37 protein-coding genes (1 of these 37 running past the window's edge) are annotated in these 57671 nt (G+C 38.2%); 32 read left to right on the top strand and 5 right to left on the bottom strand.

Annotated elements, in window-relative coordinates; genetic code table 11:
- The 8 genes from AAOP42_RS13085 to AAOP42_RS13050 all read left to right on the top strand — a co-directional run.
- On the top strand, positions 1 to 118 hold the 3' portion of the coding sequence (locus tag AAOP42_RS13085) for an ABC transporter permease (RefSeq protein ID WP_349528976.1). The gene continues 2330 nt to the left of window position 1, outside the view; the window shows 118 of its 2448 coding nt (coding positions 2331-2448); its start codon lies beyond the left edge, outside the window; it ends in the stop codon at positions 116 to 118.
- Between the two features lie 166 nt (positions 119 to 284).
- Positions 285 to 980: a LiaF transmembrane domain-containing protein gene (locus AAOP42_RS13080; RefSeq protein WP_349528975.1), complete on the top strand. Its 696-nt coding sequence runs from the start codon at positions 285 to 287 to the stop codon at positions 978 to 980.
- Between the two features lie 11 nt (positions 981 to 991).
- Complete coding sequence (locus AAOP42_RS13075; RefSeq protein WP_349528974.1) at positions 992 to 2059, top strand: sensor histidine kinase; 1068 nt, start codon at positions 992 to 994, stop codon at positions 2057 to 2059.
- Positions 2046 to 2798, top strand: a complete 753-nt coding sequence (locus tag AAOP42_RS13070; protein WP_349528973.1) for a LytR/AlgR family response regulator transcription factor — start codon at positions 2046 to 2048, stop codon at positions 2796 to 2798. Before AAOP42_RS13075 ends, AAOP42_RS13070 begins: the two co-directional genes overlap by 14 nt.
- 200 nt (positions 2799 to 2998) lie before the next feature.
- Positions 2999 to 3631, top strand: a complete 633-nt coding sequence (locus tag AAOP42_RS13065) for a TetR/AcrR family transcriptional regulator (protein ID WP_349528972.1) — start codon at positions 2999 to 3001, stop codon at positions 3629 to 3631.
- Between the two features lie 25 nt (positions 3632 to 3656).
- Positions 3657 to 4994, top strand: coding sequence for a TolC family protein (locus AAOP42_RS13060; protein ID WP_349528971.1), 1338 nt, complete (start codon positions 3657 to 3659; stop codon positions 4992 to 4994).
- 28 nt (positions 4995 to 5022) lie between these two features.
- Positions 5023 to 6144 carry an efflux RND transporter periplasmic adaptor subunit gene (locus tag AAOP42_RS13055; RefSeq protein WP_349528970.1) on the top strand — a complete coding sequence of 374 codons (1122 nt, stop codon included), beginning with the start codon at positions 5023 to 5025 and terminating at the stop codon, positions 6142 to 6144.
- A 32-nt stretch (positions 6145 to 6176) separates the two neighbouring features.
- Positions 6177 to 9317: an efflux RND transporter permease subunit gene (locus tag AAOP42_RS13050; protein WP_349528969.1), complete on the top strand. Its 3141-nt coding sequence runs from the start codon at positions 6177 to 6179 to the stop codon at positions 9315 to 9317.
- A 59-nt stretch (positions 9318 to 9376) separates the two neighbouring features.
- Here AAOP42_RS13050 and ablB read toward each other — a convergent pair whose 3' ends face one another.
- The 4 genes from ablB to AAOP42_RS13030 form a co-directional block, all read right to left on the bottom strand.
- Positions 9377 to 10225, bottom strand: a complete 849-nt coding sequence (ablB, locus tag AAOP42_RS13045; RefSeq protein WP_349528968.1) for a putative beta-lysine N-acetyltransferase — start codon at positions 10223 to 10225, stop codon at positions 9377 to 9379.
- A complete protein-coding gene (locus AAOP42_RS13040; protein WP_349528967.1) occupies positions 10222 to 11583 on the bottom strand; it encodes a sodium:solute symporter family protein in 1362 nt (453 codons plus the stop codon). The genes ablB and AAOP42_RS13040 overlap by 4 nt, the downstream gene beginning before the upstream one ends.
- A gap of 39 nt (positions 11584 to 11622) precedes the next feature.
- Positions 11623 to 13098, bottom strand: coding sequence for a KamA family radical SAM protein (locus AAOP42_RS13035; RefSeq protein WP_349528966.1), 1476 nt, complete (start codon positions 13096 to 13098; stop codon positions 11623 to 11625).
- 186 nt (positions 13099 to 13284) lie between these two features.
- A complete protein-coding gene (locus AAOP42_RS13030) occupies positions 13285 to 13770 on the bottom strand; it encodes a MarR family winged helix-turn-helix transcriptional regulator (RefSeq protein ID WP_349528965.1) in 486 nt (161 codons plus the stop codon).
- 400 nt (positions 13771 to 14170) lie between these two features.
- Between AAOP42_RS13030 and AAOP42_RS13025 the strand changes: the two genes are divergently transcribed.
- Positions 14171 to 15307, top strand: a complete 1137-nt coding sequence (locus AAOP42_RS13025) for an amidohydrolase family protein (protein ID WP_349528964.1) — start codon at positions 14171 to 14173, stop codon at positions 15305 to 15307.
- A 97-nt stretch (positions 15308 to 15404) separates the two neighbouring features.
- Here AAOP42_RS13025 and AAOP42_RS13020 read toward each other — a convergent pair whose 3' ends face one another.
- The gene (locus tag AAOP42_RS13020; protein WP_349528963.1) at positions 15405 to 17576 is read right to left on the bottom strand and encodes an alpha/beta hydrolase family protein; all 2172 of its coding nucleotides are present in this window, start codon (positions 17574 to 17576) and stop codon (positions 15405 to 15407) included.
- A 563-nt stretch (positions 17577 to 18139) separates the two neighbouring features.
- On the opposite strand from AAOP42_RS13020, the gene AAOP42_RS13015 reads away from it, so the two are divergent.
- From AAOP42_RS13015 to AAOP42_RS12905, 23 genes are all read left to right on the top strand, one after another.
- Positions 18140 to 18736 (top strand): RNA polymerase sigma-70 factor, encoded by a 597-nt coding sequence (locus tag AAOP42_RS13015; RefSeq protein WP_349528962.1) that lies wholly within the window; start codon positions 18140 to 18142, stop codon positions 18734 to 18736.
- An 85-nt stretch (positions 18737 to 18821) separates the two neighbouring features.
- Positions 18822 to 19859: a FecR family protein gene (locus AAOP42_RS13010; protein WP_349528961.1), complete on the top strand. Its 1038-nt coding sequence runs from the start codon at positions 18822 to 18824 to the stop codon at positions 19857 to 19859.
- Between the two features lie 147 nt (positions 19860 to 20006).
- Positions 20007 to 23450 carry a TonB-dependent receptor gene (locus AAOP42_RS13005; RefSeq protein WP_349528960.1) on the top strand — a complete coding sequence of 1148 codons (3444 nt, stop codon included), beginning with the start codon at positions 20007 to 20009 and terminating at the stop codon, positions 23448 to 23450.
- Positions 23451 to 23475: 25 nt separating this feature from the next.
- Entirely contained in the window at positions 23476 to 24987 is a 1512-nt protein-coding gene (locus tag AAOP42_RS13000) for a RagB/SusD family nutrient uptake outer membrane protein (RefSeq protein ID WP_349528959.1), read from the top strand.
- Positions 24988 to 25106: 119 nt separating this feature from the next.
- The gene (locus AAOP42_RS12995; RefSeq protein ID WP_349528958.1) at positions 25107 to 28559 is read left to right on the top strand and encodes a VCBS repeat-containing protein; all 3453 of its coding nucleotides are present in this window, start codon (positions 25107 to 25109) and stop codon (positions 28557 to 28559) included.
- A 2-nt stretch (positions 28560 to 28561) separates the two neighbouring features.
- The gene (locus AAOP42_RS12990; RefSeq protein WP_349528957.1) at positions 28562 to 30079 is read left to right on the top strand and encodes a DUF4832 domain-containing protein; all 1518 of its coding nucleotides are present in this window, start codon (positions 28562 to 28564) and stop codon (positions 30077 to 30079) included.
- A 90-nt stretch (positions 30080 to 30169) separates the two neighbouring features.
- Positions 30170 to 31096, top strand: a complete 927-nt coding sequence (locus AAOP42_RS12985; RefSeq protein WP_349528956.1) for a dienelactone hydrolase family protein — start codon at positions 30170 to 30172, stop codon at positions 31094 to 31096.
- Between the two features lie 75 nt (positions 31097 to 31171).
- Entirely contained in the window at positions 31172 to 33598 is a 2427-nt protein-coding gene (locus tag AAOP42_RS12980; protein ID WP_349528955.1) for a hypothetical protein, read from the top strand.
- Between the two features lie 30 nt (positions 33599 to 33628).
- A complete protein-coding gene (locus AAOP42_RS12975) occupies positions 33629 to 36079 on the top strand; it encodes a WD40/YVTN/BNR-like repeat-containing protein (RefSeq protein ID WP_349528954.1) in 2451 nt (816 codons plus the stop codon).
- A 380-nt stretch (positions 36080 to 36459) separates the two neighbouring features.
- Complete coding sequence (locus AAOP42_RS12970; RefSeq protein ID WP_349528953.1) at positions 36460 to 38634, top strand: outer membrane protein assembly factor BamB family protein; 2175 nt, start codon at positions 36460 to 36462, stop codon at positions 38632 to 38634.
- A gap of 190 nt (positions 38635 to 38824) precedes the next feature.
- Complete coding sequence (locus tag AAOP42_RS12965) at positions 38825 to 39400, top strand: gluconate 2-dehydrogenase subunit 3 family protein (RefSeq protein ID WP_349528952.1); 576 nt, start codon at positions 38825 to 38827, stop codon at positions 39398 to 39400.
- Between the two features lie 7 nt (positions 39401 to 39407).
- Positions 39408 to 41099 carry a GMC oxidoreductase gene (locus AAOP42_RS12960; protein WP_349528951.1) on the top strand — a complete coding sequence of 564 codons (1692 nt, stop codon included), beginning with the start codon at positions 39408 to 39410 and terminating at the stop codon, positions 41097 to 41099.
- Positions 41100 to 41229: 130 nt separating this feature from the next.
- The gene (locus tag AAOP42_RS12955; protein WP_349528950.1) at positions 41230 to 42009 is read left to right on the top strand and encodes a carbohydrate-binding family 9-like protein; all 780 of its coding nucleotides are present in this window, start codon (positions 41230 to 41232) and stop codon (positions 42007 to 42009) included.
- Positions 42010 to 42071: 62 nt separating this feature from the next.
- Entirely contained in the window at positions 42072 to 43247 is a 1176-nt protein-coding gene (locus AAOP42_RS12950) for an alpha/beta hydrolase family protein (RefSeq protein WP_349528949.1), read from the top strand.
- Between the two features lie 129 nt (positions 43248 to 43376).
- Positions 43377 to 43946, top strand: a complete 570-nt coding sequence (locus AAOP42_RS12945) for an RNA polymerase sigma-70 factor (protein ID WP_349528948.1) — start codon at positions 43377 to 43379, stop codon at positions 43944 to 43946.
- A gap of 410 nt (positions 43947 to 44356) precedes the next feature.
- Entirely contained in the window at positions 44357 to 44941 is a 585-nt protein-coding gene (locus AAOP42_RS12940; protein WP_349528947.1) for an RNA polymerase sigma-70 factor, read from the top strand.
- Between the two features lie 214 nt (positions 44942 to 45155).
- Positions 45156 to 46142, top strand: coding sequence for a FecR family protein (locus tag AAOP42_RS12935; RefSeq protein WP_349528946.1), 987 nt, complete (start codon positions 45156 to 45158; stop codon positions 46140 to 46142).
- 151 nt (positions 46143 to 46293) lie between these two features.
- Complete coding sequence (locus AAOP42_RS12930; protein ID WP_349528945.1) at positions 46294 to 49782, top strand: SusC/RagA family TonB-linked outer membrane protein; 3489 nt, start codon at positions 46294 to 46296, stop codon at positions 49780 to 49782.
- 35 nt (positions 49783 to 49817) lie between these two features.
- Positions 49818 to 51347 carry a SusD/RagB family nutrient-binding outer membrane lipoprotein gene (locus AAOP42_RS12925; RefSeq protein ID WP_349528944.1) on the top strand — a complete coding sequence of 510 codons (1530 nt, stop codon included), beginning with the start codon at positions 49818 to 49820 and terminating at the stop codon, positions 51345 to 51347.
- A gap of 274 nt (positions 51348 to 51621) precedes the next feature.
- Complete coding sequence (locus tag AAOP42_RS12920; RefSeq protein ID WP_349528943.1) at positions 51622 to 53862, top strand: beta-N-acetylhexosaminidase; 2241 nt, start codon at positions 51622 to 51624, stop codon at positions 53860 to 53862.
- A 30-nt stretch (positions 53863 to 53892) separates the two neighbouring features.
- Positions 53893 to 56061 (top strand): acetylxylan esterase, encoded by a 2169-nt coding sequence (locus AAOP42_RS12915; protein WP_349528942.1) that lies wholly within the window; start codon positions 53893 to 53895, stop codon positions 56059 to 56061.
- Between the two features lie 69 nt (positions 56062 to 56130).
- Entirely contained in the window at positions 56131 to 57453 is a 1323-nt protein-coding gene (locus AAOP42_RS12910) for a TolB family protein (RefSeq protein ID WP_349528941.1), read from the top strand.
- 5 nt (positions 57454 to 57458) lie between these two features.
- A partial coding sequence (locus AAOP42_RS12905; RefSeq protein WP_349528940.1) for a hypothetical protein occupies positions 57459 to 57671 on the top strand: 213 nt, incomplete at its 3' end.

The raw sequence follows: 57671 nt of genomic DNA, 5'->3' as shown, positions 1-57671 counted from the left end.
TCCAATGAGTTTTGTAATCTCAGGATTGGTGACTTTAGCTCTTGTGTTGATTACCATAAGTTTTCAGTCGATTAAAACAGCTTTGGCAAATCCGGTAAAGGCATTGAGAACAGAGTGATTCTTTGAGTGGATATTGAGTAATGTAGGAGGGCAGTTGTTGTTTCCACTTATTGATTAACAACTTTTATTCTTTCGTTTACCGATATTCTGCAACAGCTTACCGATTTCGGTTATTTACAGGTTGGTTTACTGCGTACTTTTACCTGTAACAAAACTAATTTATCATGAGAGAACACAATAACTCAAGGAAAAACGTATGGATTGGAGTCCTGCTTGTAACTTTAGGGGCATATTTTTTATTTAGAAACTTTGACCTGATTCCAGATTTTATACCCCATTTCCTGTTTGGTTGGCAGTCGGTATTTATATTGATAGGAGCAACAATGTTAGTAACAGGTAAGAGGTCAGGAGTGGTCTTTCTATTGATTGGGGGCATTAGTCATTTATCACACATATTTTATTGGCCACACATAAGCTTGAGAGACTGGTGGCCTTTGATCCTTGTAGCTATCGGTATTTCTATATTGATGAAAAGAAGGCATCAGGGATTCAGTCGAGATACTGTAAGTATAGATGAAGATTACATAGATGAGGTTTCCATATTTGGAGGGTCAAAAAAAAAAGTAAGTGCTCAAAATTTCAAAGGCGGTAAAGTCACTTCGATATTTGGGGGTTCTGAAATCAACTTTTTAGATGCCAGGCTGTCAAATGAAGAAAATATAATAGATGTTTTTTGCATGTTTGGAGGAAGCTCATTTATAGTACCGGCAGATTGGACAATAGTTATGGAAAGCTTCATCATTTTTGGAGGGTATGCAGATAAAAGACCATTGGTGTCGAATGTGACTCAAGATCCTGGGAAAGTATTAAGAATCAAAGGGTTTGTTATGTTTGGAGGAGGGGAAGTCAAAAGTATTTAACCTATTAGAATTTGAAGCACCCAATATTAGAAGGTTCAGGTTATAAATTGTATGCATTGGTATGGGGGATAGTTGGTGCTGTCCATGCTTTTGTATTATATAGTTATTATGATTTTAGCCTGATTATATCCTTTTCAGACAGCCTTATTCATAATGCACTTTTTGGTTCAATGGCTTTAGGGTTTTGGTATGTAGTGAGGTTTTCTAATGTTGAAAAAGGCGATTATATTTCCCTGATCACAACCCATGCTGTTGCGTCTGTGTTAACAGTAGTTTGCTGGTTAGTTTTGTCCAAATTGCTCCTGTCACTTCTTTTTACTGGTAACGAAGATTATCTTGAATTTTTGAACCAAACCGGATTGTGGAGGGCAATTATCGGAGTGATGTATTATTCTCTTATTATCTTGACATTCTTCTTGGTCCATTATTATTTAGACTTACAGGAAAAAACGGGCAAAGAACTCCAGCTAAAGTCCCTTCTCAATGAATCTGAGTTGAAAATGCTGAAGGCTCAAATCAATCCGCATTTTATTTTCAATAGCCTCAATTCCATAAGTGCCTTGACCATGACTATGCCTGAAAAAGCCCGGGAAATGGTAATTAAACTGAGTGATTTTCTTAGGTATTCCATAGGCAAGGAAAGTACCGAGATGAATTCACTGAAGGAAGAATTGCAAAATGTGTCACTTTATTTGGACATTGAAAAAATCAGATTTGGTGAACGTCTTGAGTTCAATATAGAAGCGAATCAATCATTTCTGGTTGTTAAAGTACCTAATTTGATCTTACAGCCAATACTTGAAAATGCAGTAAAATATGGAGTGAATGAAAGTACTGACGTGGTTGTCATAAACTTGTCTTGTGAACTGTCTGGCGACCTGTTGCATATTGTTGTATCAAACAATATAGATCCAGAATCTATTGCCAGAAAAGGCGAGGGGATAGGCCTTGAGAATATAAGAAAACGGCTGTCTCTTATCTATGGCCGAACTGACCTTTTGCTTGTTGATAAAAAAGAAGATACTTTTAAAGTAGTGGTGAAAGTTCCTGTCAAACCTGATATTCATGAAAAGAATTAAAGTACTAATTATTGATGATGAACATTTGGCGAGAGAGATAATCAGATCCTTTCTGCAAGAAGATGATTCCATGGAAATTGTTGGTGAATGCTCCAATGGATTTGAAGGCTTAAAAGCTATCCAGAAATTGAATCCGGATTTGGTTTTTTTGGATGTGATGATGCCCAAACTCACAGGATTTGAAATGCTTGAGCTACTCGAAAATCCACCATTCATTATATTTAGTACTGCTTTTGATGAATATGCGATCAAAGCATTTGAAAAATGTGCAATAGATTATTTACTAAAACCGTATTCTAAAGAAAGGCTTAAAGAGTCTCTTCGAAAAACAAAGGTCGCAATTAGTCAAAATGAAAGTCAGGATCAAAAAATCCAATCTTTATCTCGTAATGTCGATCAAAAACAAGAATCCCTTACCAGAGTGGTGATCAAAAATGGTGCGAAAATCAATATTATTTCTATTGACAAAATTCGTTATATAGAAGCAATGGACGATTATGTGAGGCTATATACTAAAGAAGGTGATTTTCTCAAGCAGAACACAATGAAGTACTATGAGAAGTCATTACCTGTATCTGATTTTGTAAGAATTCACCGTTCTTTTATTGTGAGAATAAAAGAGATAGCTCGCTTGGAAGCATTTGAAAAAGATACCTATGTAGCATTGTTGCATGATAGTACCCAGCTTTCTGTTAGCCGTTCCGGCTACAGCCGTTTGAAGCAGGTGTTGGGTATTTGAATATGTCCTTTCCCTTATCTATTACAGGTACAGTACTTTATGAATCACATTTATAAAAGATAAATAAGTCATTCCTGAATCTTTTTTATTGTCAAAATAGACCGTAAATGAGTTTTTCAAAAGATTACAAAATATTTTGAAAAATCTTGTAACCCCTGACGGGCTTTGGCGTTTAACAAAATTGTTAAACAAAAATGTAAATGGGAATCGAAGAAGCAAATACTGAGAAGCTGATAAAGGAGAAAGCTAAAATTCTTTTTTTTAAAAAAGGTTTTTTGAATGCTACCACTCAGGAAATTGCAGATGAAGCTGGTGTAAACAGAGCACTCATTCATTACTATTTTCGGTCCCGTGAACAAATGCTTGAAATATTGCTGGATGAAGTGTTGCTTGAAAAAAAGGAAAGGGCAAGAAAAATTCTTGGGTCAGATTTACCATTTAAAGAAAAGATAGCAACTTATGTTGATATCACTGTTGACTATGGAATTGCCTATCCATATCTTGAGAATTTTATTATCAGTGAAATTGCCCGGCATCCTGAAAAGATAAAAGATTTCTGTTCGGTAAATCGTAAGAAACCCAATGACCTGATTAAGAAACAATTGGAAGAAGAAATAGCAAATGAAAAAATAGCACCTATTTCTTCAGAACAATTCATGGTCAACCTAATAGCACTATGTAACTACCCATTACTAGCAAAACCAGTACTTCAAACTATTCATGGCATGACAGATGCCGCCTACCGCAAATTTCTACTAGAACGAAAACAAATTATTTTCAGAACGATCTTCAATGAAGAAATGCCTGAGTTGACAAAAAAAGAAACCTTGTAAACACCTCTTTAAGATTTAATTAAATATGCAATTTTTATTTAAAAAGACAAAAATATCCTATTGGGTTGCCTGGATTGCCCTGTTCATTCCGTTGATCGGCAATGCTCAAAATGATGAAGAAAACAGGTTGGAGTCAGCCACACTGGAGGATATAATCCAGTATGCGTTGAAGCACCAACCAGAAGTTAAACAAGCTCAAATTGATGAAGAGATTACCGAACAGGCTATTAAGGGGAAATTAGCTGATTGGTATCCTCAAATCAATTTTAATTACAATTATCAGCGGTATATAGACCTTCAGTCCAGTGTGATCGGTGGGCAGGTCATTCGTTTTGGTGTTAACAATACATCATCAGCACAGTTTACAGCTACTCAGAATGTGTTCAACAGAGATGCTTTGTTGGCGAGTAAGACTGCTTCGAAAGTACGAATACAAGCGAGCCAAAATACCAGCCGTAGTAAAATTGATGTAGCAGTTGATGTAACCAAAGCTGTATATGATGTCTTGGCTACTATGCAGCAAATAAAAGTGAGTGAAGAATCTATTATAAGGTTGAATCAAAGTCTTAAAGACGCTAAAAACCGTTATGTGTCAGGAGTGTCTGATAAGACAGACTTTCAGAGGGCTACAATATTGGTTAGGAATGCAGAAGCTACTTTAAAATCAAATACAGAATCGCTTAAGTACAAGAAGGAATACCTGAAAGCCCTCATGGGATATCCTCAAGGAGAAGATTTTATTCTTCAGTATGATGAAGAATTGATGGAAAGTGAGATACTGCTGGATACAGCTGAGCAGGTGAATTACTCCAGTCATATAGATTATAAAATCATACAGACTCAAAGGGAGTTGCAAAAAGCCAATTTGAAATACAGTAAGTGGGCTTTCCTTCCTTCTGTCAATTTATTTGGTGCCTATAATTTAAATTATCAAAATAATAATTTTGGCGATTTATACAATACCCGTTATCCTTATTCCTATGTCGGAGCTACACTTAGTCTTCCGCTATTTCAGGGAGGTAAGCGGCTGGCTAAAGTTCAGGAAGAAAAGTGGGCAAGTAGCAGGCTTGACCTGAGTCTTGTCAATTTGGAGAATAATTTAAATACCGCATATGTCAGTGCTATTTCTTCATACAAAAGCAATTTGGCGTTGTATCTGGCACAGAAAGAAAATGTAGAACTGGCTCAGGAAGTATATGATATTATCCAGCTTCAATATACGAATGGTGTAAAAACATATCTGGATGTAACCACATCGGAGAGTGAATTGCGTACCACACGTATCAATTATTTCAATGCTCTTTACCTAGTATTGGCCAGTAAAGTAGATGTACAACATGCACTTGGTCAAATCAATTATTAATTATCAGAAATATCCAATCAATATGTCAATGAAAAAGATACAGTTCAATTCAGTTATATTATTACTGATATTTTCCGTAGCATGCGGAAGTAAAAATCAACCCCCCATGCATGGACCACAGGCTGTTCCTGTAAGTGTGGAAAAAGTGAGTGCTAAATATGCTCCATATTATGAAGAATATCCGGGTGTTGTAAAAGCCCTACAGGAAGTGGAGCTTCGTCCGCAAATCAGCGGTTATGTTACTGGGATTCACTTTACAGAAGGTGATAAAGTGAAAAAGGGGCAGAAGCTATATTCGATAGATCAGCAGCAAACAGAAGCTGGCTATAAGCAGGCACTGGCAAATTTATCCGTGCAGGAAGCTAATCTGGAAAAAGCCAGACAAGACGTGGAGCGATACCGGGAGTTGGACAAGCAAGATGCAATAGCCAAACAGCAGGTGGACTATGCAGAGGCAAACTATAAATCAGCTCTGAAGCAGGTTGAAGCTTCAAAAGCAATGGTGCAAAGTGCCCAAACCAATCTCAGGTATTCTACTATAGTAGCTCCATTTGATGGTACCATTGGGATATCGGCTGTTCGGTTGGGTGCCTCTGTATCTCCGGGACAAACTTTACTCAACACTATATCTTCAGATGATCCTATAGGAACAGATATTACAGTAGATCAACAGGAGATATTTAGATTTTATCAACTATTGGAAAAGAAAGATGCATCAGAATCTGATTCTACTTTTCTTTTAACTTTTGGAGATCTAACATATCCTCATCCGGGAAAGATCAGTTTTATAGACCGTGCTGTTGACCCACTTACCGGATCAATAAAGATTCGTATGGTTTTTCCGAATCCTGATCATGTATTGCGTGCAGGTATGAGTGGAAGCCTTCGAGTGCTTTCGAATACCTCAAATAAGTCGATAACCATTCCTTATAAGTCTATTACCGAACAGTTAGGGGAGTTTTATGTCTATGTGGCTGATGCAGATAAAGTAACACAGAGACAGGTGAAACTTGGTAAGCAGGTAGGATCAGATATTATAATAAAATCTGGCCTGAAAGAAGGCGAAACCATTGCTGTAGAGGGTGTCCAAAACCTGAGAGAAGGCTCTTCAATTAGTGTATCATCCCCTGTAGCGAACAATAAAAAATAAGAAATTATTTCATATTTTAATTCAAAGAAAAAATGATTGCAGATGTTTTCATAAAAAGACCGGTAACTGCCATTGTTATATCCGTCCTGTTTGTTTTGGTAGGATTGATAGCGATGAGCACATTACCGATCTCACAATATCCGGACATTACTCCTCCAACAGTAGCCATTACGGGCACCTACATCGGAGCTGATGCTGAGACGGTAGAGCAGACTACTACCACAGCAATAGAAACTCAGGTGAATGGTACTCCTGGTATGTCTTATATGACCAGCAATAGTACCGCAAGTGGTGCAAGTTCCGTGACGGTGACGTTTGATGTAGGTACTGATATAAACATAGCCACTCTTGATGTGCAAAATAGGGTTAGTGTTGCAGAACCTACTTTGCCCGAAATTGTAAAAAGATTAGGTGTTACTGTACGTAAGCGAAATCCGAGTATATTTCTTGTAGTAGGTTTGTATTCACCGGAAGGGTCGCATGATGCTACCTTTTTGGGGAACTTTGCCAATATCTATTTGAAAGATGCTTTGCTTAGGGTGAAAGGTGTAGGTGATATTGTTTCATTAGGGGATGATTTTGGGATGAGAATCTGGCTGGATCCCGATAAGCTGGCAAGTATGGGAATATCTCCTGCTGAAGTGAATGCAGCCCTTACTGAGCAGAACTTGCAAATTGCTGCAGGTACAATTGGAGGTAACCCTCAGCCCAAAGTTCAGACTTTCGAGTACAATGTAATTACAAACAGTAGGATCAATCAGGTTGAGGATTTTGAAAATATTGTTGTTCGAAGCAATCCTGCTCAAGGCAATATGGTTTACCTTAAGGATATTGCCCGTGTAGAGTTAGCCAAATTTAATTATGGCAACCATCCATTTGTGATGGGACACCCTGCTGCATTTATGCTGCTTTACCTGGAGCCTGGAGCTAATGCTTTGCAAACAAATGAAGGTGTGATGGGGCGACTTGAGGAGTTGAGACAGACTTTTCCTAAAGATGTGGATTTCTTAATTCCTCTTGAAACAACATCGGTTGTACAAGTTTCCATCAAAGAAGTAACAAAGACTTTAGTAGAAGCACTACTGCTGGTTGTTTTTGTGGTGTTTTTGTTTTTACAAAACTGGAGGGCAACATTGATTCCTATTTTGGCAATACCCGTTTCGTTGATAGGTACATTTATCTTTTTTATACCTTTTGGGTTTACCATTAATACACTTACATTATTTGCGTTTGTATTGGCAATCGGTATAGTGGTGGATGATGCTATTGTGGTGGTAGAAGCCATTCAACACAATATGGATCATCACAAGCTTTCGGCTAAAGATGCCACTATAAAAGCGATGAAGGAAATATCAGGCCCTGTTATAGCTATTGCCCTGATTTTGGCGGCAGTATTTGTGCCAGTTGGTTTTGTTCCCGGTATTGTGGGTAAACTGTATCAGCAATTTGCGATTACCATAGCTATTTCAGTAATGATATCGGCTTTTGTGGCTTTGTCATTAACACCAGCATTGAGTATGATGCTTTTAAAACCGAGTAATAAAAATGGGAAGAAAAACCTACTTGATAAGTTTTTTGATGCTTTCAATAATTGGTTCGACAGGGTTGCAGGGTCATATACCAAAGGAGTACACACATGGATACGAAAGACTCCTTATGTGATGGTGATGATGGTTTGTCTTTTTGTTGGCTTGTTCTATATGTTCCAAAATAAACCCACGGGATTTATACCAACAGAAGACGAGAAAAGGATGTATGTGGCTTATGAAATGCCTGAAGGTACCTCTACAACCAGAAATATCGAGCTGCAACTTGAGATACAAAAACGGATTCAAACTATTCCGGCTCTAAATGTTGTTGGAGGAATAGCAGGACTGAATATTCTTACTTTTTCTAATAAATCCAATGCAGGTACCGTCTTCGTCAATTTGAAACACTGGGATGAGCGTGATCCGGAAACTGAAAGTGTGCCTGTAATCATGGCTCAAATTCAAAAAATGATGGCTGACATCAAAGAAGCAAGAATTCTTGTAATTGCGCCACCTGCTATTCCTGGGTTGGGGCGGTCTTCAGGGTTTACCTTTGAGCTGTTGCAAACTACCAGTACCGATGACATCAAGCAATTTGAAGGTGTAATGAATAAGTTCATTGGAGCTGTAAATCAACGCCCTGAAATTGCCATGGCCTACAGCTTTTTCTCAGCACGAACTCCGAGTTATCAGGTAGATCTTGATAAAGAAAAGGCAAAGAAAATGGGAGTTTCTGTGTCAGAAGCATATAGCACTTTATCTACCTTACTGGCAAGTAGCTATGTGAATGATTTTAACATTTATGGTAGAAACTTTAGAGTAGTTACTCAGGCGGATACGGTTTTCAGAAAAGACATAAGTGATATAGGAAAATATCATGTGCGTAATATGGAAGGAAATATGGTGCCTTTGAGTGCACTTATTACAACCAAGCTCATAGAAACGCCAGCAGTGATATCTCATTATAACATTTACCGTTCTGCGGAAATATTGGGATTGTCAGCACCCGGGCATAGTAGCGGAGAGGCACTGGATGTACTTCGAGAAGTGGCGGATCAGGTCTTACCTGCCGGATACAGCTATGAATTTAGTGGGATGAGTAGGGAAGAACTTAAGGCAGGAAGTAGCACAGGAATGATTTTTGCTATTTCGATAGTTTTTGTGTTCCTTTTTCTTGCGGCACTTTATGAAAGTTGGTCCATTCCTTTTTCGGTACTTTTTGCAGTACCAGTCGGAGCTTTTGGTTCTATTCTTACTTTAACGTTGTTACCAGGGTTGACCAATAACATATATGCTCAAATCGGGCTGATTACTTTGATTGGTCTGGCTGCAAAGAATGCCATTTTGATTGTGGAGTTTGCCAAAGAACGCGTCGATAGTGGCATGGAGGTTGTAGAGGCTACACTAGAAGCAGTGAAAATACGATTGCGTCCTATTATTATGACATCACTTGCTTTTATCTTGGGTGTTATGCCATTGGCATTTTCAGTAGGAGCAGGGGCAGAAGCACGAAAGACGATTGGCTGGACCGTAGCAGGGGGTATGTTAGCTGCCAGTTCACTTGCGATATTTGTAGTTCCCGTACTTTATGTGATGATTACAAAATTTGCCTTTCGAAGAAAAGAAAAAGTTGAATTGACCTGATGGTCAGTTTATAATTAAATAGGCAGTAAGCCCTGTGTGAAAGCACAGGGCTTTTTTTGTCAGAGCAATATATTTTTATACCAAACATTCATACTTTCGATGGATTCTCCTATCAATGTATTGTTGATAAGAGTACCACCGAAAATGTACCCTGACCTGCCAAAAGTCTTATTCATGCCGTGAGATGAGGTTCTTGCTATCGTATAGAGTGTTTTTATCCCTTCCTCATGCATAGAGTCTTCCATTTTTTTTAAGAGAAAAAAAGATAGTTTGTTTCCTAAATGGTCTGGATGTGTCGCAAAATCAGTTAATTCAGCATTTTTTTGATCAAAGTCCATTTCGGCTGAAGAAGCCGCAACCAGTTTGTCATTCTTGAAGATTCCAAAATACTTTACATTATTTTCCATTGTAGTTTTCAGGTATTTTTTCTTAAAAATAGGAAATGGATATACGCTAAATACTGTTTTATACAAATCAGCTAATTCTGAAATATCACTGATTTTTAATGTTCGGATTTGGTACTCTGAGGTTAAATTGATGCCAGATGGATCGAATGGTTCAACGGCTTCAGATACAATTGATTTGATAGTTGAGAGCTCTCTTTTTGAAATGTATGACCTGTTGGAGTTGAAGTATTGAGCTAGAAAATACCCGGCTTCACGTCCATTGTATAAGCGTGGTATATTGGCTTCAATTTTAAAATTATTCTTCTTAAAATAGTCCACATTTGAAGCCGGAACCTTAGCAAAAATTTTAGAATATCTCTTTATTATGGCAAGATTGTACAGTTTTTCAACGATTTTATTCGAGTCTTCAGGATGTAATTTCATCAGGTATGCCCTGTCATTATTCGGGCCATGTTGCACAATGGATTTTCCTATTATTTCTGTTTTATCAAATATCATCATTTCGTAGAGAGTGTATAAGTTATAAGATAAAGCGCAAATGAGGCGGCTATACCAAAAATGGTAGCATCGAGACCAATTGGAAGTTTTATGTTTGTAAATATCAGAAACAGAGTTAAACTTCCACCACCGATCATACTCACCATAGCAGCCTTGCTGCTTGTGTATTTAGAAAAATAAGCGAATAGTGTTGGGACGAGTAAACCAGAGACCATAAAGGAATAAGAATGCAATACAATACTTAATACTGAAGTGAAATATGTTGCCAATAAAAAGGCCAGAACTCCGATAATCAATGTAACCAATTGTGAAAATATAATCAGACGCTGACTATTGTACTTTTTTAATTTTTTTGAAAAAATATCATTCAGAAAATTTCCCGATGAGGCTATTAAACAACTATCCGCAGTGGACATTACTGCTGAAAAATAGGCTGCAAGTACAAAACCTGCCACCCCAATGGGTAAAACTTTGGTTAACAGCATAGGTAAAGCAGTTTCGGGATCATTTTCAGGAAAAGCAACCCTGGCTAACATTCCCAATCCAACACCAACAAATGCCAGCATGGGATATTCAAATATCCCTGCAATGAAGAAGGCTCTTTTGGCCTGTTTTACATTACGGCTGGCATATACACGTTGGTAAAGTGTCATGGCAATAAACCAAATGGGTATAATTGAAAAAGACCAATTGACCAATGTGATGCCGGATATGTTTGTTAAAGAAAAATGGCTATCCGGTAGCGCATTATTGATCACTTCCCATCCTCCAAGTTTATAATACGCAAAAGGGAATCCTAAAAACAGTAATCCTGACAGAAGGACAATCCACTGTACTGTGTCAGTATAAATTACAGCTTTTAATCCTCCCATAACGGTATAAATCACAACAACTAAAGCCATCACAACCAAAGAAAAAAACAAAGGGTCAGCCCATGTTATGGTAGAAAAGACACTTGCAGCAGCCAATTTCCCTCCAGCCAATATTTGTCCGGAAGTAAATCCCAAATAGCCTATCCCTGAGATTAAGGCGGCAATTGTAGCTACATCTCTATTGTATTTTAGCGCCAGAAAATCAGGAAATGTAAATAAACCATGTTGCATGTCCAGTTTTTTTAATTTGGGAACAGTGAGTACAGCTGCCAGCCATGCTCCAATCAATCCGGTAAACAACAGCCAGGTGCCTGCAAGTCCCATAGTAAATCCCAAACCTCCCAATCCAATAGAAAAGCCACCACCAACATCGGTAGCGGCTATAGAAAGACCTATATGGCCGGAACTGATCGATCGTCCTCCCACATAAAAATCTTCTCTGGAAGTATTTTTTTTATAGAAATACATGCCTACTGCAAGTATTCCCATGAAATAAATGCCAAAAACTATAAAATCAACAATATGCATTTATTGGGCATGCTCCAAAGATGCGTAACCTGAATTTTCAATGGCATTTTCTATCAATACTTCGTGGAGTGATTCATCTTCCCACAATTTTTGTCCTTCGGTAGGCAGAGAAGATATAGGATCAAAATAGATGTACAATTTGGAGTCATCTACACTTGGGCTTCTGTATATGCTGATGCCTGTCACTTCATCATAGTAGTCATGACTATGCACATCTCTTTTTCCTCCGCCTCCCGGAGCATCCGTTACAAAAAGAGGAGTGTTGAATCCTGCAGTTACACCGCGTATAATTCTTTCCAATTCAACTGTATCTTTTATGCTTGTGCGCATGTCTTCTGTCCCTTCTACCATATCATGTTGGTAAACGTAATATGGCTGTACATTCATATAAGATAGTTTTCTGATCAAGTGGATCATGGATTCCGCTGTATCATTTACACCTTTAATAAGTACACTTTGATTTCTTACCGTTACCCCACTTTTAAAAAGCTGTAGCATTGCCTGACGTGTGATCTCTGTTATTTCATTGGCGCTATTAAAATGTGTATGAAGGACTACTTCTTTCCCTTTTTTTCGTCCGGCAGATACTATATCTGTTAATGCACTTGTCCAGGCATTATCGGTAAGTATTTTCATCGGCATGACTGCCGGGCCTTTTGTAGCGAACCTCATTCTTCGCACATGGGGGATATCCAGTAAAATTTCACCTATCAGTCTGAGTCGGTCAGGTGCTAACATATAGGCATCTCCTCCTGAAATAACCACATCTTCAATTTCTGGTCTGGAAGCGATATAAGCGAAAGCATTGTGCCATTTTTTTGGAGTGTTTTGAAATTTGACTTTATCTACAGTTTCAGTATTGCCTCCAATGGCATAGCTTCTGGTACAAAACCTGCAATAGACAGGGCACACATCAAGAGGTAGAAACAAAACTTTGTCAAAATACCGATGTACCAATCCTGGTACTGGCGAGTCGTCTTGCTCACCTAGTGAATCCAGTGTCAACTTAGGATGGTCTTGCTCTTTACCACTATTCACGGGTATAAACTGGATTCTAAGAGGATCATTGTATGGGTCATCCCAGTTGATGAGACTCAATATATAAGGGGATATGCTCAGATTCATTGGAGCAGTTTCCATTCCTTTTTCTACATCTTCTATGAATTTAGGATCGACCAGCCCTTTTGTTAATTCCTTTAATTTTTCGACTTTTCGTACCGTATTGCGATTTTGGAATTTTGATTGAAGAAACTCTTCTTCCGTTACCTCTTTAAAAGCAGGTATTTTTTTCCAGAACTCACTTTTGATAAAATATCGATGTTCAAGTAAATCCTGGGAAACAGGCTTTTTTATTGGATCAGGAATTTTTAATTCTTGCAGTTCTTCAAGATTTCCTCCGTTTGTAATCGAATTTGGAAGTTCCGAAAAGTTTTCCGCTTCTTCAATTAATGTAATTTCTTCTTCAGTATAATACATAATTCTAAATAGTCTAATTAAAAATGTTCTATAGAACATTTACAAAGTTAAGCAAATAGAAAAAGTATAAAAGGTTCTGTAGAACTAATTTTAATCTAATGTGGTTTAATTCCCTGATACTTGCATTGGAAACAACTGCAGCAAACTCCAATTGACTCCTCGTTGGTTTGCTGCGAAGAGATTCATTTATTCTGAAAAATCATCCAAAGGTTCTTCTGAAATAAGGAGAGGAGAGGCTTCAATTTCTATGATCTGCATTGCCGAAACAATTATTTCAAGAGATTTTTTCACCATTTTTTGATCATTGTCGGAAAGAGTGTTGAGTTTTTTTGCCAATCTGTCGTGCAGAACATTAGGTGTATCTTGCAATAGTTTTAACCCTACAGCAGTTAAGGCAATAAAAGTCACTCTTTTATCACCGGATTTAGGAAGTCTTGCTATATAACCTTTTTTTTCTAAACGATTTATGATACCTGTAACTGTGCTGGAGTTGAGGCTCAGTAGCTCCATGAGTTCTTTGTGGGTAGATTGGTAATTTGGAATCTGTTCCAGATGATTGAGGCATAGCAGTTGAGTAATGCTGAGGCCAAAATCCTTTTGGATGCTTTTCGATTCCAGGTTTAGTGAACGTACAATCTTGCGGATGCTTACTAGAATTTCTATTGAGTTCATGGTGAATGCTAAGTATTAAAGAAACCAAAAATAACAATCCTGGAAAGTTGTTTTACAAAATTGGTACGGTAATATAAATTTTACTTTTGCTAGGTTGTGGTTTACTGGCTTGCTTTTTCAATTTTGTTAACTATACAAAAGATAATTGTAATATTTAAACCTTCGAATATTTAATATTAAATTACGAAACGTTGTGTGTTTTGATTTTTATCTGTTTAATTTGTTTAATCTACTAAAATGTAACCTTGACCTTCGAACCATCTCTTTGGTTCTTAAAAGATTTTTTTCTCCACATTAATCGCAGTTTACCTTTCAAGCGACTACTAATTCATTATGCGTTCGGATAGATTGTATTGAACAGGAAAACCTATATTTCACCCACTAAAACAGATTTAATAAAATGAAAAGTATTGATAGAAATGGAATATTACTGATAGTTGTATTTGTTATAACATCTATTGGTTTTGGTTGTATCCAAAATGGAGGTAAAGCATCCAAACTGACTAAAGAGTCGGATACAAATACCATTGCTGATAGATATACAATGGATGATTTCAAAAGAGTCCGTAAAATAGATGTTCATGCCCATATAAATATTGAGAGTAAAAAAATGATAAACATGGCTCGGGCGAATAATTTTAAGTTACTAAATGTTGCTGTAAGCTTTTCAGGCCGTCAGGCACTGGAAGAACAGTTAAGAGTAAGGATGAAGCATTTTAACGAAAATCCTGAAACCATAGTATTTGGAACTGCTTTTACACTGGAAAATTGGGATGATCCGGATTGGGCAGAGCAAACCATTAAGTGGCTTAAAGCTGATTTTGACAATGGTGCTGTAGCAGTAAAAGTATGGAAAAACATCGGCATGGAAATAAGGGATAAGGGTGGAGATTTGATAGTACTTAGTGATCCTAAACTGGACAAAATATTTCAATTCATTAAGGATCAGGGGATAGTTTTAATGAGTCATGCAGGAGAGCCAAAAAACTGTTGGCTGCCGCTTGACTCTATGACAGTGAAGAATGACTATGATTATTTCAAAGCACATCCAAAATACCACATGTATTTGCACCCGGAGATGCCTTCTTATCAGGATCAGATAAACTATAGGGATGAGATGTTGGCAAAAAACACAGATTTAAAATTTATAGGGGTACATATGGCCAGTTTAGAGTGGAGTGTGGAGGAAGCATCCAGATTTTTAGATCGTTTTCCTAATGCCAGTTTGGACTTGGCTGAGAGGGTAAGTCATACTCAGTATCAGTCTCAAAGAGATAGAAAAAAGGTACGTGATTTCTTTATTAAGTATCAGGACAGGATTATTTATGGTACCGACTTTTCAGAAAGTAAAGAGAATTTGGAAGCGTACATGATGGAAGTATGGATGAATGACTGGAAATATTTCAATACGGAGGAAATGGTAACAGTGCCACAATTGGACAATCCGGTAAAAGGTCTGGCTTTACCAAAGAAAGTGGTGGATAAAATCTATGCATTAAATGCCGAAAATCTATTTCCAATTTTCAAAAGAATCTAAAATAGATAAGCATTTTTTAATCAGAAGTTAAGAGGATATGCTTTCATAAGAGGTTATGCAATTTTTACATAACCTCTTACTGATTCTATAGGTAGATTTATTCCAACCAATCGATCACTTTCTTTAGAATCAATTGATCTTCGATTTCCGAAAGTACACTAAGTTTTTCTGAAACATTTTTTTTAGTATAAACATCAATTGGAAATTTCAAATTGAGTTGTGATTTAGTTTCGTTAGTAAGTGAGCCATCTCCTGAAAATGGATTTATTATTAGCACATTTCGTGGACATAATGTAGCCATCAAATCTGGTAAGTCATATTTTCCGATTGCCCCGGCCACAGTAAAAGGAATGAAATCAGGTTTGTAAAATCGGGTAGCAGCAATATCTGCATAACTTAAAAAGGGTTCAATAAGTCCGATTTTTTTGATACCTGGCTCAAAGACTGCCGCATGTAACAACTCGCTACCAAGAGGTCCAATGGAAAGTGCGGAAATATCATTGTATTGATTGAAGTTGGTTTTTGCAAATTGAACCACTCTGACAATATCTTCGACCCTTAGCCCAACGTTTGATTTTCCAACCAGAAGGGCCGCAAACCATTGATTGTAAGAAATATCTCCTATGTAAGAATCTCCTTTTAAATACCCAGAGCCCATACTTCCTATACCAGGTAGATCAAAGACCAACACGGTATAACCTTCCTTTATAAGTGTATGAACAAAATTGTCTTGATTGACAGCAGTTTCCATTCCTTCGGTATTCAAAACCATCACAATTTTATTTTTTGTGATTTGCGTTGGCTGAAACAAAGCAGCGGGAAGTACATAGTTTCCACTCCCGGGAATGAGGTACTTTTCAAGGGTATAACCGGATTTGACGAAGCGACCGGAAAATGTTGCTTTCCCAAATTGTGTTGGATATTCAAAACCTGAGCATTTGGCTGCATTGGCTGGTATATTCTTTAAGTGAGATTCGACATTTTCTCTCGATTCATTTAACTGTTCTATTTGTGATTGTACTTTGGCAACATTCATTGAAAACACAGATTGCTTTCCCAAAGAGGTGACGAGTTGTCCTGTTGGAGTAACCTGTAATTCTTCCAGTTTGGGTACATTGACCTCTATATCTAAGGAACTGCCTGGGTTCTTCAAATGCTTTTGAAAAAATGCATACATTGCTTCCCGGTTTTTTTTAGTTGATTTGTGCACTGTGTCATCTTCCACCATGGTTAGTTGTTCTGACATTCCCAGAGAGCTATACATTCTTTTTGCTTCGGTATAAGAATCCCTTGTACCCTGTATGCTGAAAAAATCTCGTGTGGTACTTACTATCAATGCAGGTTTTGGTGCTCTTGCTTCAATAAAATCTGCATGGTCTAATCCTTTACTTATCATTTTGTATAGGTTTTGTTCAGCGCATTGTGGGCCTATGGATTTATATAAATGTTCGTAGCTTGTAATATAGCATTCTGGAGCGGTGGCTAAAATACGGTCATCAAGTGCACCTAAATAGGCTGTAATGTTTCCTCCTCCGGATCTACCTGTCATACCAATTCTTTCAGGGTCTGTCTCTTTGCGGCTGAGCATATAATCTATTCCCCTGATGGCATCCCATATAAAATTGCTCGCAGTTGAATAACCTGATATCAGGCATTGAGCTCCTGAGTAGGAGTGTTCATGATCCGGAATTGGAAATTTGGATTCTCCTTTTGTTTTGTCCCAATACTCAAATCGTTCACCCTGCCCCATAGGATCGATCGTAAAGACAACAAAACCTTTTTTCACAAGGTTAACAATTACATGCTGGTAGATTTCGACCCTGAAACCATCCACACTATGCCCGCAGGCGTAAAATATAGCAGGTGCTTTTTTCTTTACACCATTTGGAATATAAATAGCGCCAGTAACATAATAGCCCGGTTTTGATTCGTATAAAACTTTCTCAATTTTATAGCCATCTTTTTTCAGTACACCAGTTACCTGAGCATTCAAGGGAGTTTTTTCCGGAAAAGAACCGACAATGTCCAACAGTTTGTTTTTGACAATAGTTTGTCTTTCAAGCCAGTCGGTTTTTGTTTTCAATTGATTGATTTCTGCTTTTCTGGTATTGAGTTGCTCAAAAGCGATAGAACTAAAATGCTTGTAGAGCGAGTTTTCTATATCGGAATAATACTCCCAGTAGTTAAAAAGCGAAATATCTTCCTGAGCCTTGATGGTGGTGAATGTAAACAGAGTAAATGCACAAACTATAAATATCTTCTTTTTCATAAGAAATGTTTCTTTTTTTGAATGAAATAGAGTCTGACCAAATTGGTCATTACTCAACGAATTGTTTGAATGTGTTAATTGTGGTCAATTGAACCTGAAAGTGGCCGGAAACCAACAATTTGGGTAAAAGGAGCTTTGGAGATGATGACCTTAAGAAACAAAGAAATAGAATCAATGCATCTGTCACTTTGTATTGTAATGTAGCAATTCTAATTAATTTGGATTTAATTTTTCTGAAAAATTCCTGTTAAACGGCATGAATCTAACAAAAGCGAAGGGATGTTGAGGTCATGGATAGGTGTATTTTTGTTTATTCTTTTGTTTCCTTTCGAAAGTAAGTATTACTTTAGATCTTATTAGAAGAAAAATGACCTGTTGAATAGGTGAAATTGGAATAATTTAGTTATTTAGAAAGAATAGCAAACTTTTTCATTGATTTTGAGATTGTTTAAATTCAAAGAATAAGTGATACATTTGATGTGAATATTTTCGATACATATATATAAACCTTACGTATTTGATTTATTTTCTATGTTAGAAAAAGGCCAATAACTAATTATTATTTGAACGAACGGAAATTAAATAGCGAACCTGATTTGGTGAGAAGCCTGAAAAGAAGTGATATTCAGGCTTATGAAAGTCTTTATAAGCTTTATAGTCTGAGATTGTATCATTTTGGGTTGAAATATCTCAAGTCTGAAACCGAAGCAGAGGGCTTGGTACAAGATGTATTTGAAAAAATATGGGCAAAGCGTGAATCTTTAAAAACAGAGCTTTCATTCAAATCATATATTTTTACCATAGCGTTTAATTTCATTAAGAAGTCGTTGATAAAAAGTTCTCAGTTGAGAGATTATCTTCAGAGTGATCAGGTATTCGATGAAGTGGACTTGGCTACAACCAATCAAGTTGACTATCAATCTTTGATAGATTACCTCAATTCATTAATAAAAAAACTGCCTGAAAAGAGGAGAGAGATTTTCATAAAAAGCAGGATGGAAGACTTACCCGTAAAAGAAATAGCCAGACAACTTGATATAAGCCCTAAAACTGTTGAGAATCAATTGACAATAGCCACCAAGTTTATTAAGGCTAACTGGGAACACCACAATTTGTCCACCATTCTATTTCTTGGGCTGTTTGTTTTCAGAAACCTGTAATTTTTTTACTGCTGCAATAGGGGATTTTTCGTCAAACCAGATATTACTAGTTATAACACAAATCACTTAGGGTTTAAAACTAGTAATGGAAGACAAGATTGATAGAAAGAAAATGTCCGATTATGTAGATGGTAAGTTTACATTAGAAGACAAAATTTATATTGAAAATGCTTTTCGTGACGAAAGCAAGCAGGAGCAACTACAGGAAGTTTTAAAGTCTGAATGGCTAAAGGCGTGTAAAGATCAAAATCTTGAAGATAAGGATTTGAGTCATATTTTTTACAAGCTTTATTTTAAGATTACAAACAGACAATTCGAAAAAAGAGGAAGTATGTTACGCTCGCTTTGGAAATCGTATTCCAGAGTAGCAGCAATAATATTACTTCCTTTGGTTTTTATACTTGGTTTTTATACCAAGGTAGAAATGAACCAAATAAACAGGGAGATCTCCTATGCAGAGATCATTGCACCATTGGGCTCCAGAATTAATTTTACTCTGCCTGATGGCAGTAGTGGATGGCTGAATAGTGGTTCATCTCTTAAATACCCTATCATTTTCACAGATACCAGAGATGTAGAACTTGCAGGAGAGGCATTTTTTGATGTTGTGAAAAATAAACACAAACCATTCAATGTAAAAACTTCTGATTTGAATATTTCAGTTCTTGGTACTCAGTTTAATGTAACGGCTTATGGAGGAGATGCAAACTCTGATGTTGTGTTAGAGTCAGGAAAAGTCGTATTGAACCGCAAAGGGAGTGATCAATTTGTAGAAATGAAACCTGATGAGAGGGTTGTTTACAATAGCGATCAAAAAGTATTGAAAAAATCAAAAGTAAACTCTAAGAAATACTCATCCTGGAAGGAAGGAAAGTTGGTATTTAGAAATGATCCAATTGATGAAGTAGTAAAAAGATTGAGTAGATGGTACAATGTGGACATAGAAGTCAATCAGAACCCAAACAGTGATTTTAGGTTAAGAGCGACTTTCGAAAATGAAGAAATAGAAGAAGTAATGAGGCTGCTGAAGTTGACTTTTGATATCGATTATAAATTCGAAGAAAGGACTACAGATAAAAATGGGAAGTTTGAAAAGAGAAAGATTAAATTGAACCTTAAATAAGTATTTATAACCTTTTAAAGAAAGATAGCCTATGGCATAACCTTAACAGCAAAAAGAGCGGGAAAACGTTGGAGCCGTTTTCCCACCTTAAATTTTAGTAGATGAGAATTTTAAGAAAATCAATTACCCACTAAAACATGCAAAATTATGAAAAAAAAACATAATGAGGAGAAGATTGCGCCCCATATTATAACCAAAATTGTCAGAGTTATGAGAATTACTATACTATTGATTACGCTGGGAATTATGAACGTAATGGCCTCTAACTCATACAGCCAAAAGGCTAAAATATCTCTAAACATAACTGATGCCAGCTTAGAGACGGTATTGGATGAGATCGAGAATCAAAGCGAATTTTATTTTCTTTTTAACCAAAAACTAATTGATGCCAATCGTAAGGTTAGATTGAATGCTAAAAATCAGAAAATTGAAAAAGTACTGGAAAAATTATTTGATGGCACTAATGTCAATTATGTGGTTTTTGATCGGCAAATCGTCCTTACCACATCTGATCCGACAGCCGTACCCAGAGAATTAGATTCGAATGCTTCCGGCAGGAATTCGGTATTAAAGAAATCGGGATTACAATTACAGGGCAAATTAAACGATGATAAGGTAATAACTGGTACTGTTACATCTGTAGAAGAGACAGATGGTTTGCCGGGAGTAAATGTTTTGCTGAAAGGTACATCCATTGGAACTATTACGGATATCAATGGTCGGTTTTCTCTTAATGTCCCCGATGAAAATTCTATTTTGGTATTTAGTTCAGTGGGTTTTATCAAACAAGAAATAATAGTCGGCAATAGGGCAACCATTGATATTTCCTTAAAGGCAGACATTACAGCACTAAAGGAAGTAGTCGTTGTAGGCTATGGTACAGTTGAAAAAAAGGATTTAACAGGCGCAGTGGTGTCTTTGGATAAAGAAGACATGACTATGGGGGCTTCAGTTTCTTCTGCTGCTCAAATGCTACAGGGGCGAGCAGCAGGTGTGGAAGTGTCAAGAGGTGATAGCAAGCCGGGAGGAGAATTATCTGTTGTGATTAGGGGCTACAATTCTATATCCAATAGCAATGAACCGTTATATGTGGTTGATGGATTTCCAATGTCAGCCGGTGTTTCTATCAATCCATCTGATATTGAATCTATTGATATTTTGAAAGATGCTTCTGCATCGGCAATATATGGATCCAGAGGTTCTTCAGGAGTGGTATTAATTACTACCAAAAAAGGGAAAAGAGGAGAAGTGCGTGTGAGTTATGATGGTTATGCAGGTGTTCAAAAAATAAATAACACTGTAGAATTCTTAAATTGGAATGATTACTCAACAAACCGCAACCAACTCTATGCAGATGACAACAATGATGGTAATCCATGGTACAATGCAGCAGACTTGGCTATAGGTAATGATACAGATTGGTTGAAAGAAGGCACCCGAAATGCCGGAATCCAAAGTCATACAGTTGGTGCGACCGGCGGTGACGAAACCACTCGTTTTTCATTGTCCTTAAATTCCTTTAGGCAGGAAGGTATTTTGCTTAACACAGATTTTAACCGTACTTCTATCCGGTTGAATGTGGATAGGAAGTTTGGAAAGAATGCCAATGTCGGAATGAATATATATACTGCGAAAATTGATGCATTGGGAGCAAGTAACAGACCAGGTTTTCGAAGCAATTCGGACATGTACCGATTGTTGAGAGCCGAACCAGGAAGAGCGGCTTACAATGATGACGGAACTTTAGGAACTACTGCTTTTTCCAGAGAACAGGGAGGGCCACCTTGGGTTAATCCTATAGGCAGATTGACTGTTCCGGACAGAGATCAAAATCAGTTTAGAACTTACGCCAATATTTGGGCAGATTATAAAATCCTTGATGGCTTAATTGCTAAAATCAGTGTAGGTTTTGATAATACAGCAAATACCAACAGTACATTCGAACCAGCCATATATTCAGCAGGTGGTTCAGAGGCTTACGGTGCTATTTCAGAATCGAAAAATGAAAATTATATAGTGGAAGGAACGGTGAGTTATACACCAGAAATGTCTGAAGGCCATACTTTGAATGTTTTAGCAGGAGCATCAGATCAAAAATTCGGGTATAGAAGTTTCGACGCATCAGGAAACGGGTTTCCAACTGATAAAACTTCCTACAACAACCTTGCTTCCGCATCAGTACAGAATATAGCCAGTTGGAGATCTGAAAATCGAATCATCTCTTTCTTTGGCCGGGCAAATTACAGTTTTCAAGACAAGTATTTGCTTACGGCTACATTAAGAGCAGATGGAGCATCTCAAATGGGAGCTAACAACAAATGGGGTACATTTCCATCAGCTTCTGTAGCTTGGAGGATTTCAGAAGAAGACTTTTTGAATGCTTCTAATTTGATTGATAACCTTAAGCTAAGGGTTGCCTATGGTGTTACTGGAAACAACAGTTTCTCGGCTTATACTGCACTGGCAAGAGTGTCTCCGACTGAGAAACAATATTCTTTTGATGGTTCATCATCAGTATCAGGGCTAGGGCCTGACGGTAGATTTGCCCCTAATCCTGATTTGAAATGGGAGACTTCTAATATGCTAAATATTGGACTTGATTTTGGCCTTTGGGGAAGTAGATTGTTTGGTGCTGTAGAAGCTTATAAGACACAGACCGTTGATATGATCATTGACAAGAGCCTTTCTTCTGCTTCTACCGGATATAGTGTAATCAGAGCTAATATTGGTGAAATGAGTAACAGTGGGATAGAACTTTCGCTTGGAGGTAATATTATTGATGGAGATTTTAAGTGGACTGCTTCCGGTAATTTTTCAAAAAACCAGAATGAAATAGTGAAACTAGATCGTGATGCACCCATTGTTATAAAACTGGCAAGAGAACCAGTATCCGGATATGGCCAGGAGGCCTATAGAGAAATGGTCTCCGGAGGACAAATGGGAGATTTCTTTGGCTATACTTATGCAGGAGTTGTACAAGTTGGTGAAACATATGGGCCGCAACCTCTTTCAAAACCCGGAGAAGCTAAGTACATGGACGTCAATGGAGATGGTGTATTAGATGCTGATGATCGTAGTGTTATTGGCAATGCCACACCTGATTTTACCTGGGGTTTAAATAATAGGTTCGCTTATAAAGGCTTTACATTGAATGTGTTTTTTCAAGGAGTACAAGGCAATGATTTACTTAATTTAAGAGGTGTGATGATTGATGAGCTTAGAAGCGCAAAGGCAGCCGATAGATACACTTCAGCAAACACATCCGGTACCCGGCCTGGAATTGGATATTTCGATGGAAGAAATGGTTATGGTGGTTATGTCAATTCAGAGTTTATCGAGGATGCCTCCTATGTGAGACTTAAAAATGTTTCTTTGTCTTATAGGTTTGATACTAATGCTGTTTCATGGCTAGGCAATGCAGAAGTGTATGTTCAGGCAGAAAACCTAATGACTTTCACTAACTACAGCGGCTTTGATCCTGAAGTGAGTTTTAATTATAGTGGTGTTTCCCAGAGTTCGGGCAGAGGGGTTGATGATAATGGATTTCCCAATTACAAGACTTATACAATCGGTTTAAGACTTGGGTTTTAATTAATTGGTCATAAAAAATACAACTATGAAAAATAAAATAATATTAATATGCACACTAGGATTATTACTGATAAGTATGATATCGTGCGATGATAAACTGGAAGAAAATGTTTATTCTGAACTGTTAGCTTCAAATGGTTATACTACAGTTGAAGATGCAGAATCACTTATAACAAGTGTTTACTCAAGTTTGAAAGGCAATGATTGGGGAACTTACTATGAGATGAGCTTGTTGCAAATTTCGGAATTGCCTACCGATTATGGACAAGATACCTGGTCTGGTGGTTCGGATCCTTATGAAATAGGTACCTGGGGTAATAATGAACAATATACCAATGAAGTATGGGTTGGTGCTTATGCTGTGGTAGCATCTGCAAACTTCGCACTTTCTGTACTGGAAGGTATGAATATAGATGATCAGATCAGGGCGGGTTACATTGCTGAAGCCAAGTTTTTGAGGGCATTGGCTTATTATGACCTGACCTTCAATTTTAAAGATGTCATTTTAAATCTGGGAGAAACTACGGGTGATTTGGCAGTAAGCCCACAAGCTGACATTATTGCTCAGATTATTAAGGATTTGACAGAGGCTGCTCCGGATTTGCCGGGGTACGCTACCAATGGTGTGGGAAGAGCTACCAAGGGAGCTGCATTGGGATTGAGAGCTAAGACCAACTTAAATGCTAAAAACTGGGATACTGCTGCTGCTGATGCAAAAGCAGTAATGGATTTGGGTGAATATGATTTATTTCCGAGTGCTACTGAAATATTTTATGCCTCAAATAAAACAGATAATGAATGGGTGTTTGCCATACACAGCGATGGAAGTGGTGCAGGAGCTGAAACTCAATTGTCGTGGTTTACCTTGGATGGTACTTATCAAAATGGAGGATGGGGCAACTTAGTAGTTACTGATGAGTTTTATAAGACATTTGATACTGATGATACCAGAAGGAACAACATGGCAAATGGTTATCAGGACGGAGGACAGAATGAAACCAGTCCGGGAGTTTTTGAATATCATGTGATTCCCGGGACACCGGAATATACTGCTTTATCCACTGACGCAAGCGTTTCTATATCTGATTTAGATTATGCCCCTATTACGAAACATACAGGTGGTCAGAATAGGTTTGATAGTGATCCGGCTAAATCAGGAGTTAATTATGCCGTTTTAAGGTATGCAGATATTTTACTAATAAGAGCTGAAGCTTTAAATGAAACCAATGATCAGGATGGCGCTATGACTGTTTTAAACATTGTCAGAGACAGAGCAGGTTTGACGGGGTTAAGTGGATTGAATCAGGTGGATTTAAGAGCTGCCATTTTAGAAGAAAGGGCAAAAGAGCTTTTTATGGAAGGGCATAGAAGAGTGGATTTGGTAAGAAGTGGGAAGCACATAGCTCTGTGGAAAGCTGGTTTGGAAGGTAAATATCCCGGAGGGAATTTTAGTAATATTGACGAGTCTAAATCATATTACCCTATCCCTCAAAGTGAGATTGATGCCAATAGTCAACTTACTCCGGACAACAATTGATTTATAAATCAGGACATATCTGTACAATACCTATTTGAAATAAAAGAGAGCCAGATCACTGGTCTGGTTCTCTTTTAACTCTGGATTGATCTTACATACCAGACAATCATGGTTAATAAATGGTTTTATCATTTGGATTATCCTTTTCTTCAGTGTTGAGAAGAAAGCTAATGGGTTACAGGGTAGAACACGCATTTCGAAATATGATTTTTAATAAAACCCGAATGATGAAGTATAGCATAATAACAGAGTGCCAAAGTTTGACTTACTATAGTTTATTATTCTCTATTCTTGCGATTTTTTCCTGTAATCCTATCGAAAAAAAAGAGCGTCTGTTACTGGAACTGACTAATGCTAATGATACAGGTATCAATTTTAGAAATGACATCACCGAAGGACTTAACAATGATGATAACATACTTTCTTACACTAATTTTTACAATGGTGGAGGAGTGGCCGTAGGAGATATCAACAATGATAACTTAATAGATATTTATTTCTCTTCAAATCAAAAAACAGGAAAGTTATTTTTGAATAAAGGAGGCTTTCAATTCAAAGATATTACTATAGGGTCTGGTTTGGATACGCTTTCAGGTTGGAAAACCGGAGTGACCATGACAGATATCAATCAGGATGGCTTGTTGGATATCTACGTTTGCCGGTCTGGTAGAACAAATCCGGAACTCAGAACCAACCTTTTATTTGTAAACAATGGAAACCTGACATTTACCGAAAGAGCCTCAGAATATGGTTTGGATGACAGCAGTACTTCTATTCAGGCCTCATTTTTTGATTACGATCAGGATGGAGATTTGGATATGTACCTGTTAAATCATGCCGTTGACCCTGTGAAAGAGCTGTCTAAAAGAGTTGAAGAATATCAATACAGTAAGGAAATAGGTGATAAAATTTACGAAAATGCAGATGGCCATTTTTCGGAAATTAAAATTGATATAGGAATCAATCAGTCTGAACTTGGTGATGGTCTTGGCGTAGCTGTTGGAGATTTAAACAATGACAACCGTTCCGATATTTATATCTGCAACGATTTTTTAGGTAGAGACTATTTGTACAATAATATTGGTGGAGGTGTTTTCAAAGAAAGTGCATTAGAATCTATGAGTCATATTTCTTATTCGTCTATGGGTGTAGATATGAGTGATATTGACAATGATGGATGGCAAGATATATTCGTTTTGGACATGAGGTCATCTTCCAACTACGGTAGAAAAACGAATATGGCTTCAATGAATCCAAAGGCATTCAACATCATGGTGCAGGTTGGAGGACACTACCAATACATGCGCAACACCCTTCAGCTAAACAATGGAAACGGAACTTTCTCCGATATTGCTCCTATGGCAGGTGTAGCCAGTACAGATTGGAGTTGGGCACCACTTTTTGTGGATTTGGACGATGACGGTTTCAAGGATTTGGTAGTGACCAATGGTATCCGAAAAAACACCAATAACAAGGATTATGACAACTATAGAAAGAACAGGATTGACCTTGAACGTAGAAAACGTAAAGCCGATCTCAGGGCTTTAGTAAAAGAAATACTGAGCAAGATACCTGCTGAAAAGACAGTTAATCTGGTATATAAAAATATGGATGGCTTGAATTTCGAAAAAAAGAATGACGATTGGGGAGTCAATATACCTTCATTTTCGAATGGAGCGGCTTATGCGGATTTGGATAATGATGGGGACATGGAGTTGATTGTCAATAATATAGATGATGTTGCTCATGTGTACCGTAACAATGCCACCGAGCTGACAGAAAACCATTTTCTCAATATAAAATTGAAAGGAAAACCTTCAAATATTGATGGCATTGGAACAAAAATAATGATTCAGTCGGGAGGCCAAAAGCAATTTTTGGAACAACAAGTTTCCAGAGGGTATCAGTCTAGCGTGGATTATACCTTACATTTTGGTGTGGGAAAAGTGATGGCAGTTGACCTGCTGCAAGTTACCTGGCCTGATGGTAAAGCAAGCGAATTGGAAAATGTTGCCGTGGATCAGGTTATCACAATTAAATACAGTGATACCAGAGGTTCAAAAGAAAATGAAGAGAAGAAACCAACTCTTTTTAAGGATGAAACTTTAGCCTGTAAAATCAATCACCGTCATGAAGAAAACTATTATGATGATTTTGAAAAGGAAGTTTTACTCCCGCACAAAATGTCAACTTTTGGCCCGGCACTGGCTGTAGGAGACATCAATAATGATGGTTTGGAAGATTTTTTTATTGGTGGGGCGAAAGATTTTGAAGCGGCTATTTATAGGCAAAACAGCAATTCAACATTCACCAAAACAATACAAAAATCCATTGCTTCGGATTTGGTGCATGAAGATATAGATGCCATCTTTTTTGATGCTGATCAGGATGGAGATGCCGATCTCTATGTGGTAAGTGGTGGGAACGAATTTTCGAATGGGAATGCCTATTATCAGGATAGATTATACCTCAATAATGGCAAAGGTAATTTCACAAAAGCTAATTCCGCTTTACCCATAATAGGAGTCAGTGGGGGAGTCGTGAAAGCCCATGACTATGACAGTGATGGCGATTTGGATTTGTTTGTGGGTACCAGACTTTTGCCAGCTAAATATCCTAAATCATCAGGAAGTTTTTTACTGGAAAACGAAAATGGAAAATTCAAAGATGTTACTAAAAGTCAGGGTAATGATTTGCAATTTTTGGGTATGGTTACCGATGCTGTTTGGTCAGATTATGACGGAGACGGGCAGAAAGATTTGATAGTTGTTGGTGAATGGATGCCGATAACGATCTTTAAGAATGGCAATGGATTGTTGAAAAAAGTAGAAGGAGATTCCATTCTTAATAATAGTAATGGCTGGTGGTTCAGCATTACCGAAGGGGATGTGAACAATGATGGTGCTATGGATTACATCCTTGGCAATCTGGGAGAAAATTATAAGTACAAAACAAAACCGGGTGCACCTTTCAAGTTGTATTCTAAAGATTTTGATAACAATGGATCGCTGGATATTGTGCTTAGCTATTATGAAAATGATAAATTATATCCTCTACGTGGCAAACAGTGTTCTTCTGAACAGATTCCGGATCTCAAAAAGAAATTTAAGGATTACAATTCCTTTGGTTTGGCTACCCTGGCAGATGTATATGGTTCAACATCGTTGGCACAAGCCGATGAATTGACGGCAAACACCTTTTCTAACAGCATTCTGCTCAATACCCAAAATGGGTTTGATTTGATGAAGCTTCCAAAAATGGCTCAGACTTCAGCGGTGTTTGGAATTCTCTATGAAGATTTTGACAGTGACGGTATAAATGACATTGTTGTTGCCGGAAATCTCTACAATTCCGAAGTAGAAACCCCAAGAAATGATGCAGGACAGGGGTTGTTTCTGAAAGGCAATGGTAAAGGAAGTTTTAGTCCTGTAAGAGGTTATGTTTCCGGCTTGAATCTGTCGGGTGATGTGAAAAAACTAAGATTAATTCAATTGGGGCAAGCTGTCGAGAATAAAAAAGGATTATTGACAGGTGTCAATGATGATTTTGTTAAACTAATTACAACCAAATAATCATGCTTAAATTAAGAGTTCTTTGCGATGCAAAGACTATTTTATTATTTGCCTTTTTTGTATTTTCATTCACATTATCGGCACAGCGGTCAGTACCGGAAGTAGCAGTAAAAGTCTATCCCAAAGAGATCAATGATGTACTTAACAATCCCGGAATTGGCTTTACCACGTTTCAAAGATTCAATGGAGATGAACTAAACGAAGGAATAGATTGGACGGAGGGTTTTCCGATTGAATATCAGGAATTCGATGGAGATCTGACCAACCCAAACCATCCACAAACTACTATTGCATACTTTCGTGTCAATTGGCGTTTTTTAGAAGTAGAACCAGAAATTTATAATTGGGATTTGATCGACAAAGCCCTGAGAACGGCAGCAGAAAGGGGGCAAACTCTGATGTTGCGGATATCTCCGTATGAAGGAGAAGAAGAAAAAGACGTGCCTGCTTGGTATAGAAAAATTATCGGGAAGGAGAAAAGCGTTAAATCAGCTAAATGGGAAGTCGATCCTGAAAACCCTGCCTACCTTAAATATTTCGGTGGTATGATAGCTGCATTGGGTCAAAGGTACGATGGGCATCCGGATCTGGAAATGGTGGATGTGTCTTTTGTCGGGCATTGGGGAGAAGGAGATGGTATGCACTTATTGTCAGACCCGACCAGATTGGCACTGATCAATGTTTACCTCGATAATTTCAAAAAAACACATCTCATTTTTCAACCCCTCAATGGGGATGCTCCCGATCCCGGGAAGCTGGTCAATGGTACAAATATAGCTGCCTATTGGCCGGATGGCAGTAATAATGGTCAAGGATCTAATATCCGTCATTTAGGATGGAGGATAGACTGTCTTGGGGATATTAATTTTTGGGAAGCTGGTGGCTGGAGCCACATGAGCGATATTTATCCTCAGGATATTATCAAAAGTGGCATGAGTCAGGCATGGAAGAAAGCACCTGTTATCATGGAGATTTGTGGTACGTTTTTACAGTGGCTGGGCCCTCGCCAATACACTAAAGATACGGTGAAGTATATATTTGAAAAAGCCCTCCAATGGCACATTTCTTCTTTCAATGCCAAAAGTTCCGCTGTACCGGAAGAGTGGAGGCCATTGGTAGATGAATGGCTGAATAAAATGGGGTATAGATATGTGCTCAGGAAGTTTACATTTCCCTCGGTTGTTCGTCCTCATGGGCAATTGGCAGTTACTTCGTGGTGGGAAAATAAAGGGGTAGCACCCATTTACAAAGATTACAAGTTTGTCATACGTCTAAAAAATCAGCGAAAAACTATAATACTACCCACAGATGCCGACATCCGTACCTGGTTTCCGGGAGATATACTGCATGATGAGAAATTGTACATTCCGTATGATATGCCCGAAGGAACTTATGTTATTGAGATTGCTGTAGTTTCCCCTGTCTCCTATGAACCAAGAGTGAAATTGGCCATTGCAGGAGTCAATGATGATGGGTGGTATCCTATGGGCGAGATTAGGGTAAAAAAAATAGATCAGTAGAATTAGCAGCCCGTGCACTTAAATCTATTCAATGAGTGCTGGTTGAATTTCTGATCATTTAAAAACTAACTATATAATAATTAGAATAAAATGGCTTTAGAATACAATCTATATACTCGTCAAACGATATTTATCCTTGGGCTTTTTCTTCTTTGCTCTTTACAGAGTTTAGCACAAACCAAAGGAGCATTGGTAGAAACTCCTGTAAATGATGCAGAATTTGAAAGGATTAAAGAATACTATTCTTATGATACTTCTATGCCTTCTGACCCTGTTTTTTATGGAGAATGGCCATCTAGAAATCCTCATACATTGTATAAAATTTCTTATCGTAGTGCCCGTGAACAAAGAGTGCCGGCATATCTGGCAATACCCAAAGAGAGGAAAAGTGAAAAACAACCAGTAATAGTATTGATGCATGGTTGGAATTTATTCTGGGGAAAAAATGAAGATTGGGTGTTGGAGTTGATTCCTTTATTGACAGCACAGGGTTATGCGGTATTGGCTCCTGATCATTTTCTTTTTGGAGAACGAAAGGTCGAGGGAGGTTTTGACGAAGGTACAAACTGGAGTCCTTATTACTACAGGGATTGGATGGTTCAGTCCGTGGTTGACCTTCGTAGAGGAATTGACTATTTACTTACTCGTCCTGATATTGATCCAGATAGAATTGCTGTAATGGGTGCAAGTATGGGCGGTTGGATAGGTTCGATACTTGTAGGTGTTGAACCAAGAATTAAAACTTCTATTCTTACCGTACCGGCAACTGAAGAAATTACAGATCAAACACCTCCAGCAAGGGTTGTCAATACAAGCAATTTTGTTACCAGATACGGTGATTTTTCTATGCTAATGGTTATAGCTAAAAAAGACAGCCCAAAAAGAAATGCCAGGGCAAAACAGTTGTTTGAAATGATTACAATAAAGAAAAAATGGATTGAGTATGACCAATCGCATTACCTGAATCCGGAGATATACATACAAGATCTTCTTGTTTGGCTGGAGCAGGAGCTATAAATAAAAAAATCACATCAGGGCTTTAAGTAGCACATTTCATAAGAAGATTTCCTTGAAAAAAAACTGTCATTTAATATGAAAAGAACATCATCAATTTACAGCAGCATCTATTGCCTTTTTTTGTTTTCTATTTTGTTTGCCATCCAAGGTTGCGAACAAAAACGGGATCAAATTATTGTTGAGGAATCACAACAATGGAAAAAAACAGGCCCGGGAGGAGGAGGTTCTACTTTCATTCCTACTTTTTCATATTCCAGTACAGATGATTTTATGATTCGGTGCGACATGACTGGGGCGTATATTACCAACAATGGAGGGATGTCTTACGCACAAGTTAATTTCCCAAATGGGTCTTCATCATTTGCTTACCATCCGTCAGACTCAGCCATTCTATTCATTGGTTCGGCAACACTCAACAGGTCAAAAGATGGAGGGAAGTCATGGCAAACGATTTTTCCCAAGGAAAGTGAGATCATAAAAGGAGTTTTTAGAGGAGACCATGCCAACTACAGCTTAGACACCAAAGACAATTCTATTTATCCTGATTCCAATAATTCAAATCAGGTCAAGAACATTCGAATTGATGCCAATGACCCTAATAAAATTTACTTTAGCATTGATCAGAATTTCTTTTATTCTGTAAATGGTGGGGAGGATTGGAGTAAATTAATGTTGGATAGTCAAATCGAATTTATATACACCAATCGCTCTACTCTGGCAGATAAGGTATATGTCTTCACATCCAATGGTGTATATATTTTGGATAAAGAAAATTGGGCATACACTTTAATAAAATTGCCTGAGCTGATGCAGTCTGCTTTTTCATTTACTGGTGGCAACATTAAAGGTGAGCAAAGCACAATATTTTATGCATTGCACAATGATGAACCACTTAGAGGCAGTGGTATTGAGGCTCCAACTACTCTTTGGTATTCCAGAGATTTGGGCAATAGTTGGCAGCAATCTATGGATTCAACTTTAAATAATTTTCAAGGCACAACACCTACCTATTCTAGTTTGGCGGCATCAGAAAATGATGCTGCCAATATTTATGTGATTGCCAGTAGTTATGTTGAGAAAAAGGAAAATGGTACTAGCAATTGGTATGGAGCACTTAAATCTTCGGATAAAGGAAATTCATGGAAATGGGTATGGAAAGGTGGAGGAGGATCAGGACAATATGCTGTCAAAGATGGTCAGGATGCTCCAAACCTGATAGATACCTGGGTGCAAGAAGCATTTGGAGGGGAGTACATTCGTCTCATAGACGTGGGAGTAGCTCCAAATGATTCTGATGTCGCCATTGTTACTGATTGGTACCGCACCATGAAAACCACAGATGGAGGAAAAACCTGGCGTGAAGTTTACAGCAAGCAAGAGGCTGACGGAAGCTATATCAGCCGTGGGTTAGATGTCACTACTACATACGGAGTGCACTTCGATCCTTTTGACAAAGAACATATTGCCATCAGCTATACAGACATAGGATACCACCATTCATACAATGGTGGGAAAAGTTGGATCCGGTCAACTGCTGGGATTCCTTCCAATTGGCATAATACCTGCTATTGGATGGTTTTTGACCCCAAAATCAAAGGTAAAATGTGGTCTGTGTGGTCTGGGCTGCATGATTTTCCAAGAGGAAAAATGACCCGAAATCCGAAATGGAAAGAACGTGGAAGAGGTGGTGTGGCTGTATCTGTTGATGGGGGTAAGTCCTGGACTCCTACAGTTGAAGGAATGGGCTTTGATTCTCCCTCAACTTCCATAGTGCTGGATGAGAATTCACCGGTAGAGAATAGGGCATTATATGTAACAGCCTATGGGAAAGGAGTATTCAAATCTACTGATGGAGGTCAGTCTTGGAAGCTGCGGAATAATGGGATAATGGGAAGTCTGGCAGCCTTTGAAATCACTATTCTGCCAAATGGTACTATATATTTAATTACAAGTGCAACACCACAACATAAAAATGGACAGTCAGGTCGGGAAGTTTTCATGGGAGCGGTTTACAGATCTACGGATGGAGCTGATTCCTGGCAAAAACTTAATGTTGGTGAAAAAGTGCAATTCCCAAACGGACTGGCATTTGATCCTCAAAACCCGGATAGGCTCTACCTAGGCTCCTGGGCAGATATATACCTGAGTGATTTGGTTGGTAGCAGTGTAGCAAAAAGAGACGGAGGGACAAATGAATTGTTTGATTTGGATGGTGGTATAATGATGTCTGAAGACGGAGGAGATACCTGGGCTTCTATTTTTGATAAAGACGAATATGTATATGATGTTACAGTGGATGCCAATCATCCGGGTCGTGTCTATTGCAATACGTTTAGTCAAGGGGCATATCGGAGTGATGACTATGGCAAAACCTGGAATAAACTAAAGGGATATGATTTTCATTGGGGTCATCGGGTTGTTCCGGATGACAATGATATCGAAAAAGTTTACCTCACCACTTTTGGTTCTAGCGTATGGCATGGCAAACCCGAAATCCTATAGTTAGATTTTCTCAGTTTAAAATTGATGTCAATGAACTTTCTTGCTAAATTATTAACTCTGGTTGCTTTATTAGGAGGGATGTCTTCTTGTATTTTCAAAACACAGGAGAACAAAACAGAAACCAATATATTGACTCAGTCCAATCCCAATAAAAGAAATGACAATTGGAGTTTTGTTGGGCCTGGCGGTGGTGGTGCCATGTTCAATCCTGCAATCAACCCAGCCAATCCCGATCATGCTTTTGTGAGCTGCGACATGACGGGATCATTCGTTACCTATGATGGAGGAGAACACTGGCGTATGTTCAACTTAAGGGGAGTAGTCAGGTTTTACACTTTCGACTCAACAGATTCTGATGTAGTTTATGCCGGAACTGATAACATTCTTTTTAAAAGTATGGATCAGGGAACGTCATGGCGTGCCATTTATCCACGACCAGAAGATATATTGGGGATAAGCTCCCAGGGAGACCATGCAAACGAAGTTGTGGTAACCAAAGACAGCATCATTAATGTGCTTAAAAAAATGGTACTTGATCCTGATAAGCCTCAAAAGTTGTATTTATTTACAGAATCCAATGAAAGTAAAACCTGGCCTTTAAAGAGAGGTGAGAAAGTGCAGAAGTTTACCTCATTGTTGGTGTCAGAGGACAATGGATTGAATTGGCAGGAGGATCAGAAATTTGAAACCGAATTTGACAATATCTTTATAGACCCGTTCTCCGATAGCGATAACAGGACTATCTATTTAACAGGAAAAGAAAATATTCTGGTAAGAAGGGCAGGTATTTGGAGTGAGGTAAGCCCACCGGAAAATGCCGGGACAATTACGCAATATGCAGATGGTGTCGATATAAAAAATAACCGACATATCATATTTGCCTTATCCGGCAGGTCGTATTTCAATGGAGCGGGTGATGATGAAAAATCGGGAATTTATAAGACAATTGATGGTGGAAGAAATTGGATAAATATAGGAGAAGGGCTGAAAGTTAAAAAAGTGAAAGGAGTACCTGATCCGGAATTTCGGAGCATAGCTGTTTGCTATTACCAGCCAAACAACATCTATGTTTCTTATGCCAACTTCCAGGTCAGTGATGATACTGTGAGTATCGGAGTAGCAAAAAGTGTCGATTCAGGTGAGTCTTGGCAATTGGTTTGGAACGACAAAAGCACCAAAGGGAAAAGCATTGTGTCTTCAAACAGAACATCAGGATGGCTGGATGAACGTTTTGGGCCAGGTTGGGGAGAAAATCCTTTTCACATTAAAATAGCAGATAATGAACCTAACATCTGTTATGCTACTGATTTTGGACGAACCATAAAAACGACAGACGGAGGTAATAGTTGGCAGCAGGTTTATACCAATAAAAATAGCAATGGAGGTTGGACATCAAGGGGGCTTCAGGTAACAACAGGATATATGGTTGCTTTTGATCCATTCGATTCACTGCATTATTTTTTAGCTGATACCGATACCGGACTTATGGAAAGCCATGACGGAGGCAAAAGTTGGACAAGTGCCACAGACAATAATGGTGTTCCAAGATCATGGGTCAACAGTACTTATTGGATGGTTTTTGACCTGGAAGTAGAGGGAAAAGTTTGGGCTGTAATGAGTGGGAATCACGACCTGCCACGACCAAAAATGTGGAGGAATACAAAGATGGAAAACTACAAGGGAGGAGTGCTGGTAAGTGATAATGGAGGTGCAACATGGCAGGCAACAAGCAAGGATATTGGAGAAGCGGCTACTACTTTTATTTTAATGGATCCGGAAAGTAGCCCTGAAAGCAGGACACTTTATGTGTGTGCATTTGGAAAAGGGGTTTATAAATCTACTGATGGAGGCCAAAGCTGGAAGCAAAAGAATAAAGGGATTGAAGGGAAAGAACCAGCAGCCTGGCGCATTTCCCGAAATGACAATGGAGACCTTTATCTTATTGTTTTTAGAAAAAGTGAAGATGGAAGTATTGGTACAGACAGTGATGGAGCATTGTACAGATCAACTGACGGTGCGGAATCCTGGACTAAGATGAGTCTTCCTGATAATGTAAACGGACCTTCGAGTTTGTTGGTAGATTCAAATCGTATGGTACTATCTGCCTGGGGTAGATTTGGTGAGTCCGGGTTCTCAGGTGATCAGGGAGGGGGGATATATTTGTCTGAAGACAGTGGTGCATCCTGGATTCCCTCCCTCACTCATGATCAACATATCCATGATGTTACTTCGGATCCTGAAAATGGCGTACTTTATGCAGCAGGGTTCAATTCATCCGCCTATAGATCAGAGGATCAGGGAAGAAATTGGCAGAGGATTAAGGGGTACAATTTCAAATGGGGAAAAAGAGTACAACCTGATCCCTATGATTCTGAAAAGGTATATGTCATCACTTTTGGTGGTGGAGTATGGCATGGCCCTGCTAAAGGAGATGAAAATGCTCTGGAAGATATAGTGACTTCTGAAGTGGGCTATAATTGACCTATTCAATGATAGGCGGTACTATCAGAGCAAACGTATTTAAAAATTCTACTGTCCCCAGGCTCCTGACTTCCGGCAAGTTGTTCTGGGGTCTGTTAGGGTTAGCTGTGACTCTAACAGATACCGCAACGAGTGCGGTAAGGTAGTTTTGTTTTTAAATGCGTTTGCCCAGTGGTACGATGAAATCACCTGCTTTTAACTAAAATGTCACTATATTTTTCGATTATATAATTATACATAAGATAATAACCCTATTAAAACCTTCGGATATATAATAAATTATTACGAAACATTGTGTTTTTTAAATTTTTGTTCCTTTAATTTGTTTTTCTATTAAACCCACAGTGGTTTTTGAATCTGTTCCATATTCTTTTAAATGCATGAACAACAGAAGAATTATTTTTCCTCTTTTTGGATTGCTTATAGGCTTCTGCTTGTTTTCCTGCCAGCACAGTACTTCAGACGATGAATACACTTCATGGAAAGTGTATAGAGGAGATAAAGGCAGTAATGCCTATTCTAAACTGAGTCAAATCAACAAGAAAAATGTAAAAGGTCTTGAAGTGGCATGGACTTATCGTACTGGTGATAGTAAATCAGGTACTTTCATTCAATGTAACCCGATTATTATCGACAAGTTTTTGTATGCAACTTCACCAACTTTGAAGGTATTATGCCTTGATGCTGCTACCGGAAATAAAATATGGGAATATGACCCGTTTTCTCCTGGAGAAGGTATTGGTGGGAGAAACAGAGGACTGGCTTATTGGGAAAATGGAGAAGACAAAAGGCTTTTCTATAATGTACTGAATGAATTCAAAGCCATAAATGCAACAACTGGAGAACCGATAATAGATTTTGGCAACAATGGATCAGTGGATTTACTTGATGGTTTGGATCGGGAATTTGACAGGGAAACTGCAAGCATCAAAAATACCTCTCCGGGTATCCTTTACAATGACTTGATAATTCTTGGGTCAGCCGTTAGTGAAAGCTATGGAGCATTGCCGGGTCACATAAGGGCTTATGATGTGAGGAACGGTGAATTGAAATGGATTTTTCATACCATACCTCATCCCGGAGAATTTGGATACGATTCCTGGCCAAAAGATTATTATAAAACAGGGGGAGGAGCCAACGCCTGGGCTGGGTTTAGTCTTGACAAGGAACGTGGAATCCTTTATGCCCCACTTGGTGCACCCTCCTATGATTTTTATGGGAAGGATCGTCACGGACAAGGATTGTTTGGAAATTCCCTTGTGGCACTGAATGCTGCTACCGGTGAGTATATTTGGCATTTTCAGGTATCGCATCATGACTTATGGGATTATGATATTCCTGCTCCTCCGAATCTGATCACAATTCAGCACAATGGAAAACCTACGGATGCTGTGGCACAAATTACAAAACAGGGATTTATTTTTTTATTGGATAGAGAAACCGGGGAACCGCTTTTCGAGGTAGAAGAACGGTCAGTAGCACAATCCCGAATGGAAGGAGAGTCCACCTGGCCTACACAACCTTTTCCAGTGAAACCACCTGCGCTGGTAAGGCAATATTTTGATGAAAGTTTGGTGACGGATATTTCTCCAGAGTCTCGAGAAAATATTTTGCAGCAAATAAGAGGTTATACTTTTGGAGACATCTACCTGCCTCCCTCAGAGGAAGGCGTTATTCAATTGCCCGGTTTTCGTGGAGGCGGAGAATGGAGCGGAGCAGCATTTGATCCAGAATCCGGGAAAATGTACATTGGCGTAAATGATATGCCTAACATGGTTCAACTGGTGGAGGACTCTCCCAAAGTAGAAAGTGTTGGAGAGTTCTATGATTTGAAAGCTGAAGGGGAGCAAGTCTATCAACAAGTTTGTACAGCGTGTCATGGTGAAGATAGAAAGGGAAATATTTCATATCCTTCTTTGATTGATGTGAAAGACAGAGTGTCACTCAATGATGCCAGGGCACTGTTGAAATCAGGGAGGGGAATGATGCCTTCTTTTCAGGCTTTGGAGGAAAAGAAAAGACGTGCGGTTCTGGCCTATCTTTATGATCTGAGCAACGAACAGGCATTTGAACTCTTACCGCTTGTAGAAAAGGCTAAAAAGCAGAGCGTAAGGCAAGATACCGTCAAACGCTATAAGCTCAAGGCATACAAACAATTGCGTGATCATATGGGGTATCCGGGTATAAAACCACCTTGGGGCAATCTTTGTGCAGTGAATCTGAATACAGGAGAAATTGAGTGGAAAGTTCCATTGGGAGAATATGAAGAATTAACCAGACAGGGAATACCACCAACAGGGACACAGCTATTTGGAGGTGGGGTGGTTACAGCTGGTGGAGTCGTATTTATTGGAGCCAGTCGGGATGCTAAATTCAGGGCTATTGACAAAGACACAGGTAAAATATTGTGGGAATATCAGCTTCCGGTGGGTGGTTACGCCACTCCTGCCACTTATGAAATCGAAGGCGTACAATATGTGGTGATCGCTGCAGGAGGAGGAGGGATGCAGGGTACAGAATCAGGCGACTATTACATTGCTTTCAGGCTGCCTTAGAATTGCTTGCTTGCAGTATTCATAAAAATATGGCTTTATATCACTATTTGCTTTATTGATCTGTGATCAGTTGAGTTGGTGTAAGTAATTCATGTATATATGTTAATTAAAAGCTTAACGAAAGAATAAATATTTTCAAATACTTTTTAATTAATGTTTTTTTCGTGATTATTGTTACGTGTATCGTACTATGAAAAGAAGAGAAGCATTAAAAAAGACATCACTGATATTGAAATCAGTAGTTTTGGCACCAGGTGTATTTAGTGCATTGCAGGCATGCAAAAGTGATTCATCGAATACTAAAAAAAGACTTGTTCTTACCGATGTACAGTATTATTTGGTCAATGCCATAGCCGATACAATCATCCCACCAACAGATACTCTTGGAGCATCTCAGGCGCAGGTAGGTCAATTCATAGATTTATTGTTGAAGGACGTTTTTGAAAAAGATGTTAGAAAGACATTCTTAGATGGACTAACGGATTTTGATAAGGATTGTAAGCGTGTCACCGGAAAAACATTTCTCAGTTTGGATGAGCAAAAGCGAGCAGATTACCTGAAAAAAACAGATATGGAAGTGATGGGAAAGGAATATAAAGAAGGAGTTCCTTTTTACTATACTTTCAAATTGCTAACCGTCGATGTGTATTTTTCTACTGAAGAGGGAGTCAGGCAAAATCTGAATTATGTACCGGTTCCCGGCGAATATCAAGGTACTATAGAGTGGAAAGAAGGGGATCGAATGATGATTGGAAATAATATTTGATGTAAGTATGAAAAACAGCAATACTTATGATGCGATCGTAGTAGGTTCTGGTATGACAGGAGGATGGGCTGCTAAAGAGCTTACAGAAAAAGGACTGGAAACGCTTGTTCTGGAACGGGGACGGGATGTCAGGCATGTCAAAGATTACCCAAATACTTTTAAGGCTCCCTGGGATTTTAAATACCGTAAGTACCTCACAAAGGAAGAGAAAGAGCAGTATCCTATTCAAAGCACCAAATACAATTTTAGTCCAGCCAGCAAGGATTTTTTTGTTAATGATAAAGAACATCCATATTCTCACCCTGAAGACAAACCATTCAAATGGTTTAGAGGCTACCAGACCGGAGGCCGGTCATTGATTTGGGGGCGGGGAGCTTATCGGTTTAGTGATTTGGAGTTTGAAGCCAATCTCAAAGATGGAGCGGGGGTGGACTGGCCGATTAGATACAAAGATCTTGCCCCATGGTACACTTATGTTGAGAAGTTTATTGGGGTTTGTGGTTCAAAGGAGAATATATTTCAATTTCCAGATGGACATTTCCTGCCTCCTTTTGATTTGAACTATGCCGAACAGGTGATAAAGGAAAGGATAGAATCACACTATTCAGACCGTAAGCTAATACCTAACCGTGCGGCGCATATTACCAAGGCTACAGAAGGGCAATTCAAAGGTAGGTCACAGTGTCAAAGCAGGAATCTATGCCATACGGGATGCCCCTATGGTGCCTATTTTAGCAGCAACAGTTCCACGCTTCCGGCTGCTTATGATACTGGTAGGCTCACTTTGAAATCTCACGCCATAGTGGAATCTGTCATTTACGATGAACAGCAGGATAAAGCAATTGGTGTCAGAGTGATTGACGCTAATACGCATGAAACCACAGAGTATTTTGCAAGGGTAATTTTCCTTTGTGCCTCTACATTGTCATCCACAGGTTTGTTGTTGAATTCCAAGACCCCTAGGTTTTCTGATGGTTTGGCTAATTCAAGCGGAGTTTTGGGGCATTATCTTATGGATCATCACAAAAGCATAGATTCTTATGGAACTTTAGAAGGATATCTGGATAAAATGTACAGAGGGTTTAGACCAGCATCAATAGCAATCCCTCGGTTTAGAAATGTCAATGGTCAGGAGATGAATTTCCTCAGAGGCTATGGAATATGGGGTTCTGCTTCCAGATCTGGAATGGATGCTTCTAAAATAGGAATTGGAGCGGACTTTAAAAAGTCAATGACCACTCTTGGTCCATGGAAAATGCACCTACAGTCTTATGGTGAGTGTCTGCCATATTTTGACAATAAAGTAGAATTGGATAAGAATAATAAAGATACCTGGGGGATTCCGTTGTTAAAAATAAGTGCTCAATATGGAGACAATGAAAGAAAAATGAGGGAAGATATGGAGGATCAGGTTCGGGAACTGATGGAAGTGGCAGGCCTTAAGGAGATCAAGGTAAAGGTAGGTGCTGGTGTATTGGGAGACTCAGTGCACGAAATGGGAACAGCCAGAATGGGACGTGATCCCAAGACCTCTGTTTTGAATGGATACAATCAGTGTCACGATATATCCAACCTTTTTGTTACAGATGGTTCGTGCATGACTTCGTCCGGCCATATGAGTCCGTCGTTGACCTATATGGCATTGACAGCAAGAGCTTGTGACTATGCTGTCAAGCAAATGAAAAAGGGTATAATATAAAAATAAAGATGCTTATGTAGAGTATAATTTGGAAACCGTATTAATTATTGCACCTGCTGTGATTACGTACCATTTTTTGTGTAATTATCTCATGGATTCCATGTAAATTAGTGCAAAACCTTCAGTAGATATGGATAACCTTCGTAGAAATTTTATTAAAAATACATTGAAAAGTACCTTGTCATTTTTTTCTATTGGTATTTTTTCAGGCTTTTCTATGAAGGAAATTAGTTTCAAAGAGAATGTTGCTCAAAAGAACATTAAGAAAATGACGATAAAGGAATTAGAACACGATGGTGCTTTGGATATTTCACTGGCAGAACAGTTACTTGAACACAATACTAAATTTCAATTTATAGAAACAATTAATTGGCCTGAGTATTCTTACAAGCCGGAAGTGAAATTTAAAATAGCTCACTGTCAAGGTAAGATTTTGTTGAAATATTTCGTGAAAGAAGAAAGCGTATTAGCCAAAGTATCTAAAATAAATGGCAGTGTGCATAAGGATAGTTGTGTTGAATTTTTTATTACAACAGAGCCAGAAGGGCCGTATTACAATTTCGAGTTCAACTGCATCGGTACACCACATGTTGCTGTTGGTCATTCAAGAAAAGACAGACAGCCAATTGACCCTCAAATATTAGAATTAATTGAGACTAAAGCATCATTGGGTAGCCAGCCTTTTGAGGAAAAAACAGGAGGTCAGCAATGGGAATTGATGTTGGTAATTCCTCCTGAATGTTTTGTAAAGGATAAAAACTTGGAACTGAAGGGATTAAAAGCCAGAGCTAATTTTTACAAATGTGCGGATGATACAGTTAAGCCACATTTTGTGACCTGGAATCCAATTGGTACTGAAAATCCAGACTATCATCAACCCAAGTATTTTGGAGAAGTGATATTTGAATAAAAATATTGATCAAAAGCAAAAGAGTTGTTTTGTATAATGTCTAAAACTTAAAATTAACACCTATGAAAGTTGTTTACTTGTTGCTTATTATAGTCCTATCAGGAGCACTTTCTTGTTTGGCTCAATCCAACGATAATCCTATGCTTTGCATGGGAAATTACCAAACTGAGTCAGAAGCAATTTTACAGTTGAAACGGTTTGCTGAATCATATAAAAACCTGGAAGAATGGCAGGTAAAGGCGAAGGTCATTCGGGAAGGAATTTTAAAAGGAGCAGACCTGTCGGTTATGCCTGCTAAAACTGATTTGAATCCTGTTTATCGTAACAAAAGGGAATATGGTGGTTATTCGATAGAAAATGTCGCCATTGAAAGTTTGCCGGGGTTTTATGTTACGGGTAGTATCTACAAACCAACGGATGCCAAAGGTAAGCTGCCGGCTATATTGTGTCCACATGGACATTGGGAAAAGCAGGAAGACTATGGCAGGTATCGTGAAGACATGCAGAAAAGGTGTGCCACACTGGCTAAAATGGGTGCTGTCGTGATTTCTTATGATATGTTAGGTTATGGGGAAATGGGTGAATTTGGCTTTGTACATAGATATCCTAAAACATTGAAAACACAACTTTGGAACAGTATAAGAGTATTGGATTTTATTGCTTCATTGCCGGAAGTAGATAAAGATCGAATAGGAGTTACCGGTGCATCAGGAGGAGGAACTCAGACTTTTCTATTGACAGCTGTTGATGATAGAATAGCTGTGTCTGTACCTGCGGTTATGGTTTCTGCCCATTTCTTTGGAGGATGTGTTGGGGAAAGTGGAATGCCGATACATAAGAGTGAAAATCATGAAACTAGCAATGTAGAGATTGCGGCTTTGGCTGCTCCCAGGCCTATGTTGTTGATTTCAGATGGAGGGGATTGGACTAAAAACAATCCTGAGGTGGAATTTCCATACATTCAGAAAATATATGGTTTTTACAATAAAAAAGGATCGGTAGAAAACTGGCATCTCCCCAATGAAAACCATGATTACGGTTATTCCAAAAGGATGGGTATGTATCCTTTTATGGCGAAATATTTAAAACTGGATATAAAGAAGGTAAAAAACAAGAAAGGGGAGATAGATGAAAGTTTCGTTGTTTTGGAAACACATGGCCAAATGAAGGTTTTTAACGATGAAAATCCTTTACCATCTGGAGCTATCCGATCCAATGATTTGATTTGGAAGGATTGATATTTTGACCAGTGCATCGTATTGGAAATACTTGAGAGCGTTGTTTGTTCTTGAGATTTTAGAGTTTGAGGTGCTGATAGATGTTTTACCCACTATAATATCTGTTTTGAATGAGAAAATTAGAGTTCTGTGGAAAAGCTAATTGAAGATATTGTGCATAATGATGACCAACAGGCATTCAAGAAGCTTTTCTATGAATTGGCACCTAAGCTCATTAATTATGCGAAGTACCTGATAAAGAATACAGAGGCGGCTGAAGAGATAGCGTGTGATGTACTGGTTAAATTTTGGAATAATCGCAGAAAATTCAAACCTGGTTCAGGAAGTAAAAATTATTTTTTCATTGCAACAAAGAATTCAGCATTCAATTTTTTAAGAGACCATAGCAAGATGCAACTTGTAGGATTGGAAAACTTTCCTCCTGAAGAGGAAATGATATTCGAAGATGGAGAGACCAAATTACTGGATGAAGAATTGAAAGGAGTGATAAAAATAGCTGTTTACGAATTACCTGAAAAATGCAGAATGGTCTTTCAGATGGTGAAGGAAGAATACATGACCTACGCAGAAGTGGCAGAACTCATGGATATTTCAACCAAAACGGTCGAAAATCAAATGTCTAAAGCATTGAAGAGAATCCGCACTGCTATCGACGATTATCGGTCATTAGGTAATAATAAAATGACAATTGTGAGTTGATTTTTTTATTGGTTTCATCCCCCCTTTGCAGATGGTGGTTGGGCTGGATAAAATTGAATGTGAAAGCGAGATGTATCTTACACATAAAAATGGTAAAATTTTCTAATTCAAATTCTAAAAAATAAAAAGATAAGAAGCTAAGAAGCTAAAGACAACTAATTAGAGCCTGTCTATAAAGTACGAAAGCTTTTAAAGATTGGTAAAGCTGTTAAAACAGTAAGCTTTAAGAATCCTGAAAGGCTTCTCAAAGCACATTGTCTTTTAGAAGTCAGTTGAAAACCTGTCGTTTTACCTGTCTTAAATTTAAGGCTTGATATAATGATAATAACGTGGAATGTAAGCAGGTCATTCTTGAAATTTGGTGGATACAATTATTTTTCTAACCTTAGGAAATATTTTCAAAATATTTAGTGGCAAAAAAGAATGAAATAAAGGATTTGGTAATCGGCCTCAATGAAGGTAAAGTGGAAGCTTTACGTTCATTGCACACTAAATATTCCACCGCTCTATACCGTGCCTGCAGAAAATTATTTCTCGATCATGAAGACGCTGAAGAAGTCGTACAGGATGTAATGGTTAGCATTTGGGAACATAGAACGGAATTGCGGTCAGATTTATCATTGAGTGCATATATGTATACGATTGCACGAAATTCTGCTTTAAAAAGGGGGAGGAGCAAAATCATGTACTTTACTATAGAAAACTATTTACGCGATACAAGAATTGCTACAGTAACCAATGCTGAAGAGGAATTCATTGGTAACGAAACGGCTCAAATAATAGAGTTTTTAATTTCCAAATTGCCTGCAAAAAAGCAGAAGGTGTATATTATGAGCAGAATTGAAGGGCTCTCCCATGTAGAAATAGCGAAAAAAATGAATTTATCAATTCGCACAGTTGAAAATCACATTTATCAAACCAATTTATTCATAAAAGACAAATTACATCTGGATGTTTTTGCTCCTCTTTTAATGATTTATCCATGTTGCTATTAAGCCTGATAAACAGGTACTATTCTGGACTCTGAGTAAACCGTGACTAAAAATAAGTACACTGTTAGAAGTTGAAATATTGACTTCCTATAGTTGGGTTTATTCTAAATTTTGCACAAAAGCTTGTGGTGATACCATTAGCTAAAAAAAATCATTTTTTTTTGAGTAGTAAACCCGAAATCAGGATATTATATATATACGCAACAAAAACAAATCAATGAATCAATCATTAATCAATAAGTTTTTCAGTAAATACGGAACGACTAAAGAAATCAAAACAGTTGTAGAATGGTTTTTCGGAGATGAAAGCGAAAAGCAATTCGATAAGATATTGGCTGAAGAGATTCGCAATACAGAAAAGGATCCTGCATTTGATAGAGAGCGACATTTTCAGAAAGTGCTGGCAAAGTTAGAACCTGAAAATAGATATGTGAATGAAAAAAAAATATGGCCATGGGCTAAAATAGCTGCAACAGCAGCAATAATACTTCTTTCAGGATTTTCAATCTATTATATATCAAATTTTCAAAGAGAAGAAGAAAAGTTGACTGTTGTCAATAGTAGTACTATCACAAAATCTACAGAAAAGGGGCAAAAGTTGACTACTTATTTACCTGATGGTTCAAAAGTTACATTGAATTCTTTGAGTAAAATATCCTATAAGTTGCCTTTTGATTCAAAAGCACGAATTGTCGATCTCGAAGGTGAAGCATTTTTTGAGGTAGTGAAAAATTCAAAATTACCATTTAAAGTATTGTCTTTTGGTGTTACCACAACTGCTTTGGGTACAAGTTTTAATGTAAATGCAAGAAACGAGAGTAGAGTAGATGTAGCATTGGTTACAGGAAAAGTAAGTGTTGAGAATTCCGCAAACAATTCCGTGATTTTAGATCCTGGTAATATTGCAATCACCGATAATAGTGATCGTATTAACACTCATAAATTTGCTTATTTGGATCATATTTCATGGAAAGATGGAATATTATCATTTAATACAGCTACTTTGACTGATATAGTCTCGAAACTTGAGGATTGGTACGGAGTACGAATTTTATTGCAGAATGAACCTGTCACGCAATTTCATTATACAGGTTCTTATAAAGAAAAAGCACTGTCTGAAGTATTAAAAGGAATTTCCTTTGTTCATCATTTCAATTATTCTATCGATGGAAATGATGTTGAAATAAATTTCGATAACCAATAAACTTAATATGCCTATGTGAAAATAAGAACGGTCATCATGAAAAAGCCTATAGATGTTGTAGCATCTACAGGCCGAAAATCATTAAACATTTTCTTTAACTTAATAATTCAAAATTATGAAATTTAAATTTCTACGACAAATTTTATACAAAATGTCAGTAAGAGCCCTGCATGCCATGATTATTAATTGCCTCATTCTGAGTGCAATTTTTGCAAACGGTTCAAATGCCCAGGAAGCAGTGAGTGTAAGAGAAGCTCTTATACAGATGCAGGTAGATAATGCCTCCTTGATCAAGTTACTGAGATATATAGAGCAAAAAACCAGTTATGAGTTTACATATAGAACAGAAGACCTGGATAAGAAAGTGCGTATTTCAGGAGATTTTTCTAATGCTCGTGTTTCTGATGTGTTAATGGAAGTTTCTAAGAGAACAAATCTGAAATTCCGCCAGATAAATAACAATATTCACGTTTCTAAGAAATCCAAATATGATGAGCCACAACTGAAGGTTGAGTTGTTGCGTGCCGATGTTGATGTTTCTGGTAAAATAACAGATGAGAGCGGTGTAGGCCTTCCAGGTGCATCAGTAATTATAAAGGGTACAGCAAATGGTACTACTTCCGATTTGGATGGAAATTACAAATTAAATGTGCCGGAAGGAGCAGTATTGACCATTTCGTATGTAGGATATATTACCCAGGAAATAGCTTTAGGAAATCAGACTGTTATTGATATTCAAATGGAATTGGATGCAAGCCAGTTGGAAGAAGTTGTAGTTACCGCTTTTGGTTTGAAGAGGGAAAAAAAGGCACTGGGATATGCTGCACAAGAATTGAAAGGAGAAGAGTTTACTGAAGCAAGAGAAGCCAATATTGTTAATTCATTAGCAGGTAAAGTGGCCGGAGTGCAGGTAACCAACATTCCAAATGGGGCAGGTGGATCTTCCAGAGTTGTTATCCGTGGAAATAGTTCTATTTCAGGAAATGATGCACCCTTATACGTTGTAGATGGTGTTCCTATAGACAATCAAAATACTGATCGTGCCGATTATGCTTCTGGAGGTGTCGATTATGGAGATGGAATTTCTGGAATCAATCCTGATGATGTAGAAACGTTAACGGTGTTAAAGGGGCCAAATGCAGCTGCGCTTTACGGATCCAGGGCGGCTAATGGGGTGATTTTGATTACTACAAAGTCTGGTAAATCCAAAAAAGGATTGGGAATCACTATAAATTCAAATGTGACGGTTGATAAGTTGGCTACCCTTCCGACCTTTCAAAATAAATTTGCCATGGGTTATGATCCTGACCTTCCTTTTGATGGCACATCAACTATTGATGGAGTAGATTATGGTATAATTGATGGCAGATTTTGGGCAAGTTGGGGGCCTGCCCTGGAAGGCCAGGTAGTCGCTGATTGGACGGATCCAACCAAAACCATGACTATGACCCCTCAGCCTGTAGATAATATTGAAAGCTTTTTCAACACAGGAATTACGGCCACCAATACTCTGGCATTAACCGGTGGTAATGAAAATGCAAACATAAGATTTTCTATTTCCGACATGAAAAATAAAGGGCTTATACCAGGCAGTACTTTCGACAGACAAACCATTAGCTTAAGAGGAAATGCAAAAATAACCGATAAACTATCGATTGACTCTAAGGTAAATTATATTAAGCATCAAGGGCACAATCGACCTCAGGGCGGGGCAAGTTCATCCAACATGATGGGCGCAATAATCCAGCTTGCCAGACACATCGACCTGGATGATTTGAAAAATTATAAAGATGAAAATGGAAATCCGATTAATTATACTACCAGAATAGAAAATCCGTATTGGACTATTAATGAGGTTGTCAATGAAGATGAAAGAGAGCGGATTATTGGTTTTGTTACATTAAAGTATGACTTGAACGACTGGTTAAGTGTGCAAGCTCGGTCAGGAACAGATTTTTATACCGATCAACGGTTTACTCGTAGTGCCATAGGTTCAAGAAGTGCAAGTAGTGGACAAGTAAGTAACTATACCTGGCAGGTAGAGGAAAATAATAGTGACATATTGTTAATGGGTCAAAAGGACTTATCAAGCGATTTTGCATTGTCAGTAACGCTTGGTGCGAGTCATTTATCAGCGAGCAGGGAAGTTACCGGATCTAGTGGAAAAGGCCTGAGATCAGCAGGGCTATATCATATATCCAATGCCAACGAGGTGACACCCAGATATGAGAAAGTGCAAAGGGAGATGAGTTCATTGTTTGGTACCGGGCAAATAGCCTATAAAAACTTTTTGTTTTTGGATGTAACGGGACGAAATGATTGGTCATCAGTATTGGGAATGAATAATTATTCATTTTTCTATCCGTCAGTATCGACGAGTTTTGTATTTACAGATGCCCTTGAGATAAATTCAAAAATTTTAACATTTGGTAAGCTGCGTGCAGGGTATGCAGAAGTAGGAAATGGTTCCGATCCTTATCTGACATCTATTGGATATGTTAGTTCTACTGAAACAATAAATGGACAAGGACAGGTGGAAATTCAAAACAGAATTCCTAATCCTAATTTAAAGAATGAACTGACTAAGTCTGTTGAGTTTGGAGCAAATATTCGTTTGTTTGGCAACAGAGCAGGCATTGATCTTACTTATTATAAGGCATCTGCAAAGAATCAAATATTACCTGTAAATATCTCTTCCGCTACAGGGTATGCTAACATGGTAATCAATGCCGGAGAAATTACAAATGAAGGTTTTGAGCTTCTGCTGGATGTGACTCCAATTAAGATGGAAAATAGCTTTAAATGGGATTTGGCATTCAATTTCGCAAAAAATAAATCAAAGGTTGTGTCTTTGGCAAATGGAGTTGAAACCCATGAGATGTCTCGAGATCGCTGGGGTACCATTGAAGCCAGGCCAGGTGAAGATTTTGGGAATATCGTAGGTTTCTACTATAAACGAAACGAGAAGGGGGAAAAGTTGTTAGATGCCAATGGAAGGTATCAACGTGATGGAAACAATACCAAAGTTTTGGGGAATATTCAACCCGATTGGATAGGAGGTATTACCAATACCATTTCTTATAAGGGGATTGCGCTAAGTGCCCTTATTGATATTAAAATGGGTGGTGAAATTCTTTCAGGCACCAAGTATATACAAGCCGCAAGAGGAACGGGTAAATTCACTACAGATGGTATTTACCAAAATTCAGATGGTTTATGGGTAGGCGTATCCGATGGAGTAATGGAGAACGATTATTATATTGAAGATGGCAATGGAGATCAGGTGTTACATCTGGCTGCAGGAGAAAAAAGTGATATTGAGTTGCCAAGACATTTTTTGACTGGTCAATATACCAGGCAAGATATTATAGAAGAATTTGTACTGGATGCTAGTTACATATCGCTCAGACAAGTTACTTTAGAGTATTCCCTCCCAAAGACTTTGTTAAGTAATTCTCCTTTTTCCAGTGTAAAAATCTCTGCTGTTGGAAGAAACCTATACTACATTGATCAACACATGCAAGGACTGGGGATTACACCTGAATCAGCCTTTAATACTGCTTCCGGTTCACAAGGGTCGGAATCTTATACGGCACCTTCTACAAGAAGCATTGGTTTTAACCTTAAGCTAACTTTTTAATCATAAGTAGTAAAAAAAACTTAAAAAGAGAAATCATGAAATATAATTTATATAAAATCGTCTCTGTACTGGCTATTACAGTAGCTGTTTTTTCTGCTTGTACAGATGATTATGAAAAACTAAATACAAATCCATCATTGCTTTCAGCTGATCAACTTGAGGTTGGTTTGTTGTTGACTAAAGTCCAAAAGAGAGCAATTATTGATTATGGCGCATATCCCCTTAACGCCTTTGGTAATTATGCCGGTTATTCTTCTTCTGGTGGAAATTTACCATTCAATGGAGGTTTTTTTCCTTCTGAATTTTCCAATGGGTATAAAAGTTTGGTTAATATTTCTGAGATTATCAGGTTGACAACTGGTAATGCTGAGTTGGTCAATAAGCATTCAATTGCCCGAATCATGAGAGTCTATATTTATCAACACCTCACAGATTTATACGGAGATATTCCTTATTCTGATGCGGTGAAGAGTATCGATGAAGTAGAAACTCAACCTAAGTATGATACTCAGGAAAGCATTTATAACGACTTGTTAAATGAGCTTGAAGAAGCTGCTGATGAACTTGATGCTTCGGCCATTAGCTATGGAGCTAGCGACTTGATTTATGGTGGAGATGTTGACAAATGGAAGAGGTTTGCCAATTCCCTTCGATTAAGGCTGGCTCTTAGAATCATTTATGCGGATGCATCTCTGGCTACTAGTCAAATAGCTGAATTAATTGGTGCTGATTTGATAGAGAGTAATAGCGGGAACGCTTTTGTTGCAACGAGTGAAGATTTTGAGAGCAACCGAAATCCTATATATAATGAAATCATTAGGGTAGGTGGAGTTCTTAGCCCGGTTATGACCAATACGCTAATCGATATTTTAAAAAATAACGGTGATCCTCGATTATCTGTAATAGCACAACCTACTCTGGAGTCAGCCAATGAAGCTGAACTTAATAATGATCCCGGATTATTGGTTTATAGGGGTAGGCCACTTGGATTAGATGGAAGTGAGGAACGAGAACACTATCAGCCTAATGAAGTTTCTCAAATTGGAACCTGGTTTACACAGCCAACATTGGATATGCCTGCCATGTATTATAGTGAAGTATGTTTTGCATTAGCCGAAGCAAAATTGAAATTGGATTTGGGTAATGAAGCTGCTGATGTTTGGTATAAAAAAGGTATTAGGGCAAGCATGGAGTACTATGGTGTTAGTGAGCCAGATATAATTGATTTTCTTTCTACTACTGTAGCTACCCTATCGGGTACTGAAGAAGAGCAATTGGAACAAATTATTAGTCAAAAGAATGTAGCCCTTTTCCCCAATTCTACTGAAGCATGGTCGGAATGGAGAAGGACTGGTTATCCCAGAATTCTTATTGGATCAATGACGGGTGAAACTAACGGACAGATTCCACGGAGGATAAACTATCCAACTGATGAAATTAATTTGAATAGTGCTAATTACCAAGCAGTTTCCAGTCGAATAGGGGGTGATAATTTGACCTCCAAAGTTTGGTGGGATGCTAATCCAAATGTCCCCTACTCACATACGGGAAACATCCTTGATTAGTCCTTGGTTAAGTAACTGAAACAATAAAAAAACCGATCAGGGAAAGTAAACCTAACCTGATCGGTTGAAAATTTTATTGCCTCAACAATCAGGCTTTGGATATCATCAAAATTACGGAATAAGAATTTCTATAAGATAGTTTCCAACCAGAGATGGGTATATAATATTTATTGTTGACGGAAAGTTAAAAAGACTATCTATGGATAATCGTATGGACCGTTAATGTTAAACTAAGATAAATTCTAAAATCATTTTTTGAATACAATAACATTCTATGAATCTATTATTAAAATCCAATATTTACGGATTTCTATTTTTGTTTCTTCTCAATGCTACAGCGTTTGGTCAGGGGATAATTACTGACTTACGCAGCAAAGGATATACAATTTTTCCGACACCACAGAAAGTTAACTTAAGCAATAAAAGTATAATTATTGATGCTTCCTGGAGAGTATTATCCAAAGACCCGTCATCGCAAAAAGCACTCAACAGTTTAAGCACCAGGGCAGGTGAATTACATAATCTGAGTTTTTCAGGAAAAGGTACTGGCCTGCTGGAGTTAAAAGTGGTAAAGAACGCTATCGCAGGGTTGCCAGGCGAGGAATGTTCCAAACAAGCATATAGGATAACTATAAAAAGCGATCATGTGCTCATTGAAGGTAATGAGGAGGTTGGTTTATTCTATGGTGTTCAAAGCTTCTTGCAACTCTTGAAGCCCACAGCCGGAGGCAGATTCCAATTACCAGAGGGAACCATTACAGACTGGCCTGATCTGGAGTTGAGGTTCATCCATTGGGATACTAAGCATCATAGAGATAAGATGGAAACCTTGAAGAGGTATATAGATTGGTCCGCTTATTTTAAAGTAAATGCTATAGCTTTTGAAATTGAAGACAAATACGAATATCCGAGACACCCGATAATTGGCGCACCGAATGCTTTTACCAAAGCAGAGATGCAGGAACTGACCAAATACGCTTTGGACAGGTTTATTCAACTAGTGCCAAATGTCCAGGCACCCGCACACATGGCCTTTGTTTTAAAACACAAAGAATTTGAGCATTTGAAAGCCGATGATGAGAGCAACTACCAGGCCTGCATGTGTGATGAAGAAGCCATGGAGTTGATTTTCGATATGTATCAGGACATGATTGATGCTACTCCGGGGGTTGATTATTTTTTTGCTTCTACTGATGAAGTGTACTATGCAGGTACATGTGATAAATGCAAACCAGAATACAATGAAGTGAATAGAAGCCAGGCCTGGGTGGATTTTTTGGTAAGGGTAAATAAATGGATGGCCAAACGTGGCAGAAGGGTCTTGGCCTGGGTAGAGTACCCGTTGTTACCAAAAGACATTTCTAAAGTACCCAATGGTGTAATAGATGCTATAATGGGAAGTAGCAAGAGTAGGGAGTGGACAGTAAATGAGACTAAAACAGGCCTTGACCAATTGTCATATAGTTCTATTCAGGGAGCAGAGTTTCTTTTCCCAAACTATTTTCCGGTTACCTATAGAGGAAAGTACACAGAGGGACGGTTAAGTACTGCTTATCATGATATATCGGACAGAGAAGCAAATGGAGCTAACCTGATAGGGACATTTGCAGCAGCATGGGATGACGCTGGTTTGCATAATGAGACGTTTTGGCTCGGATGGGCTTCCGTTACTCAATATGGATGGACAAAAAAAACACCATCATTACAGCAAAACATTGCTGACTTTATGGATGTTTTTTATGGTGCTGACAGCCCGGAAATGGTAGAAGTATATGAACTACTGGAAGAAGGGGCAAGGTTTTATGAAAATATATGGGATAAAGTACCAACAAAAGAAAGGAAAAAAGGGTATGGAAGCTCATTTGGGAAAGGAATAGGAGGGGACTATATGGATTTGATGTTGAACCCACCGTCATTACCTGCTGTAAATGATTTAAGTATTGAACCATCTTTTCGTGAAAAGTATAGTCAGAATATAGAAACAGCCTCGGTATTACTCAAAAAAAATGACCTTCTTATTTCCAGATTAATGAGGAGTATCTCCAGGGTACGCCACAATAGCTACAATCTGGAAGTCTTTCTATCCATAGCGTATTTAGAACGCTATGCCATGAATACTATGATTAACCTGGCAGCAGTGGAAGATAATCTGGTAAAAGCTTCTAAAGCTGGAGATGATCATGCTAAAGCGATTGATTTATTGATTGAAACCCGTAAGTTATCTGGAAAAATACTAAAAGAACAGGATGATATGTGGTCTGGCCTAATGATTATCTGGGAAAAGAGTAGGCTTCCTAAGAACGAAAGCGTTGGAGGCAAAGAATTTTATCATGTTTATGATGACCTGAAAGATCACTTTGCCGACAGAAGAAAGGGGTTGGACTTCATGCTCGCTCCATTCTCACGAATTGGTCTGTCCGAATGGAGAGACAAGTTGAATGAAATTATACAGGATTATGCAAGTCTCCACAATGTTTCTATAAGGGGCATAGAGGCCGAAAGATTGGAGGACTAAAGGTTTATTCTCTTTTAAAATAGAATCTATATGAATGTCAGAATAATTTATATCTGCTTGGTTTGGCTTTTCAGTGTTAAAACGACACATGCCCAGGATGATGTTTCCCTTTTCAAGTTTTGGAAATATTATTCCGATGTGGAGAATTCCCTGTATAAGACCCTTGCTTCCTTAGGCCTTGAACAATTGGAACTCCGAAAACAGGAAATCGGAGAAGTGAAAACAAAAGCTGATTGGTTAAACAGACAACAAACAGTAAAGAGTAAGTTGTTGGATATAATTGGTACTTTTCCTGAGAAAACACCTTTAAATATTAGGGTTACAGGAGTAATTCAAAAAGAAGATTATCGTGTTGAAAAATTAATCTTTGAGTCTCAGCCTGGGTATTATGTACCGTCCGCTCTATTTATTCCCAATAATTTGTCTGGAAAAGCCCCTGCTATTTTAAATGCTATAGGCCATAGTCCGGCAAGTTTTCGTAGGGACGCTTACCAGCACAAAATTATTAATCTGGTTAAAAAAGGATTTATAGTGCTGGCTTATGATCCTATCGGCCAGGGTGAACGATTACAATATTATGATGAAAAGCTGGGGAAATCTATATTTCCACCAAACCATGAACATTCTTACCCGGGAGCACAGTGCTATATTTCGGGGTATTCTTCTGCTAAGCATTTTATATGGGATGGAATACGAGCAATAGACGTTCTCTTGTCCAGGCCAGAAGTTGACCCGGCACGGTTGGGTATGAATGGAATTTCAGGGGGAGGAAATATGACTGCTGTAGTTTCTGCCATTGACGACAGGATTTTTGCTGCTGCCCCTGAATGCTGGATAACCAATTTCGATTACCTGCTGAAAAGCGAAGCACCACAAGATTCTGAACAAAATCTGGTAAAGATGATTAAGAATGGCCTGGATCACCCGGATTTAATAGAGGTGAGGGCACCAAAGCCAACGCTGATCATGGCCACCACCCGGGATTTTTTCAGCATAGAAGGAACAAGGGAAACATTTCAGGAAGCAAGCAGAGCTTATAAAGTGTTTGGAGCAATGGATAATTTGCAAATAACAGAAGATGATGATCGCCATAATTCCACAAAGAAGAATAGGGAAGCCATGTATGCCTTTTTTCAAAAATATCTTGACAACCCTGGTGATAGCAAAGACTATGAAGTAGATCTATTTACCGAAGAAGAGTTGTATGTAACTAAAACAGGGCAGTTGGCTACTTCTTTGAAAGGAGAAACCATGTATTCTTTGAACAAAAAAGTGGCTGAAGGTCAACTGAAAGCACTGGAAAAGTCCAGAGCCAATATGGATCAGCATTTGTCTAAAATTAAAAAATCAGCGATGGAGATATCAGGATTTTCTTTTCCTCAGGAATTTGGAAAGCCAATATTTTCCGGACGAATGGTAAATGAAAAATATACATTGGAAAAATATCTAATCGATGGTAGCGGAGATTATAAACTTCCTTTGGTACTTTTTATTCCCGACAAGGGTACAAAAGATGAGTTAATTCTCCTGTTACATGAAAATGGAAAAGATTATGCTGTAAATAAGGATGTTTTAGCCAAACAATTGGTATCCGATGGATATACTGTATTACTAAGTGACCTTCCCAATATTGGCGAAATGGGGCCCGGGTATTTGAGAGGAGATACTTACATCCGGGGAGTTTCTTATAATAAATGGTTTACCGGTATCCTTACCGGAAAATCAATTGTAGCATTAAGAGCTGAAGATATTGTTAGGCTAGCACATTTTGTGAAAGCTGAATTAGCTACATACCATTCAACTACTGCTATTTCCGTAGGAGCATTAGGTAGTGAACTCTTGCATGCAACAACTTTTGGAGCAGAGGTTGAAAAGGTATGTCTCATACAACCATTCCTTAGTTATTCGGATATAGCTCTGACCCGGGACTATAAAACTTCTTTTGTTCATTCTGTAGTACCTGGAGCCATTACAGCATATGACTTACCGGATCTGATTGCCTATCTGTCTTCATGCAAAGTATTCCTGATAAATCCTCTAAATGCCAATGGAGAAATGGCAGAAGAATCGAAAATTGCCGAGAATATGCGTTTTCCTGACAGGGTTTATAAAAAGAAAAAAGTTAATGACAATTTTCTTATCAAATATGACTTGGACAGTATCGAAGTTTCAAATCAAGTATTGTCCTGGCTGAAATAGAAAGTGATAGTTTCCAAAACCAATTTGTTAGAACAAGTTATTAAATCAATCACTAGAAAGATATAAAAAATGAAAAGACGGAACTTTATCAAAAAATCATCAGCGGGCATTGTCTTTACGCTTATCGCACCAGGGGTGTGGGGGTATTCTATGAAAACATCAAAAAAAATCCCGTTTAAATTTGCACCATATACGCAAGGATCGACACTAGTGCCTATCACAAAAGTTACTCCTGATGATGGGTTCTATGTACATACTTATTATGATGTGTTTCCATTCAGTCTGTCTGGCCGGTATTTGGTTGTGAGTAAGTTGCCTTACGAAGATCATCCTCCCAAATATGGTGATACCGCCGATGTGTGTGTAATCGATTTAGAAAATCAAACGATCGAGACCATATATACAACTAAATGTTGGGCACATCAGACTGGTACAATGGCGCAATGGGGTGCAAATGACCACTTGGTCTATGCTAATGATGTTATTGATGGTATTGGGGTTTGTGTGGAGATCAATTTGAAATCTAAAAAAGTACGAGCCCTGGAAGGGCCAATGTACCATGTTTCACCAGATGGAAAATCCATTATAGGATTTCCATTACACTTATATGATATTACACAGCGAGGGTATGGCCTTGTAGCAAAAGATTATAACAATCGTCCGACTTTGCCGATAGGTGCATCAGTTGGTGAAGGGATTTGGAAAACAGATATTCGAACAGGTAAAAAATCTTTATTAGTAAGCTTAAAGGATATTGTAAAGTATATTCCAGAACCAGCTCCAAGAGATGACGGCACGTATTATTTCTGGCATTCAAAATTCAACCTTCAAAGTGATAGGATTATGCTTGTTCAACGATGCTTATTTCCTGATGGGTCTGGTGGGCGAAATGTCAATGTGTTCACTTTTGATATGGATGGGAATGATATCAAAAGAACTTTTAGTGAGCCTGTATGGGGTCATGGTGGAGGTCACCCCAACTGGCATCCTGATGGAAAGCATTTAATAAGAAATTTACGGCCTGATGGTAAGAACGATCGCCTTTGTAAAGTTCCAATTGATGGTGGTAAGCCAACTATTTTGAGCGAAACAATTGATGGAGGGGGACACCCTACTATTGAACCATCGGAAAATTACATAGTGACGGATATTAAGTATCTGGATCCTGAACCTGTTGTGCGCATCCGGCTTATTAATCTTGTTAATCAAACGGAGGAAGCAATATGTAAAATGCCAACAAGACCTCTTTATGACAAAAAAGGAGACCATGATGAATTGCGACTCGATGGGCATCCTGTGTGGGATCGTTCGTTCAAACGCATTTGCTTTCAGGCAGCACCAGATGGTCACCGTCAATTGTTTATAGCTGATTTGTCGTCCTTAATTAAGTAGTCTTTATGGAATTAAATAAGTTGATGAAAATGAACATAACCTATAAATACGTTGTTTTAATTTCTTTGATAATTAGTTGTTTATCCTGTTCCAAACAAAAACAATCTGGAGAAGTTGGACAAAGCCGCATTGGTGTAAATATGTTTGAGCATCACTATGTAACCCAGGATCTTCCGGGAGAAGCAGATTGGGGGTATGGCTGTCCGGCAATGGCAGAT

The organism is Reichenbachiella sp. MALMAid0571 (assembly GCF_040151475.1).
Classification (GTDB): Bacteria; Bacteroidota; Bacteroidia; order Cytophagales; family Cyclobacteriaceae; genus CAXBNB01.
This window is presented reverse-complemented; position numbering and strand designations above follow the sequence as displayed.

Bases quoted from the DNA above. Each gene is read 5' to 3' on its own strand.
- AAOP42_RS13065 (WP_349528972.1), top strand. From the start codon at position 2,999: ATGGGAATCGAAGAAGCAAATACTGAGAAGCTGATAAAGGAGAAAGCT.
- AAOP42_RS12955 (WP_349528950.1), top strand. From the start codon at position 41,230: ATGGATAACCTTCGTAGAAATTTTATTAAAAATACATTGAAAAGTACC.
- AAOP42_RS12910 (WP_349528941.1), top strand. From the start codon at position 56,131: ATGAAAAGACGGAACTTTATCAAAAAATCATCAGCGGGCATTGTCTTT.
- AAOP42_RS13070 (WP_349528973.1), top strand. From the start codon at position 2,046: ATGAAAAGAATTAAAGTACTAATTATTGATGATGAACATTTGGCGAGA.
- AAOP42_RS13005 (WP_349528960.1), top strand. From the start codon at position 20,007: ATGAAAAAAAAACATAATGAGGAGAAGATTGCGCCCCATATTATAACC.
- AAOP42_RS12985 (WP_349528956.1), top strand. From the start codon at position 30,170: ATGGCTTTAGAATACAATCTATATACTCGTCAAACGATATTTATCCTT.
- AAOP42_RS12960 (WP_349528951.1), top strand. From the start codon at position 39,408: ATGAAAAACAGCAATACTTATGATGCGATCGTAGTAGGTTCTGGTATG.
- AAOP42_RS13050 (WP_349528969.1), top strand. From the start codon at position 6,177: ATGATTGCAGATGTTTTCATAAAAAGACCGGTAACTGCCATTGTTATA.
- AAOP42_RS13055 (WP_349528970.1), top strand. From the start codon at position 5,023: ATGAAAAAGATACAGTTCAATTCAGTTATATTATTACTGATATTTTCC.
- AAOP42_RS12965 (WP_349528952.1), top strand. From the start codon at position 38,825: ATGAAAAGAAGAGAAGCATTAAAAAAGACATCACTGATATTGAAATCA.
- AAOP42_RS12925 (WP_349528944.1), top strand. From the start codon at position 49,818: ATGAAATATAATTTATATAAAATCGTCTCTGTACTGGCTATTACAGTA.
- AAOP42_RS12980 (WP_349528955.1), top strand. From the start codon at position 31,172: ATGAAAAGAACATCATCAATTTACAGCAGCATCTATTGCCTTTTTTTG.
- AAOP42_RS13035 (WP_349528966.1), bottom strand. From the start codon at position 13,098: ATGTATTATACTGAAGAAGAAATTACATTAATTGAAGAAGCGGAAAAC.
- AAOP42_RS13080 (WP_349528975.1), top strand. From the start codon at position 285: ATGAGAGAACACAATAACTCAAGGAAAAACGTATGGATTGGAGTCCTG.
- AAOP42_RS12915 (WP_349528942.1), top strand. From the start codon at position 53,893: ATGAATGTCAGAATAATTTATATCTGCTTGGTTTGGCTTTTCAGTGTT.
- AAOP42_RS12970 (WP_349528953.1), top strand. From the start codon at position 36,460: ATGAACAACAGAAGAATTATTTTTCCTCTTTTTGGATTGCTTATAGGC.
- AAOP42_RS13040 (WP_349528967.1), bottom strand. From the start codon at position 11,583: ATGGGAATACTTGCAGTAGGCATGTATTTCTATAAAAAAAATACTTCC.
- AAOP42_RS12920 (WP_349528943.1), top strand. From the start codon at position 51,622: ATGAATCTATTATTAAAATCCAATATTTACGGATTTCTATTTTTGTTT.
- AAOP42_RS13030 (WP_349528965.1), bottom strand. From the start codon at position 13,770: ATGAACTCAATAGAAATTCTAGTAAGCATCCGCAAGATTGTACGTTCA.
- AAOP42_RS12930 (WP_349528945.1), top strand. From the start codon at position 46,294: ATGTCAGTAAGAGCCCTGCATGCCATGATTATTAATTGCCTCATTCTG.
- AAOP42_RS13025 (WP_349528964.1), top strand. From the start codon at position 14,171: ATGAAAAGTATTGATAGAAATGGAATATTACTGATAGTTGTATTTGTT.
- AAOP42_RS12995 (WP_349528958.1), top strand. From the start codon at position 25,107: ATGGTTTTATCATTTGGATTATCCTTTTCTTCAGTGTTGAGAAGAAAG.
- AAOP42_RS12935 (WP_349528946.1), top strand. From the start codon at position 45,156: ATGAATCAATCATTAATCAATAAGTTTTTCAGTAAATACGGAACGACT.
- AAOP42_RS12975 (WP_349528954.1), top strand. From the start codon at position 33,629: ATGAACTTTCTTGCTAAATTATTAACTCTGGTTGCTTTATTAGGAGGG.
- AAOP42_RS13010 (WP_349528961.1), top strand. From the start codon at position 18,822: ATGGAAGACAAGATTGATAGAAAGAAAATGTCCGATTATGTAGATGGT.
- ablB (WP_349528968.1), bottom strand. From the start codon at position 10,225: ATGATGATATTTGATAAAACAGAAATAATAGGAAAATCCATTGTGCAA.
- AAOP42_RS12950 (WP_349528949.1), top strand. From the start codon at position 42,072: ATGAAAGTTGTTTACTTGTTGCTTATTATAGTCCTATCAGGAGCACTT.
- AAOP42_RS13000 (WP_349528959.1), top strand. From the start codon at position 23,476: ATGAAAAATAAAATAATATTAATATGCACACTAGGATTATTACTGATA.
- AAOP42_RS13060 (WP_349528971.1), top strand. From the start codon at position 3,657: ATGCAATTTTTATTTAAAAAGACAAAAATATCCTATTGGGTTGCCTGG.
- AAOP42_RS13020 (WP_349528963.1), bottom strand. From the start codon at position 17,576: ATGAAAAAGAAGATATTTATAGTTTGTGCATTTACTCTGTTTACATTC.
- AAOP42_RS12990 (WP_349528957.1), top strand. From the start codon at position 28,562: ATGCTTAAATTAAGAGTTCTTTGCGATGCAAAGACTATTTTATTATTT.